This window comes from Haloferax gibbonsii ATCC 33959 (genome assembly GCF_000336775.1).
GTDB lineage: Archaea > Halobacteriota > Halobacteria > Halobacteriales > Haloferacaceae > Haloferax > Haloferax gibbonsii.
The window spans coordinates 1-56,834 of the sequence record NZ_AOLJ01000018.1; the positions used below are offsets into that span (position 1 = coordinate 1).

Annotated in this window: 53 protein-coding genes and 1 pseudogene (1 of these 54 running past the window's edge); 22 read left to right on the top strand and 32 right to left on the bottom strand. The window is 67.3% G+C overall.

What is annotated here, in order from left to right; translation table 11 throughout:
* Window positions 1-511, bottom strand: a 511-nt coding sequence (locus tag C454_RS11185) for a thiamine pyrophosphate-dependent enzyme (RefSeq protein WP_004975621.1), incomplete at its 3' end; no start/stop codon positions are given.
* Between the two features lie 139 nt (window positions 512-650).
* Between C454_RS11185 and C454_RS11190 the strand changes: the two genes are divergently transcribed.
* Window positions 651-971: a hypothetical protein gene (locus C454_RS11190; protein WP_004975623.1), complete on the top strand. Its 321-nt coding sequence runs from the start codon at window positions 651-653 to the stop codon at window positions 969-971.
* 19 nt (window positions 972-990) lie between these two features.
* Here the strand turns inward: C454_RS11190 and tmk are convergent, their stop codons facing one another.
* Entirely contained in the window at window positions 991-1,584 is a 594-nt protein-coding gene (gene tmk, locus C454_RS11195; RefSeq protein WP_004975625.1) for a dTMP kinase, read from the bottom strand.
* An 85-nt stretch (window positions 1,585-1,669) separates the two neighbouring features.
* Between tmk and C454_RS11200 the strand changes: the two genes are divergently transcribed.
* The 6 genes from C454_RS11200 to cofG all read left to right on the top strand — a co-directional run bounded on the left by C454_RS11200 (window position 1,670) and on the right by cofG (window position 7,250).
* Window positions 1,670-1,915, top strand: coding sequence for a hypothetical protein (locus C454_RS11200; protein WP_004975626.1), 246 nt, complete (start codon window positions 1,670-1,672; stop codon window positions 1,913-1,915).
* A gap of 143 nt (window positions 1,916-2,058) precedes the next feature.
* Entirely contained in the window at window positions 2,059-2,964 is a 906-nt protein-coding gene (locus C454_RS11205; RefSeq protein WP_004975627.1) for a complex I NDUFA9 subunit family protein, read from the top strand.
* Window positions 2,965-3,175: 211 nt separating this feature from the next.
* Window positions 3,176-4,363, top strand: coding sequence for a tubulin/FtsZ family protein (locus C454_RS11210; RefSeq protein WP_004975628.1), 1,188 nt, complete (start codon window positions 3,176-3,178; stop codon window positions 4,361-4,363).
* Window positions 4,332-5,126 (top strand): hypothetical protein, encoded by a 795-nt coding sequence (locus C454_RS11215; RefSeq protein ID WP_004975630.1) that lies wholly within the window; start codon window positions 4,332-4,334, stop codon window positions 5,124-5,126. Before C454_RS11210 ends, C454_RS11215 begins: the two co-directional genes overlap by 32 nt.
* A gap of 6 nt (window positions 5,127-5,132) precedes the next feature.
* Window positions 5,133-5,747, top strand: coding sequence for a 2-phospho-L-lactate guanylyltransferase (gene cofC, locus C454_RS11220; RefSeq protein WP_004975631.1), 615 nt, complete (start codon window positions 5,133-5,135; stop codon window positions 5,745-5,747).
* 330 nt (window positions 5,748-6,077) lie between these two features.
* Window positions 6,078-7,250, top strand: a complete 1,173-nt coding sequence (cofG, locus tag C454_RS11225) for a 7,8-didemethyl-8-hydroxy-5-deazariboflavin synthase subunit CofG (RefSeq protein WP_004975632.1) — start codon at window positions 6,078-6,080, stop codon at window positions 7,248-7,250.
* Between the two features lie 36 nt (window positions 7,251-7,286).
* Here the strand turns inward: cofG and C454_RS11230 are convergent, their stop codons facing one another.
* The 3 genes from C454_RS11230 to cofH all read right to left on the bottom strand — a co-directional run bounded on the left by C454_RS11230 (window position 7,287) and on the right by cofH (window position 9,945).
* The gene (locus C454_RS11230; protein WP_004975633.1) at window positions 7,287-7,889 is read right to left on the bottom strand and encodes a hypothetical protein; all 603 of its coding nucleotides are present in this window, start codon (window positions 7,887-7,889) and stop codon (window positions 7,287-7,289) included.
* A 135-nt stretch (window positions 7,890-8,024) separates the two neighbouring features.
* Entirely contained in the window at window positions 8,025-8,573 is a 549-nt protein-coding gene (locus C454_RS11235; protein ID WP_049905117.1) for a hypothetical protein, read from the bottom strand.
* A 1-nt stretch (window position 8,574) separates the two neighbouring features.
* The gene (gene cofH, locus C454_RS11240) at window positions 8,575-9,945 is read right to left on the bottom strand and encodes a 7,8-didemethyl-8-hydroxy-5-deazariboflavin synthase subunit CofH (protein ID WP_004975635.1); all 1,371 of its coding nucleotides are present in this window, start codon (window positions 9,943-9,945) and stop codon (window positions 8,575-8,577) included.
* Between the two features lie 109 nt (window positions 9,946-10,054).
* Between cofH and C454_RS11245 the strand changes: the two genes are divergently transcribed.
* Window positions 10,055-10,477 carry a DUF5518 domain-containing protein gene (locus C454_RS11245; protein ID WP_004975637.1) on the top strand — a complete coding sequence of 141 codons (423 nt, stop codon included), beginning with the start codon at window positions 10,055-10,057 and terminating at the stop codon, window positions 10,475-10,477.
* Window positions 10,478-10,504: 27 nt separating this feature from the next.
* Here C454_RS11245 and C454_RS11250 read toward each other — a convergent pair whose 3' ends face one another.
* The 3 genes and pseudogenes from C454_RS11250 to C454_RS11260 all read right to left on the bottom strand — a co-directional run bounded on the left by C454_RS11250 (window position 10,505) and on the right by C454_RS11260 (window position 13,861).
* Entirely contained in the window at window positions 10,505-12,715 is a 2,211-nt protein-coding gene (locus tag C454_RS11250) for an ATP-binding protein (RefSeq protein WP_004975639.1), read from the bottom strand.
* Window positions 12,712-13,116 (bottom strand): annotated as a pseudogene (locus C454_RS21250) (hypothetical protein); the annotation flags it as partial. The pseudogene C454_RS21250 and the gene C454_RS11250, both read right to left, overlap by 4 nt.
* Window positions 13,094-13,861: an SIR2 family NAD-dependent protein deacylase gene (locus C454_RS11260; RefSeq protein ID WP_004975644.1), complete on the bottom strand. Its 768-nt coding sequence runs from the start codon at window positions 13,859-13,861 to the stop codon at window positions 13,094-13,096. The pseudogene C454_RS21250 and the gene C454_RS11260, both read right to left, overlap by 23 nt.
* A gap of 138 nt (window positions 13,862-13,999) precedes the next feature.
* Between C454_RS11260 and C454_RS11265 the strand changes: the two genes are divergently transcribed.
* On the top strand, window positions 14,000-15,019 hold the full coding sequence (locus C454_RS11265; RefSeq protein WP_004975647.1) for a phosphoribosylaminoimidazolesuccinocarboxamide synthase: 1,020 nt from the start codon (window positions 14,000-14,002) through the stop codon (window positions 15,017-15,019).
* Window positions 15,020-15,071: 52 nt separating this feature from the next.
* Here the strand turns inward: C454_RS11265 and C454_RS11270 are convergent, their stop codons facing one another.
* The 3 genes from C454_RS11270 to C454_RS11280 all read right to left on the bottom strand — a co-directional run bounded on the left by C454_RS11270 (window position 15,072) and on the right by C454_RS11280 (window position 17,905).
* Complete coding sequence (locus C454_RS11270; protein WP_004975649.1) at window positions 15,072-15,290, bottom strand: hypothetical protein; 219 nt, start codon at window positions 15,288-15,290, stop codon at window positions 15,072-15,074.
* Window positions 15,291-15,355: 65 nt separating this feature from the next.
* Complete coding sequence (locus C454_RS11275) at window positions 15,356-16,339, bottom strand: formyltetrahydrofolate deformylase (protein ID WP_004975650.1); 984 nt, start codon at window positions 16,337-16,339, stop codon at window positions 15,356-15,358.
* 144 nt (window positions 16,340-16,483) lie between these two features.
* On the bottom strand, window positions 16,484-17,905 hold the full coding sequence (locus tag C454_RS11280; protein ID WP_004975653.1) for a GntP family permease: 1,422 nt from the start codon (window positions 17,903-17,905) through the stop codon (window positions 16,484-16,486).
* A 181-nt stretch (window positions 17,906-18,086) separates the two neighbouring features.
* On the opposite strand from C454_RS11280, the gene C454_RS11285 reads away from it, so the two are divergent.
* The 3 genes from C454_RS11285 to purQ all read left to right on the top strand — a co-directional run bounded on the left by C454_RS11285 (window position 18,087) and on the right by purQ (window position 19,998).
* Window positions 18,087-18,983: a winged helix-turn-helix domain-containing protein gene (locus C454_RS11285; protein WP_004975655.1), complete on the top strand. Its 897-nt coding sequence runs from the start codon at window positions 18,087-18,089 to the stop codon at window positions 18,981-18,983.
* Between the two features lie 87 nt (window positions 18,984-19,070).
* The gene (gene purS / locus C454_RS11290) at window positions 19,071-19,322 is read left to right on the top strand and encodes a phosphoribosylformylglycinamidine synthase subunit PurS (protein WP_004975657.1); all 252 of its coding nucleotides are present in this window, start codon (window positions 19,071-19,073) and stop codon (window positions 19,320-19,322) included.
* A gap of 1 nt (window position 19,323) precedes the next feature.
* Window positions 19,324-19,998, top strand: a complete 675-nt coding sequence (purQ, locus tag C454_RS11295; RefSeq protein ID WP_004975659.1) for a phosphoribosylformylglycinamidine synthase I — start codon at window positions 19,324-19,326, stop codon at window positions 19,996-19,998.
* Between the two features lie 510 nt (window positions 19,999-20,508).
* Here purQ and C454_RS11300 read toward each other — a convergent pair.
* Together C454_RS11300 and C454_RS11305 are read right to left on the bottom strand one after the other, a co-directional pair.
* Entirely contained in the window at window positions 20,509-21,591 is a 1,083-nt protein-coding gene (locus C454_RS11300; protein ID WP_004975662.1) for an archaeosine biosynthesis radical SAM protein RaSEA, read from the bottom strand.
* Window positions 21,592-21,666: 75 nt separating this feature from the next.
* On the bottom strand, window positions 21,667-22,515 hold the full coding sequence (locus C454_RS11305) for a DICT sensory domain-containing protein (protein WP_004975663.1): 849 nt from the start codon (window positions 22,513-22,515) through the stop codon (window positions 21,667-21,669).
* A 130-nt stretch (window positions 22,516-22,645) separates the two neighbouring features.
* Between C454_RS11305 and C454_RS11310 the strand changes: the two genes are divergently transcribed.
* The gene (locus C454_RS11310; RefSeq protein WP_004975666.1) at window positions 22,646-23,725 is read left to right on the top strand and encodes a hypothetical protein; all 1,080 of its coding nucleotides are present in this window, start codon (window positions 22,646-22,648) and stop codon (window positions 23,723-23,725) included.
* A gap of 126 nt (window positions 23,726-23,851) precedes the next feature.
* Window positions 23,852-25,783: an aldehyde ferredoxin oxidoreductase family protein gene (locus C454_RS11315; RefSeq protein WP_004975668.1), complete on the top strand. Its 1,932-nt coding sequence runs from the start codon at window positions 23,852-23,854 to the stop codon at window positions 25,781-25,783.
* A gap of 57 nt (window positions 25,784-25,840) precedes the next feature.
* Here C454_RS11315 and C454_RS11320 read toward each other — a convergent pair whose 3' ends face one another.
* The 12 genes from C454_RS11320 to C454_RS11375 all read right to left on the bottom strand — a co-directional run bounded on the left by C454_RS11320 (window position 25,841) and on the right by C454_RS11375 (window position 36,326).
* Complete coding sequence (locus tag C454_RS11320; RefSeq protein WP_004975670.1) at window positions 25,841-26,467, bottom strand: hypothetical protein; 627 nt, start codon at window positions 26,465-26,467, stop codon at window positions 25,841-25,843.
* A 51-nt stretch (window positions 26,468-26,518) separates the two neighbouring features.
* Entirely contained in the window at window positions 26,519-27,202 is a 684-nt protein-coding gene (locus C454_RS11325; protein ID WP_004975672.1) for a hypothetical protein, read from the bottom strand.
* Between the two features lie 76 nt (window positions 27,203-27,278).
* Window positions 27,279-27,617, bottom strand: coding sequence for an AzlD domain-containing protein (locus C454_RS11330; protein ID WP_004975674.1), 339 nt, complete (start codon window positions 27,615-27,617; stop codon window positions 27,279-27,281).
* A complete protein-coding gene (locus tag C454_RS11335; RefSeq protein WP_004975676.1) occupies window positions 27,618-28,313 on the bottom strand; it encodes an AzlC family ABC transporter permease in 696 nt (231 codons plus the stop codon).
* A 67-nt stretch (window positions 28,314-28,380) separates the two neighbouring features.
* Window positions 28,381-28,821, bottom strand: coding sequence for a hypothetical protein (locus tag C454_RS11340; RefSeq protein ID WP_004975679.1), 441 nt, complete (start codon window positions 28,819-28,821; stop codon window positions 28,381-28,383).
* A complete protein-coding gene (locus tag C454_RS11345) occupies window positions 28,818-29,075 on the bottom strand; it encodes a hypothetical protein (protein ID WP_004975681.1) in 258 nt (85 codons plus the stop codon). Before C454_RS11345 ends, C454_RS11340 begins: the two co-directional genes overlap by 4 nt.
* A gap of 1 nt (window position 29,076) precedes the next feature.
* Window positions 29,077-29,355, bottom strand: coding sequence for a ubiquitin-like modifier protein SAMP3 (gene samp3, locus C454_RS11350; protein ID WP_004975684.1), 279 nt, complete (start codon window positions 29,353-29,355; stop codon window positions 29,077-29,079).
* A 274-nt stretch (window positions 29,356-29,629) separates the two neighbouring features.
* Entirely contained in the window at window positions 29,630-29,986 is a 357-nt protein-coding gene (locus C454_RS11355) for a HalOD1 output domain-containing protein (protein WP_338072490.1), read from the bottom strand.
* Between the two features lie 264 nt (window positions 29,987-30,250).
* Entirely contained in the window at window positions 30,251-32,209 is a 1,959-nt protein-coding gene (locus C454_RS11360) for an archaea-specific SMC-related protein (protein ID WP_004975687.1), read from the bottom strand.
* Between the two features lie 34 nt (window positions 32,210-32,243).
* Complete coding sequence (rdfA, locus tag C454_RS11365) at window positions 32,244-32,888, bottom strand: rod-determining factor RdfA (protein WP_004975689.1); 645 nt, start codon at window positions 32,886-32,888, stop codon at window positions 32,244-32,246.
* Between the two features lie 186 nt (window positions 32,889-33,074).
* The gene (locus C454_RS11370) at window positions 33,075-34,082 is read right to left on the bottom strand and encodes a DUF1616 domain-containing protein (protein WP_004975692.1); all 1,008 of its coding nucleotides are present in this window, start codon (window positions 34,080-34,082) and stop codon (window positions 33,075-33,077) included.
* A gap of 63 nt (window positions 34,083-34,145) precedes the next feature.
* Entirely contained in the window at window positions 34,146-36,326 is a 2,181-nt protein-coding gene (locus C454_RS11375) for a DUF4129 domain-containing protein (protein ID WP_004975693.1), read from the bottom strand.
* A 258-nt stretch (window positions 36,327-36,584) separates the two neighbouring features.
* On the opposite strand from C454_RS11375, the gene C454_RS11380 reads away from it, so the two are divergent.
* From C454_RS11380 to C454_RS11390, 3 genes are read left to right on the top strand one after another with little or no spacing between them, the layout of a single operon-like run.
* A complete protein-coding gene (locus C454_RS11380) occupies window positions 36,585-38,009 on the top strand; it encodes a DUF58 domain-containing protein (protein WP_004975694.1) in 1,425 nt (474 codons plus the stop codon).
* 18 nt (window positions 38,010-38,027) lie between these two features.
* Window positions 38,028-38,528, top strand: a complete 501-nt coding sequence (locus C454_RS11385) for a hypothetical protein (RefSeq protein ID WP_004975696.1) — start codon at window positions 38,028-38,030, stop codon at window positions 38,526-38,528.
* Complete coding sequence (locus C454_RS11390; protein ID WP_004975697.1) at window positions 38,525-39,547, top strand: hypothetical protein; 1,023 nt, start codon at window positions 38,525-38,527, stop codon at window positions 39,545-39,547. The genes C454_RS11385 and C454_RS11390 overlap by 4 nt, the downstream gene beginning before the upstream one ends.
* 10 nt (window positions 39,548-39,557) lie before the next feature.
* Here the strand turns inward: C454_RS11390 and C454_RS11395 are convergent, their stop codons facing one another.
* The 4 genes from C454_RS11395 to C454_RS11410 all read right to left on the bottom strand — a co-directional run bounded on the left by C454_RS11395 (window position 39,558) and on the right by C454_RS11410 (window position 42,811).
* Window positions 39,558-40,547: an AAA family ATPase gene (locus C454_RS11395; protein ID WP_049905119.1), complete on the bottom strand. Its 990-nt coding sequence runs from the start codon at window positions 40,545-40,547 to the stop codon at window positions 39,558-39,560.
* A gap of 114 nt (window positions 40,548-40,661) precedes the next feature.
* The gene (locus C454_RS11400; protein ID WP_004975699.1) at window positions 40,662-41,567 is read right to left on the bottom strand and encodes a DUF4350 domain-containing protein; all 906 of its coding nucleotides are present in this window, start codon (window positions 41,565-41,567) and stop codon (window positions 40,662-40,664) included.
* Window positions 41,568-41,843, bottom strand: coding sequence for a hypothetical protein (locus tag C454_RS11405; RefSeq protein ID WP_004042058.1), 276 nt, complete (start codon window positions 41,841-41,843; stop codon window positions 41,568-41,570).
* Between the two features lie 119 nt (window positions 41,844-41,962).
* Window positions 41,963-42,811, bottom strand: coding sequence for a hypothetical protein (locus C454_RS11410; RefSeq protein WP_004975701.1), 849 nt, complete (start codon window positions 42,809-42,811; stop codon window positions 41,963-41,965).
* 242 nt (window positions 42,812-43,053) lie between these two features.
* Between C454_RS11410 and C454_RS11415 the strand changes: the two genes are divergently transcribed.
* Window positions 43,054-45,258, top strand: a complete 2,205-nt coding sequence (locus C454_RS11415) for a S8 family serine peptidase (RefSeq protein ID WP_004975703.1) — start codon at window positions 43,054-43,056, stop codon at window positions 45,256-45,258.
* A gap of 9 nt (window positions 45,259-45,267) precedes the next feature.
* Here the strand turns inward: C454_RS11415 and C454_RS11420 are convergent, their stop codons facing one another.
* Both C454_RS11420 and C454_RS11425 read right to left on the bottom strand, forming a co-directional pair.
* Entirely contained in the window at window positions 45,268-46,293 is a 1,026-nt protein-coding gene (locus C454_RS11420) for a DUF1616 domain-containing protein (RefSeq protein WP_004975705.1), read from the bottom strand.
* Between the two features lie 106 nt (window positions 46,294-46,399).
* Window positions 46,400-46,885 carry a hypothetical protein gene (locus C454_RS11425; protein ID WP_231608278.1) on the bottom strand — a complete coding sequence of 162 codons (486 nt, stop codon included), beginning with the start codon at window positions 46,883-46,885 and terminating at the stop codon, window positions 46,400-46,402.
* A 537-nt stretch (window positions 46,886-47,422) separates the two neighbouring features.
* Between C454_RS11425 and C454_RS11430 the strand changes: the two genes are divergently transcribed.
* The 4 genes from C454_RS11430 to C454_RS20365 all read left to right on the top strand — a co-directional run bounded on the left by C454_RS11430 (window position 47,423) and on the right by C454_RS20365 (window position 55,809).
* The gene (locus C454_RS11430; RefSeq protein WP_239639918.1) at window positions 47,423-52,672 is read left to right on the top strand and encodes a CARDB domain-containing protein; all 5,250 of its coding nucleotides are present in this window, start codon (window positions 47,423-47,425) and stop codon (window positions 52,670-52,672) included.
* 86 nt (window positions 52,673-52,758) lie between these two features.
* The gene (locus tag C454_RS11435; protein ID WP_239639924.1) at window positions 52,759-53,880 is read left to right on the top strand and encodes a dockerin type I domain-containing protein; all 1,122 of its coding nucleotides are present in this window, start codon (window positions 52,759-52,761) and stop codon (window positions 53,878-53,880) included.
* 3 nt (window positions 53,881-53,883) lie between these two features.
* The gene (locus C454_RS11440) at window positions 53,884-55,125 is read left to right on the top strand and encodes a PGF-pre-PGF domain-containing protein (RefSeq protein WP_239639930.1); all 1,242 of its coding nucleotides are present in this window, start codon (window positions 53,884-53,886) and stop codon (window positions 55,123-55,125) included.
* 249 nt (window positions 55,126-55,374) lie between these two features.
* Window positions 55,375-55,809 carry a hypothetical protein gene (locus C454_RS20365; RefSeq protein WP_152421538.1) on the top strand — a complete coding sequence of 145 codons (435 nt, stop codon included), beginning with the start codon at window positions 55,375-55,377 and terminating at the stop codon, window positions 55,807-55,809.
* Window positions 55,810-56,226: 417 nt separating this feature from the next.
* On the opposite strand, the gene C454_RS11445 is transcribed toward C454_RS20365, so the two are convergent.
* Window positions 56,227-56,834 carry the 3' portion of a hypothetical protein gene (locus C454_RS11445; protein ID WP_004975718.1) on the bottom strand. It continues 529 nt past the right edge of the window, so 608 of the gene's 1,137 nt are visible here — the last part of the coding sequence; the start codon falls outside the window, past its right edge; it ends in the stop codon at window positions 56,227-56,229.

Consider the following 56,834-nt stretch of genomic DNA (forward strand, 5'->3'; position numbering starts at 1 on the left):
TGAAGACGTTCGGGGTGTCGAAGACGCCCGCGAAGTTCAGGCCCTCGTGGAAGTCGCCCTCGGAGGTCGCGCCGTCGCCGAAGCAGACCAGCGCCCCGTAGTCGTCGCCGCGGTAGTTCGCGGCCATGCCGACGCCGGCGGCGTGGGGAATCTGGCTCCCGATGGGGACCGCCTGCGGGAACACCGGCACGTCGTGGTCCGAGTCGTACTCGGCGTGACCGCGCCGAAAGAGGAGGATGTCGCTCGGCGGCACGCCGCGGGCGAGTTGGAGGGCGTTCGACCGATAGGTGGGCAGCAACACGTCGTCGTCGCGCATGGCGTGGGCGGCCCCGATTTGGGAGGCTTCCTGTCCGCGGAACGGCGGGTAGCCGCTCATCCATCCGCGTCGCTGGAGGGCGAGTGCACGCTCGTCGAACCGTCGCGCTCGAATCATGTCGCGGAGGGCGGCGCGGGCGTCGTCTGCGGTGAAACCCGTGTCGTCCAGCCCGCGCTCTGCGATGAGTCGGTGCATGGCGGTGAGTCACGGTCCTTCGTGATAAACATCACCCGTCCGCGGGGCGGCCGAGGCGGGCGGTTCGACCGACGGCGGCGCGGGACGAGCGGGTCACCGAGAGCGACAGGCCAAAGACCACCGCCTCCGTAGGTCGGCTATGGTCTCGGTGGTCAACCTCGTGCTCATGGGCGCGGTCATCGCCCTCCACACGCTCATCGCGGCGGTCATGACCCGCTTTTTCCGCCTTCGACTGAAGACGCAGTGGGGCTACATCCTGTACGCCGTGTTTCTCATCCCGCTCGTGCTGTTCGTCTCGACGCTGGTGTTCTCCGGCGTGTTCGGCATCGGCGTTGATCTCGGCAGCCCCACGGCCGCGCTCGGCGTGATGATAGGGATGCCGCTCGCGCTCGGGTTCACCATCGACACGCTCTACGTCCCGCCGCCGGAGGAGTACGAGAACCTCCCGAACTCGCGGTGAGGCGTGAGTCGGTCGGTGACTAGTTCTCCGCGAGAATCTCTTCGAGCGCCGCCTCGACGGCGTCGAGCACGTCCTCGGGCGACCGCGTCGCGTCGACGCGGACGAACCGCTCCGGTTCGGCCTCGATGAGGCGCTCGTAGTTGGCGCGCACGTCCGCGAGGTACGCCGCCTGTTCGAACTTGTTCGTCGCGCCGCTGCGCGCGGCGGCCGTCTCGGGGTCCACGTCGAGGTAGATGGTCTTGTCCGGCGGCCGAGTGAACGCCGTGTGGATGCCCCTGATGTACTCCATCGGGCGTCTGAGGTCGCTGTCGCGGAGCGAGGCGGCCTGATAGGCGTACCGCGAGTCGGAGTAACGGTCGGAGATGACGAGGTCGCCGTCGGCGAGGGCCGGACGGACGACCCGCGAGAGGTGGTCCGCGTGGTCGGCGGTAAAGAGGAACAGCGTGGCGAGCGGGTCGGCGTCGTCGTCGGCGATAGCGCGGTTGACGGCGTCTCCGTACCACGAGTCCGACGTGGGCTCGCGCGTGAAGACGGCGTCGGGGTACGCGTCGTGGAGCGCCTCCCAGACGGTCGTCTTCCCGCTCCCGTCGAGCCCTTCGAGCGTGACGAGCATACCCTACCAACTCGGCGCTCCGGAAAAAGCGCGCCGAAGCGAGCCGCCGCAACGATAATGTCAACGCAAACCGATACGTGAGACAGTGACAGCCACCCGAGAGTGGTGGAACGACCTCCTACCGAGAGAGAAACCGTACAGCGTCGTCCGCTTCGACGAGAGCGTCCCCCCGACTGACACGTCGTTCGCGACGAAACAGTCCGAGGTCGACCACCCGAGCGACGCGCCCGACAAGTGTCCCGAGGCGACCGCGGAGATAGTGGTCTACGACCGAATCGGTCGGATGGTAAAGCGCACCGACGGCTCGGTCGCGCCCTCGGTTCTCTTCTGAGCGGGTCCGCGCGGAAACCGTCGCCGCGGGTCGGAGCGTCGAACACGCCCGTCCGGGGAGCGCCGTTCCCATCGGAGCGTTCCCCGGCGAAATCGACCTCTATCCCCCGTTAGCTTTACCCTCATTCCGCCGAATATTACGCCATGAAAGTCCTTGTCGTCGGCGGAAGCGGATTCATCGGGAGCCATCTCTGCCGCGAACTGCAGTCGCGGGGACACAGCGTGACCGCGATGTCGCGGAGTCCGAACAGCGAGGACCTCCCCGACGGCGTCGAGAAGGCGATGGGAGACGTGACGGACTACGACTCCATCGCGGGCGCGTTCGAGGGGAAAGACGCGGTCGTGAACCTCGTCGCGCTCTCGCCGCTGTTCGAGCCGAAGGGCGGCAACCGGATGCACGACATCGTCCACTGGCAGGGGACCGAAAACGTCGTGAAGGCCGCGGAGGCCAACGACGTGTCCCGGCTCGTCCAGATGAGCGCGCTCGGGGCCGACACCGACGGCGACACCGCCTACATCCGCTCGAAGGGGAAAGCCGAGCAGGCGGTCAAATCGTCGGGGCTCGACTGGGTCATCTTCCGCCCGTCGGTCGTCTTCGGCGACGGCGGCGAGTTCGTCTCCTTCACGAAGCGGCTCAAGGGGATGTTCGCCCCCGGCGTCCCGCTGTACCCGCTTCCGGGCAACGGGAAGACGCGCTTCCAGCCCATCTGGGTCGGCGACCTCGTCCCGATGCTCGCCGACGGCGTCGAGGACGACGACCGCGTCGGCGAGACCTACCGCATCGGCGGCCCCGAAAAGCTCACGCTCCGCGAAATCACGGAGATGGTGTACGACGCCGAGAACAAGTCCATCACCATCGTCCCGCTGCCGATGGGTCTCGCGGGCGTCGGCCTGACCGTCCTCGGAGCGGTCCCCGGCTTCCCGATGGGGAAAGACCAGTACCGCTCGCTCCAGTTCGACAACACGACCGACCAGAACGACGTGGGCGTCTTCGGCGTCGACACCTCGTCGATGAAGACGCTCGGCGCGTACCTCGCCGAGCGAAACTGACGGCCGTCCGACGTTTGGCGGGAGTTAATCGGTTGTGAACTCCGGCCCATTTCGCCGGTATTAGCCGTTCTTACGGGATAATGTCCGATTAACACCGGTTTCGTGTCGCCGTTTTTCGCCGATAATCTGACGATGGATATACACTTCCCCATCACAACGCTTATGTCTGCGTTCGTACTGCAATTCACGCAATGGCGAGGGGACCGAACCTATGAAGCTCGCAATGATCGGATTCGGGCAAGCCGGGGGAAAAGTAGTCGACAAGTTCGTCGAGTACGACCGGGAACGCAACGCCGGAATCGTCCGCGCTGCGGTCGCGGTGAACTCCGCGAAAGCTGACTTGCTCGGACTGAAGAACATACCGAAGGACCAGCGCGTCCTCATCGGCCAGTCCCGCGTGAAGGGACACGGCGTCGGTGCGGACAACGAACTCGGTGCCGAAATCGCCGAGGAGGACATCGACGAGGTGCAGGGTGCCATCGACAGCATCCCTGTTCACGAAGTCGACGCCTTCCTCGTCGTGTCCGGGCTCGGTGGCGGCACCGGCTCCGGCGGCGCGCCGGTCCTCGCGAAACACCTCAAGCGCATCTACACCGAACCCGTCTACGGTATCGGTATCCTGCCGGGGTCCGACGAGGGTGGTATCTACACGCTCAACGCCGCGCGCTCCTTCCAGACGTTCGTCCGCGAGGTCGACAACCTCCTCGTGTTCGACAACGACGCCTGGCGGAAGACCGGCGAGTCGGTACAGGGGGGGTACGACGAGATCAACGAGGAGATCGTCAACCGATTCGGCGTGCTGTTCGGGGCCGGCGAAGTCCAGGACGGACAGGAAGTCGCGGAGTCCGTCGTCGACTCGTCGGAGATTATCAACACGCTCGCCGGCGGCGGCGTCTCGACCGTCGGCTACGCCTCCGAGGGCGTCGAACCGCGGAAGAACAAGGGCGGCGGCCTCCTGTCCCGGCTGACGGGCGGCGACGAGCCCGACGACAACCTCGACACCGCACACACGACCAACCGAATCACGAGTCTCGTTCGCAAGGCCGCGCTCGGTCGACTCACGCTCCCGTGTGAGATCGAAGGCGCGGAGCGCGCGCTGCTCGTACTCGCTGGTCCGCCGGAGCATCTGAACCGGAAAGGCATAGAGCGCGGGCGGAAGTGGATCGAGGAGCAGACCGGTTCCATGGAAGTTCGCGGCGGCGACTACCCGATTCCGGGCGCGGGGAAGGTGGCGAGTGTCATCCTCCTGTCGGGCGTGACGAACGTCCCGCGCATCAAGGAGCTGCAGCAGGTCGCCATCGAAGCGCAGGATAACATCGAAGAGATCCGCCAAGAGAGCGATTCGAATCTGGAGAACCTCATAAACGATGACGAAGACGAACTGGAGTCGCTTTTCTAAGCTGGCGCTCGCGCTCGTCGTGCTCCTGTCGGCCCTCGCGGGCCCGGTGGGGGCGGTGAGCGTCGCGTCCGAGAACGTTCCCAACGAGGCGCAGGTCGGTTCACAGGTGACCGCGACGGCCACCCTCGATGAACTGTACAGGAACCCGCAACTCGAATCGTGGACGCTCGCGGGCGAGACCGATCTGGAAGACGTGACGTGGACCGTCACGTACTACGACCAGACGGGTGCGAAAGTCGACCAGCAGTCCTTCGACGGGCAGAACTTCAGCGGCGCACAAGTCGCCGCTGGCGACGGAACGAGCGAAGTGGAAATCTCCGTGACGGGGACCGTCCCCGAGGTCGAGGCGTACTCCTACGACCCCGCGCAGACGTTCACGCTCATCTCGCTCGACCAGACCCGCGAAGGTGGCTCCAGTAACGATATCGACACGTGGACCGCCCACCACTACACCGAAGAAAGCGCCGCCGCGCGCACCGAACTCGATAGTGCGCAGGCCGCGATTCAGAGTGCGAGTGGGGCCAACACGCAACAAGCCCAGCAGACGTTCAACAACGCTGTCGAAGCGTTCAACGGCGAAGAGTTCAACCTCGCGACGAACCTCGCCAACGAGGCCGAGACCAGCGCGAACCAGGCACAGCAGTCGAGTCAGACGACCCAACTGCTCATCTACGCCGCGGGCGGCCTGCTCGTCGTCGCGCTCATCGCCGGTGGATTCCTCTACTGGCGGTCCCAGCAGACGACCTACGACAAACTGGGCTGATTCTCAGTGCGAGTCGTCGTTCCCTTCGGGGGACGAACGCCGAAGACCCGACTCGCCTCGTTTTTCGACGCCGACGAGCGACGCGAGTTCGCCGTCGCGATGCTTCGCGACGTGCTCGACGCCGTTCGCGCGGCCGACGGCGACCCGACAGTCGTCGCTGACGCGCCCGTTTCGGTCGATGCACCCGTCACTGTCGACGACCGGCCGCTCACCGAGGTCGTCGGCGACGAACTCGGCGGCGACGACCCGGTCGCGGTCGTCATGGCCGACCTCGCGCTCGCGACGCCCGCCGCGCTCGCGCGGCTGTTCGAGACCGACGCCGACGTGGTCGCCGCGCCCGGCCTCGGCGGCGGAACGAACGCGCTCGTCGTCCGCCATCCCGACTTCTCCGTCGACTACCACGGCGCGTCCATCCTCGACCACCGGCGAATCGCCCGCGACGCCGGCTGTTCGTTCGCGGAGGTGGATTCGATGCGACTCGCCGTCGACGTGGACGAGCCGACCGACCTCGTCGAGGTGCTCGTCCACGGCGAGGGGCGCGCCCGCGAGTGGCTGGTCGACGCCGGCGTCCGACTCGAAGGCGGGTCGGGCAGAGTCGAGGCCGTCCGCGAGCGCCGATAAGACCTTAACGGTCCACGATAAACATTGACTGGCGCGGTTGTCCGTCTGCCCGGCGGGAACTGAGGCAACGTGCGCCGCGCGCTTCCGCGTCGCGAAGACGACGTGGGAGTCGAAGTGGAGTCCGAACGTCGCGACGACGACGCGAGTCACACTCGCAACCAAATCGGGGCGAGCGCCTGACGGCGCCTCGGACGGGCCGGAGACGTGTCTGGCACCAACTATCCGGCCCCGAGCTCGACTTCCGTTTTACCGTCTCTCCGTGCGACTCCAATCGCCGCCGTATCGGCCGCGAGTGACACGCTTTTAGTGGCTCGTCACGCACCGGGAGATATGTTCGCGGGTGCCGACGAGTACGGAGTCGACCTGACTATCGACGACGCCGACGTGGAGCGACTGCTCGCCGTCACCCCCGACGACGCCGACGCGCCGGCGGCGCTTTCGTTCTCGCGGAACGTGTTCATCCCGCTGACGACCGCCTGCCGGTACACCTGCACCTACTGCACCTACTACGACGTGCCCGGCGAGGCGACGCTCATGTCCCTCGACGAGGTCCGCGAGACGGTTCGCACGGGCGCTGACGCGGGCTGTACGGAGGCGCTGTTTACCTTCGGCGACGCCCCCGACGAGCGCTACACGGAGATTCACCGCCAGCTCGACGAGTGGGGCTACGACGACATCCTCGACTATCTCGCGGCGGCCTGCGAGGTCGCCCTCGACGAGGGCCTGTTGCCGCACTCGAACCCCGGCGACCTGACCCGCGAGGAGTTCGCCGACCTCGCGCCCCTGAACGCCAGCATGGGCGTGATGCTGGAGACGACCGCCGACGTGGCCGCCCACTCGGGCAACCGGCGGAAGACGCCGGGGCAGCGGCTCAACACCATCCGCGCCGCGGGCGAAGTGGGCGTCCCCTTCACGACGGGCATCCTCGTCGGCATCGGCGAGACGTGGCGCGACCGCGCCGAGAGCCTGCTCGCCATCCGCGCGCTCCACGAGCGCTACGGCCACGTTCAGGAGGTCATCGTCCAGAACGTCGTCCCCAACGAGCGGTCGGACTACGAGCGCCCGTCGCTCGACACGATGCGCCGGGTCGTCGCGATGGCGCGGGTCGCGCTCCCCGAGGAGGTGTCGGTGCAGGTCCCGCCGAACCTCTCGGCGGCGGCCGACCTCGTCCCCTGCGGCGTCGACGACCTCGGCGGCGTCTCGCCGGTCACGGACGACTACGTCAACCCCGACTACGAGTGGCCGGCGCTGCGGGAACTCGTCGACATCGCCGACGAGGCGGGCGTCCCGCTCCGCGAGCGACTGCCCGTCTACGAGCGGTTCCTCCCCGACGGCGATAGCGTCCGCGACCGGGACGGAACGCCCGACGGCGCGCGCGGAACCGCGCCGGACCGCGAGTGGCTCCGCGAGCCGATTACCGACCGGCTCAGCGCCGACGACGTCCACGGGCGACGGTTCCGGAACGTCGCTCGCGGCGACGGGCCGCTGTCGATTCCGCGGTGAGAGCGACGCGGCCGTCGGCCGGTCTGGTGTAGTTTTCTACCGACGGCGAACGAGAACTGAGTAGAGCGCGACGAGCGCGGCGGTCACGGCGGGCGCGCGGCCCGAGAGCTGCGGCACGCGTTTTCTGACGAGCGCGTAACCGACGCCGACGGCGAGGCTGGCGAGGAGAATCCCCCGCGGGCCGTCGCCGAGCGTCAGGAACCCCGGAACCGAGAGCGCCGCGGCGAGCGCGAGGTCGCCGGGCGAGCCGTCGTAAGCCGCGAGTCGGCGGGGTTCGACCCAGCCGCCGAGACTGCGGACGTAGACGCCGCGGTCGGTCCGCGCCTCCCACGGGCGAGCCTCGCTGCTGCCGCCGAGGTAGTCGGCCGCGCAGTGGAGCGCCGCCGCGACGAACCCCGTCGCCGCGGCCGCGGCCAGCGGGTCGCCCGTCAGGAGCGCGACCGCGCCGAACCCGACCGAGCCGACGACGAACGCCTCGACCTGGTGGAGCGTCCTGCGGTGGACGCCGACGACCATGTCGAGGTCGGGGAAGACGCCGCCGACGAGCGCCGCCGCGACGACGAGCGGCGCGGCCGCGGGAGCGACGAACACGACGGCGGCGGCGAGCGCGAGGCTCATCGCCACGTGCGTCGGGGCCATCACGGGGCGAACACCCCCCGCGCCGGTCGGCGTCGTCGAGTCGTCATCGCTTCGCCTACTCGGCGACCGAGACGTATGAGTTTCGTGGTCCGAACGAGCGCCCCCGAGCGCGGTCACCACCTCGGAGCCTGCGCCTCAGATGCCGAACCACTCGGGCATCCGCTTTCTGAAGCCGGTGTAGAACAGCGCGACGGCGACGCCGACCGCGACGGCGACCCGGACGCCGCCGGAGAAGGCGAGGAAGCCGGGGACCGAAAACAGGAGCGTCAACGCGAGGTCCTCCGGCGCGCCGTCGTAGCGGACGAGGTAGCGGGGCCGGAGCCACCGCCGCGCCGGGTGGACGTACACCGCGCGGTCGGAGGTGCGGTCCCACGGCCGGAGTTCGTCGCCCGCGCCGAGCCAGTCGGACGCGGAGTGGAGCCCCGCCGAGAGGAAGAACAAGGCGACCCCGACGGTGACCGTCGAGGGCGAGGCGACGGCGACAGCGCCGAAAACGGCGGCGGCGACGCTGTAGTAGACGGGGAAGTGCAGGGTCTTGCGGTGGACGCCGACGAAGAGGTCCACGTCGGGGAAGACGCCGCCGGCGAGCGCGCCGACGGCCGCCGCGGTCGCGAGTTCGGGAGCGACCAAGACGAGCGGGGCCGCGAGGGTCAGCCCCACGGCCGCGTGGGTGGTCGCCATCATCTCAGTCGTCGGCGGTCGCCGGGTCGCGGCGGCCGTCGAGCAGGGGCGTCCCGTCCGCGCGGGGGCCGAGCATCGGGCCGTGCGGGCCGTCGTCGGGGTCGATGGGCCGGCGAGTCCGGTAGTCGGTCGAGCGCTCGACCGGCCGGCGGCCGATGGCGGTTATCATGTCGACGTAGTCGTCGAACGAGCGGAACTCGCCGAAGCCGCCGCCGGCGCGCTTCGTTATCTCCTCGGAGAGAATCGTGCCCATGAGGTCGTCAGCGCCGCAGTTGAGGAGCTTCAGCGACTTCGCGTTCCCGAACTTCACCCACGACGACTGGATGTGGTCGACGTTGTCGAGGTAGAGCCGCGAGACGGCGACCAGCAGTTCGTCCTCGTCGTCGGACGCGCCGCCGGTCACGAGGCCGCGGTCGTACAGCGGCGTGTTCTGGTGGATGAACGACAGCGGGACGAACTCGGTGATGCCGCCGTAGCGGTCTTGGAGGTCCCGAATCACGTCGAGGTGGAGCACGCGGTGTTTCTCGGTCTCGACGTGGCCGTACATGATGGTCGCCGTCACGTCGAGGCCGGCTTCCATCGCGCCCTCCATCCCGGCGACCCACTCGTCGGTCCCGATTTTGCCGGGGCAGATGACCTCGCGCACTTCGGGGACGAGAATCTCCGCGGCGGTGCCGGGCGCGCTGTCGAGGCCGGCGTCGGCGAGGCGGCGGTAGACCTCCTCGTAGCTCCAGTCGGTTCCGCGCTTGGCGTGGTGGGCCTCCTCGGGCGTCATCGAGTGGACGTGCGCGCCGTCGACCGACATCGCCGAGAGCTGTTCGGCGTAGCTCGCGGGGTCGGTGTCGTACGCCTCGGGCGGCTTGTAGTTCACCTCGCTGGCGGGGTTGTCGTAGGATTCGAGAATCTCGCGGTGTTCCTCGTCTAAGACGAGCGCGGGGTGGAGCCCGGAGACGGACGTGACCTCGTAGATGCCCATCTCGACCGCGTCGGCGACGATGTCGCGGGACTCGGCGGGCGTCTTCGTGAAGCCGCCGTGGTCGGCGTCGGAGTCGGACTCGAACAGGTGGGCGGTGTTCTTGAAGTTACAGAACAGACAGCCGGTGTTGCAGGCCGTCGTCACGTTGTTGTTGAGGTTGGCGACGAACGTCACGTCGTCGCCGACCATCTCGGCGCGCCGCCGGTCGGCGGCTTCGAGCACGAGTTCCTTGCGCGCGGCGTCGATTCCCTCGCGGTCGGTGCCCGTCGTGATGAGTTCGACGCCGTCGTCGACCGTGAGGCGCTCGCCCGCTCTCGCCTTCGCCAAGGCGTTCTCGAACGACTGGTCTGTCTCCGGGACGTGGTCGAACCCGAAGTCGTCGTGGGCGGCACCGGTCATGCTCGTTTGAAACGCGCCACGGTCCTAAAAACGGGGCGGTACCGGAACTCCGACCGCGGGACGCCGCGGCAGAGAAAGCGTTAGGCCGCCCCGCCGTGTTGTGTCGGGCATGGAACACTCCCCGTCTTCGACGACCGACTCGTCCCTCGGCGACGACCGCGAGAGCCTGCTGTTTTCGGCGCTCGTCGGCGCGGTCGCCAGCATCGTCCTCTCGCCGCTTCCGGGGTCGACCGTCCTCGGCGGCGCAATCTCCGGCTACCTGACCGGAAGCGACCGCGAACTCGGCGTGAAATCCGGCGCGGTCTCCGGGCTGTTCGTGAGTCTCGTCGGCGTGGTCCTCGGCGTCGTCGTCCTCGGCTTCTTCGGCATCTTCGCTATCGGCGTCACCCCGTTCGAGTTGGGATTCGGCCTCGGCATCCTCGGCATCGTCATCGTCGCGCTGTTCGGCCTCGCACTGCTCCTCGTCTACACCGTCGGCCTCGGCGCGCTCGGCGGCTACCTCGGCGCGTACCTCCACGAGGAGTTCGCCTGAACACGTCCACGCCCCTTCGACCCGGCTTCAGGGCTCGGATTCCACGCCGGTGAACTCGAAGCGAGCGCCGCCCGCGTCGCTCTTTCCGACCGAGACCGTCCAGCCGTGGGCGTCGGCGACGTTCGAGACGATTGTCAGTCCGAAGCCGATGCCGGCGGTGCCGGTGGAAAAGCCGCTGTCGAAGATGCGCGAGCGGAGTTCGGGCGGGACGCCGGCGCCGTCGTCCTCGACGTAGAAGCCGTCGTCGAGCGCGCCGACGGTGACGGTGAGGCGGTCCCCGTCGTCAACGGCGTCTTCGGCGTTGGCGGCGTCTTCGGCGTCGTCGCCGCCGTCGGTAGAGCCGGTCTCGCTCTGGGGGCCGTGCTCGACGGCGTCACCGGACACAGTCCGGTTGCCTGTAGAACCATGTTCTACAGCGTCGTCGGATGGAATCCGACTGCCCGTGGAACCGTGTTCTACNGCGTCACCGGACACAGTCCGGTTGCCTGTAGAACCATGTTCTACAGCGTCGTCGGATGGAATCCGACTGCCCGTGGAACCGTGTTCTACAGAGTTCCGCATCAGGTTCTCGAACAGTTGGTGAAGCCGGCCCGCGTCGGCGACGACGGTCCGGTCGGACGCGACGACGAGCGTCGCGTCCCCGGTTTCGACGTTCTCCCAGCACCGCTCTGCGGTCTCGGCGAGGGACACGGACGTCGTGGCGAACGCGTCGGTTCCCTGCCGCGCGAGGACGAGCAGTTCCTCGGTGAGCGCGTTCATCCGGTCGTGCGCCCGCGCCACCGCCGCGAGGTGGTCGTTGTCGACTTCCTCGCGGGCGATGTCGAGGTGGCCCGTGGCGACCGAAAGCGGGTTGCGGAGGTCGTGGGAGACGACGCTCGTGAACTCGTCGAGCCGACGGTTCTGGGCTTCGACCTCGCGTTCGACGTCCCGGCGCGCCGTGATGTCCGTGTAGACCGCGTAGATGGTGTTCTCGCCGACCGGAACCGACCGCAGGAGGAAGTCCTTCTCGCCGTCGGCGGTCCGCCTGCGCACCTCCGTCTGGACGAAGTCGCCGGCGCGGACCATCTCGGTGAGCTTCGCGGCCTCCTCGCGGCGGTCGTCCGGTGCGACCACGTCGTCGATGGCGCGGCCGACGACCTCGGATTCGTCGTAGCCGAACGTCGCCTCGAACGCCGGGTTCACCGCGCGGATGACGGACTCGCCGTCGACGAACTCCGAGTCGATGATGCAGTCGGCGCTGTTCTCGAACAGGGCGGCGTACTGGTCGCGTTCGACCCGAAGCCGGCGCTCGAAGTTGAGCCGCTGGAGCGCCGCGTTCGTGTGGGCGACGAGGAGCTCCGCGAGTTCGAGGTCGATTTCGTCGAACGCGCCGGTCTGCTCGGAGACCGCCTGAAACACGCCGAACGAACCGATGGCGACGCTGAGCCCCGAGCGGTAGTCACCGAACTCGGGGCGGCCGAACGCGTGGAGTTCCATGTCGACCGCGCGGTGGGACTCGCCGGTGCGGAACGTCTCGCCCATCGCGCCCGCGTCCTTCGGGACCGGCCGGAGTTCGCGGTCGGTCGGCGTCGACGACTGCGCCCTCGGGACGAACCGGTCCGCCTCGGCCTCGAAGGCGAAACAGATGTCGAGGTTCAGGATGCGCTCCGCCGCCTCGACGGTCTCCTCGTAGATGTCGTCGGCGTCGGAGGCCGACGCGAGCCGCATGGCGACGCCGTGCAGCGACGTTATCTTCCGCTCGGTGCGCTGAATGCGGCGTTCGAGCCGGGAGACGATGTCGCGTTCGGTGCGCTGGGCCTGCGAGCTTCGGTAGCGGGCGACCGCCGCCCGGACGCGGTCGGCGAGGCGGTCGTAGGAGATGGAGTCGACGTCGTCCGAAAACCGATACACTGCGGCGTCGGCCGCGAGCGGGTCGGCATCGCCACCGCCACCGTCACCGTCGTCGCCCGCCTTGTCGGGGCCGAGGAGGACGACCGGAACTTCGGGATGGCGGTCGCGGACGAGCGCGACGACGTCGGCGGCGGTGTGTTGACCGAACTGCCGCGGGACCAAGAGGCAGTCGACCGTCCGGTCGTCGATGCGGTCGAGCGCGGTACCGAGGTCGAACTCGACGGTGACGGACACGTCGTGGCGGTCGAGCGCGGCCGCGACGGCGTCCGCCCGAGTGCGGTCGGGGGCGACGAAGAGAACGGACGGTGCCGTCCCCGCCGGAGCCCCCGGCGAGGGAGACCGAGTCATGCATCGACATGACGGGGAGGGAGTATCAATTGATTGGTGGGTGTGGCCGGGCGCTCGTGCACTCGGCCACCACCTATTTGCCGCGGGCGACGTGAGCTAGCGGCCCGATGTCCGACGACACCGAAGCGGACGTGACCGACCGCGAACCGAGCGTCGAAGACGACGACGGCCACGGCGTCACGGTCGACGGCGGCGGCGACGCCGGCGCGTCGTCGCCAGAGGAGTCCGAGGAGGTCGACGCCGAGCGACCGGACGAGTCCGAGGAACCGGACGCCGAAGACGAGATGCGAGAACAGGAAGCGGCCGAGACGGAGAACGTCGACAACCACCGCGACGACGAGCCGTTCGACTCCTGACGGGGCGGCAACGCGGTCGCGTTCAGACTCGTTCGACTCGTTTTTCGACTTCGGGGAGGAACGCCGCGAGGTCCCCGCGGACGACCCGGTCGGCGCGGTCGTCGTACTGCGTCGCGTCGAAGTTGACGACGACCAGCGAGCCGCTCTCGGCGGCCCGGCCGGCGAGGCCAGCCGCGGGGTGGACCGTCAGCGACGACCCGAGCGACAGGAACACGTCGGCGTCGCCGGCGAGACGGTTCGCCTCGCTGTAGGCGACGCGGGGGAGGCGCTCGCCGAACAGGACGACGCCGGGCTTGAGCAGGCCGCCGCAGTCGTCGCACGTCGGCGGCGCGTCGCCGGCGCGGACCGCCTCGAAGGCCGGGTCGGCGTCGGTTCGCGCGCCGCAGTCCTCGCAGACGACCTCCGCGGCGTTCCCGTGGAGTTCCACGACGCGGTCCGAGCCGGCATCGCGGTGGAGACCGTCGGTGTTCTGGGTCACGACCGCGTCGAGGACGCCCCGCGATTCGAGGGCCGAAAGCGCGTCGTGACCTGGGTTCGGCTCGACGCCGTCGGGAAACATGCGCTCTTGGAGGCGGACGCGGTCCCGCCAGAACCCCTCGGGGTCGTTGACGAAGCGGTCGCGGTGGAACGACGCCGGGTCGAACTCGGTCTCCCAGATGCCGTCGTCGCCGCGGAAGTCGGGAATCCCCGAGGCCGTGCTCATCCCCGCGCCGGTGAAGGCGACGGCGGTGTCGGCCTCGCGGAGTCGCCGGGCGACCCACGCGGCGTCTGATTCGAGGGCAGCGTCCATAGCCGAACGGAGGGCACAGCCGCGAAAAAGCGATACGATTCGTTCGGTGGGCGCGTTCGTGCATATATTCGACTCGTCTCCGACCGAGATACGCACGGAAGTGGAAGCTTCTTAGTGGGATGAGTCCAGAGGACGACCATGACCAGCGTGAAGGACTTCCGCGTCGAGGAGGAGCCGACGGCGACCGACCTCGGGCGGGGCCGCTTCGTCTTCTCGGACCGCTACTCGGTGTTCGACTGGGGCGAGATGCCCGACCACGTCCCGAACAAGGGCGCGAGCCTCTGTCTCATGGGCGCGTACAACTTCGAACTGCTCGACGTGAACCACGTCCCGACCCACTACCTCGGCGTCGTCGAAGACGGCGAGGTCAAGGAGCTCGGCGAGTGCGAGTCGCCGCCGACGGAGATGGCCATCGAACTCACGCAGGTGCCCGGCCTCCCCCACGAGGACGGCGCGTACGACTACGACGCCTACCACGAGGCCGCCGGCGACAACTACCTCATCCCGCTGGAAATCGTCTTCCGCAACACCGTCCCGGTGGGGTCGAGCCTCCGGCGGCGCGGCGAGCCAGCCGACTACGGTCTCGACGCCGACGAGTGGCCCGACGAGGCCGTCTCCCTCCCCGAGCCGGTCGTGGAGTTCTCCACGAAGTACGAAGAACAGGACCGGTATCTCTCCCGCGAGGAGGCCGACGACATCGCCGGGAAAGTCGACCTCGACCGCCTCGAAGAGCTCGCGCTCGCCGTGAACCACGTGCTGACAGAGCGCGCCGAGAAGGCCGGTTTCGACCACGAGGACGGCAAAATCGAGTGTCTGTACCACGACGGCACCGTCAAGGTCGGCGACGTGGTCGGCACCTTCGACGAGAACCGGTTTTCCTACGGCGGCCAGCAGGTCTCGAAGGAGGTCGTCCGGCAGTACTACAAGCGCGTCCAGCCCGAGTGGGTCGAGGCCGTCAAGGACGCGAAGGCCGAGGCCATCGAGACGGGCGAGCCGAACTGGCGCGGGAACTGCGCGGTCGAGCCCGAGCACCTCCCCGCCGACATCGTCGAGGCGCTGGCGGACCTCTACTGCGCCGGCACCAACGCCTACGTCGACCACGACTGGTTCGACGCGCCGGCCATCGAGGACGCCGTGGCGCGCGTTCGGGACCTGTAGTCGGTCGCCGAGCGAGCACGCCGTTTTTCGTCTGTTCTGTGCCGTTTCCTTCTCACTGTCCGCCGCTATCGCCGACGAGGAACCGCCAGCCGCGGCGGAGGAGTTGGACGACGCCGAGCGCGACGAACACCGTTGCGCCGGTCACGACGCCCGGTTCGACACCGGGAAGCAGCGGGATGAGTCCGAGTTGATGAGCGATGAGGAGGACGGTCGCCACGAGCCACAGCGCGTAGCAGCCGAGGGCGACGCGATAGCGGAGGGAGACGGGCACGGCTCCGAGTCGTGTCGCCGGAGAAATAGGTTTTAGGTTTGGTGGGCGGCCCGCTCAGCGGTGCCTCAGTCCTCGGACGGTTCGGGCGCGAGCGCCTCGCGCTCGCCGAGGGCGTCGATGATGCCGTCGACCGGGCGGTCGGGGTTCGACGCCTGCGCCTCGCGGGTGAGGCCGAGTTGGTAGCGCTCGGGGTCGGCGCTCTCGCGGAGGCTGGTGCGCCCGCGGTGGACCGAGATATCGTTGTTGAGGTGGAGCTTCACGGCTTCGAGGAGCGCGTCGGCCTCCAGCGGCTGGCCGCGCTCTTTTATCTTCTCGATGGTGGCGTCGTCGGGCACGTCGAAGGCGCGCTGGGCGATGATGGGACCCTGGTCGAGGTCGGTCGTCACGTAGTGGGCGGTGACACCCGCGATGCGGACGCCCTCCTCTTTCGCCTGCCGGTAGGCCGCCGCGCCGGGGAACGACGGGAGGAGCGACGGATGGATGTTGATGATGCGGTCCTCGTAGCGGAAGACGACGTTCGGGCCGAGGATGCGCATGTAGCGCGCGAGGACGATGAGGTCCACGTCGTACTGTTCGAGGAGGTCGAGCATGCGCTCTTCGTTGGCGGTGCCCTTCTGGTCGCCGATGTCGTGGAAGGGCACGTCGTAGTGGCTCGCCAGCGGTTCGAGCGTGTCGTGGTTGCCGATGACGACCGAAATCTCCGCGCCGAGGTCGTCGTTCGCCCACGCCTCGAACAGCGCCTCGAGGCAGTGGGACTCCTTCGTCACGAGGACGGCGATTTCGCGGGTCTCGCGGTCCGAGGGGAACCGGACCTGCACGTCGACGCCGAGGTCGTCGCCGAGGTCGGAAAGCGCCTCCCGGAGTTCGTCGCGGGAGCAGGTCATCTCCGCGGTGTCGGCGTGGAGGGTCATCCGGAAGATTCCCTCGCGGACCGCCTGGTCTAAGTCCTCGACGTTGATTCCGCGCTCGAACAGCAGGGTGGTCACGTTCGCGATGAGTCCGGTCTTGTCTCCTCCGATGACCGTGATTTCGGTGAGTTCGCGAGTCATACCGTCACCTCCAGCTGTTCGAAGCTGAACATATAGCGTCCTGCGTCGGCGAACGGTAAACCGCTGTCGTTCTCCGCAAGCGAATCCCTCCGGAACGACCGTGAATCACCCGCAAAAAGGAAAAGCCGGCGAGCGTGAGGTCGCCTACACCAGCGGGAGCACCGACGAGACGACGAGGACGACGACGAGCCCGGTCACGGAGATAATCGTCGTCAGCGCGGTCCACGTCTTCAGCGTCTCCATCTGCGTGAGGCCGCCGATTTCCTTGACGAGCCAGAAGCCGGAGTCGTTGTACCACGAGCAGATGTTGCCGCCCGCGCCGATGACCATCACCAGATACGCGGTGTGGACCGGAAGTTGACCGGTGAGCGGGGCCATGATGCCGGCGGCCGTGAGCATCGCCGCGGTCGCAGAGCCCTGCGCGATGCGGACGATGGCGGCGATGAGCCACGCGGTCACGAGAAGGGGGATGCCGAAGCCTTCGAGCCCGTTGGCGAGGTACGAGCCGATTCCGGAGGCCGCGAGGAGCGCGCCGAACGCGCCGCCCATCGAGGTGATAGCCGCGATGTTGCCGCCGCTTTTCAGCGCCTCGGTGAGTTCGTCTTCCCACTCGGACCGCGAGAGGTCGGACCAGCGGTAGTACGTGTACGCCGCGGCGAGCGCGGCGACCGTGAGCGCGACGTTCTTATCGCCGATGAACGCGACGAACGGGCGGTTGTCGACGACGAACCCGACGAACGGCCGGAGCGGTTCGGCCACCGTCACGCCTTCGAGGGCGTTGACGACGGTGAGCGAGCCGACGAGCGCGACGGCGATGACGATGGGAGCGGTGGCCTCGAGGAAGCTCGGAAGCGACGACACGTCGCGCTGGGCGCGCTCCTGCAGTTCGTCCGTGGTCGTTCCCATCGCGTCTCGGAGAGGGATGTCGAGATGACGGTTAATCCAGCGGCCGTAGACGAGGCCGCCCATGGTGGCCGACGGGACGGCGACGGTGACGCCGATGAGCATCGTGGTGCCGATGTCGGCCCCGATTTCGCTGGCGACCGCGAGCGGGCCGGGCGTCGGCGGGATGAACACGTGGGCCGTCGCCGCGCCGGCCCCGACGACGACGAGATACAGCGCGTAGTTGTCGCCCATCCGCGCCCGCATCGACCGCGCGAGGGGGGCCATGAGGTAGAACACGCTGTCGAAGAACACGGGGATGGCGAGCACCGTACTGCTCCCCCACAGCGCGATGTCGCTGTTTTCTCTCCCGACGAGCGACTGGAAGGAGCGGACGATGCGCTGGGCGGAGCCGCTTTCGAGCATCGACTTCCCGATGATGGCGGCCATCAGGATGGGAATCCCGATGCCGGCCATCCCGTTGCCGAACGCCGTCGCCGTTCTCGTCGCCGCATCGGCGAGCGCGAAGTCGGGGACGAACGCCGCGTTGACGAGGCCGACCGCGAACGCGGCTATCGCCAAGCCGACGAACGCCGGGAGGTCCAAGACGACCAGTAGCAACACGACCAACGCGAGTCCGACGACGAACGTCAAGAGCGGACTCTGTGCGAACTCGATTGCCATGCGTGGGATAGCGTCTCATCGACGGCATAAAAATCATTATCATATATCATGTATGTAATTATTATTTACTCCGTTACAAAGTAATTATTTCTCGGGTACTGCTCGAATATACCGGGGTGCGAAACCTGACACGCCCGCCGCGGACGACTCAGTTATCTCGGCCGGCGCCGTACCGCCGGGCATGCCCGGTTCCGACTTCACCCTCGCCGCCGACCCCGACGGCGACGCCGAGGACGCCTTCTCGCTTCTCGCCGACGAGACGCGACTCGCAATCGTCCGGGCGCTCGCCGCCTCGCCGCGCGAGCCGCTCAGTTTCTCCGAGTTGCGCGACCGCGTCGGCGTCGCCGACAGCGGCCGGTTCAACTACCACCTCGGCAAACTCACCGGCCGGTTCGTCAAGAAGTCCGAGGAGGGGTACGAGATTCGCCTCGCCGGGTGGGCCGTCGTCGGTGCCATCCTCGCCGGCGCGTACACCCGCGGCGACGACATCGGCGCGATTCCGGTCGACCATCGCTGTTCGACGTGCGACGGACGGGTCGAGGCGACCTACGTCGACGAACGCGTCACCGTCAGGTGCACCGACTGCGACAGGACGTTTCTTGACGCCGGTATCCCGCCGGGAGTGCTGGAGGGCTACGACGACGCCGACCTCCCCGAAGTCGCAGACCGGTACGTCGGGTCGCTACTCGCGCAGGCGCGACGCGGCTTCTGCATGAGTTGTCAGGGCCGGATGGAACCGCACCTCTCGGTAGGAGCGGACGACCCCCGGACCGACGACGTCTTCGAGGAGCCCCAAGCGGTCTACGGCTGTGCGCGCTGTCGCGAGAAAATCGTCACCGGCATCGGCATGGCGTACCTCGACCACCCCGCAGTCGTCTCGTTCTACTACGACCACGGCGTGGACCTCTCTCAACCGTTCCTCTGGGGAACCGCGTGGCACGACAAACCCACGCTCTCCGTCGTCGCGGACGACCCGTTGCGCGCCGCCATCGACTTCGAGGTCGAAGACGAGACACTTACGCTCACCATCGACGAGGGACTCGAAGTACACGGCGTAGAACGCTCTCCGGCCCCGTAGCCGCCGGCCCTCGCGTTTGTAGTCACATTCGTGTATAACAAACACGACCCAAAACCGTTTTTGCACATCACCACGCATCGCCACCTGATGACCACCTACACCGCGACGGTGACGGTGCGCCTCAAGCGTGGCGTGCTCGACCCCGAGGCGGAGACCACGAAGCGCGCGCTGGAACGACTCGGGTTCGAACTCGACGCGCTGCGCTTTACCGAACGGTACGAAGTCGACCTCGACGCGGCCGACGCCGACGAGGCCGAGGCCCGCGCCGACGAGATGGCAGAACGCTTGCTGGCGAACCCGACCATCCACGACTACGAGGTCGCGGTCGTCGAGGCCTGAGATGATCGCAGTCGTGCAGTTCGGCGGTTCGAACTGCGACCGCGACGCCGTGCGCGCGCTTTCGGACCTCGGCTTCGAGGCCGAGCGCGTCTGGCACGAAGACCCCCTCCCCGAGGAGACGACGGGCATCGTCCTCCCCGGCGGCTTCTCGTACGGCGACTACCTGCGCGGCGGCGCGATGGCCGCCCGCTCGCCCATCATGAAATCGGTCCGCGAGGCGGCCGCGGAGGGCGTCCCCGTCCTCGGCGTCTGCAACGGCGCGCAGATCGGTTGCGAGTCCGGTCTCACCCCCGGTGCGTTCACGACGAACGCGAGCGCCCGCTTCCAGTGCGAACACGTCTACCTCCGCGTCGAGAACGCGGACACCCGCTGGACCGCGGCGTACGAGGAAGGCGAGGTCATCGAACTCCCCATCGCCCACGGCGAGGGACGCTTCGAACTCGACGCGGAGCGCTACGAGGAGCTCGAAGCCGACGACCGGATTCTCTTCCGCTACTGCGACGAGGACGGAAACGTCACCGACGAGGCGAACCCCAACGGCTCGCTCGGGAACGTCGCGGGCGTCCTCGGCGACAGCGAGTCCGTCGCGGTGCTGATGCCGCACCCCGAGCGGGCGTCGCTGCCGCAACTCGGCAACACCGACGGTCGGGGCGTGCTGGCGGGCTTCGAGGGATAGTATAAAAGGACCGTCCGCCGCGGTGGCGGGCGATACGGGGTCGGTTGGCGAACGTGGCGGCGTACACGATGAGCGATGTTGGAGTGTCGAGGTTTCCGACCCGCGTACCGCGTGCTATGGGGCGAGAGCGCAGGGAGCGTCCGTGGCGATCCACGCCTCGGCGTTCTCCTCTTCGCGAATCTCGAACCACCCATCCGCGTAGTAGACGGTCTTGTACGTGTGTTTCGTCATGATGGCGGGCGGTTCGGATGGACACGTCCGAACCACCGAATATGACAACGACTCACACCCTCTTTGATACGAATATCCTATCCGACGGTTAGGGGGCAGTTACTCCCCGATAGCACCGCCTAACGCAGTCGAATCGGAGAAAACGAGCCGGGATACTGGACGAACGGTCGGAGGTGTCGGCGGGTGACGACCCGGTCCGGGACGGGGTCGTTCGCCCGCGCGAGCGGCGTGAGACCGGCGGTGCAGCGTGAGCCCAAGTGTGCGACGGAACGCGCCGACCTACTTGACCAGCGGCATGTTGTAGCTCGTCTCGTTGTCGAGGACGAACTCCCACGTCGCCTCGCAGTCGCAGGACACCTGGTCGAAGACGGTCGGGTCCTGCCGGAGGTTGAAGTCCTTGACCGCCTTGAACACGAGTTCGTCGCAGTCGCCGCAGTTGTGCGCACCGCGCTCTTGGCCGCCGCCGACGGGGTCGGAGACGACGATGGCGTCCACGTCGACCGTGTCGCGGAGCGCGTCGGCGACCGACCAGAGCCACGGCGGGCGGTAGCCGCCGTTGAAGAACAGCTCGTCGACCATCGTGTAGCGCTGGACGTTCGTCGGGTTCATCGAGACGGTGTGGCAGTTGTCGACCGCCGCACACCGGCGGATGGACGACTTCATGTCGTCGAGCGCCTCGGGTTCCGAGAGGAACGGCGGCTTCATCAGGAGGTACGCCTTGACGCCGCCGCCGGCCGCGGCGGCCTCCTCGCAGGCGTCCTCGAAGTCGGCGAAGTCGAAGTACTTGTTCACGCAGTCGTGGCGGACGCGGTCGGTGGCGGTTTCGAGACCGACTGCCACGTCGGTTTCGAGGCCGCGGTCGGTGAAGTCCGCGAGCTTCTCGCGCGTGACGAAGTCTGGGAGCGACTCGACGACCATGCGGTCGCGGTCGGCGAACGTCTCGGCGATGGCGTCGCGGGTCTCGGCGGGCACCTCGCGCTCGTCGAGGAACGAGCCGGAGGTGTAAATCTTGATGAGGCCCGCTTTCTCGCCGTCGTCCATCTCTTCGGCCTCGTGGTCGAGACAGACCTGAATCTGGTCCATCAGCGCCTCGTGGGCGACGGTACCGCCCTCGACGGACTCGGCGACGTAGCCGCACATGGTACAGCCGCCGGCGCGCGCCCACCGGCAGCCGCCGGTGTTGAGGATAATCGTCAGCGAGTCGTAGACGCCGTCGGGCGTGTTGTCCTCGTCTATCCACACCCGGGTGGGCTCGTGGGGGTCGTAGGTCTTCTGCTTCCGCGAACGGATGTCGCGCATCACCTTGTTGTGCGCGTCCATCCCGCGTCCCCGCTCGTAGACCTCGGGGCTCGGCTTACTCATTGGATACCCGTATCAGACGGGCGCGTAAAGCGGCTTCGTCTGGCTTCGGCGGCGGGCGGCGGCGGCCGCCGACCCTCACATGTTCCGCGAGATGTACCGGTCGATGTCGGCGACGAGCGACGGTCGGAACGTCCAGTAGCCCTCCCAGCGCTTCGGTTCGGTCTCGAGCGCGAGGAGAGCGACGGGGTGGCCCGGGGTCACGCCGTCGATGCCCCGCCCGTCACCCGCCTTCTCCCCGTCGGCCGCACCGCCGGTTCCGGTCGCTCCGCCCGGCGCGCCGTCCGGCGGCGTGTAGACCACGAACCACGAGTCGCAGAAGTCCTCGGTGTAGCCCCCGTGGCTCATGAGTTCGGAGTTGAACGGTGGCGTCCAGTCCGGAATCCCGTAGACGTGGGTCTGCACGTCCGTCGCGGCGACCTTCTGGTAGACCGCCCGCGTCCCGCGCTCGTCTTCGATTCGGGAGAGCCGCTGGAACGACGACCGGAGTCTCCCGTCGCCGGCGCGCCACGCGTGGCGCTCGATGTACCGCGAAAGCGCCACGAGCAGCAGTTTCTCCTTGTCCGATTCGGGGTAGCCGCGGAGGGAGAAGGGCACGTCGTCGAGCCGCGTGAGCACCGACGGGAGTTCGAACTCGTCGAGCTTCGTCTGCCCCGTCTTGTAGAGGTCGGAGTTCACGAGGAGGACGGTGTTCATCACGTCCTCCAGCGGCGAGGTCGCGACGACCGTCCGCCCCTCGGACGTCTGCTCGGTGAGCACGACCACGTCGTCGCCGTGCGCGTCGTCGGACAGTTCGTCGACGCCGACCGGCTGGTCGGCGAACGTGGTTTCGAGCATCCGCTGGACGGGGTCGGGAGCCGAGCGATTGACCACCGAAAGCGACCGACTCGCGGCGTCAATCGCACCGAGAAAGCTGTCGAGTCCCATCTGGTTCGTGGAAACGACTGACCGCCGACGAAATAGCTGTTTTGGAGGTCGGGGGTGCGACCGTGCCGCCGCGGCCGAACGCGGTACCGCAGCGACAGACGTTCATATGCGTCGCGCCCGTAGGTGGCCCATGGAGCGCCGCACGCTCCTCTCGCTTCTCGCGGGCGGCCTCGCCGGACTCGCCGGGTGCGGGACGCCCGAGGGCGAGACGGAGACGCCGACCCCCGAGGAGGGGACGGACGCGCCGACCGAGACGCCGACGACCGAAGCGCGCGTGGAGCGGTCGCTGACGCTCTGGAACCCGACGCCGAACCCGGTGTTCACGACCGTCGTCGGCGTCCGCGGCGACCGCGACGTGTTCTTCGAGAACCGTGACCTGCTGCCCGGCGAGCGGGCCGGGCTGTCGGTGGCGGTCCCGTCCGGGGAGACGGCGGTGCTCGTCGAGACGGACACCGGCCTGCGGGGCCGCTCGACGTGGACCGTCGACGCGGCGTTCGAAGGGCTGGAGGTCGTCCTCGGACGGGGGGGAGCGGAGTTCTGGCGGACCGTCTCGTGCGACGCCCGAGGAGAGTGCTCGCTCGCGGCGGCGACCCCCGACGACGGGCCGAGAATCGACCTCCCGCTCGTCGGCGACGGCTCCTCGCGGTGGTACGCACCCGCGGGCGTCGTCGTGGAGAACCCCGGCCCCGAGACGACCGCTCGGCTCCGCATCGACCTCGGCGACACGGCGCTCGTCGACCAGGCGTACCGCGTCCCGTCGGGGGCGCGGCTGTCGATTCCGGTGACGTACCGAAGCGGGGACTACCGCGTCGCCGTCGAGACCGACGAGCGACGCGTCGAGACGGAGTGGCCGGTGCCCGACGAGCCGACGAAGTACGTCGACGTGTCGAGCGGAGCGACGGGCTGTGGGCCGGCGAACACGACGCTCACAATCGCCAACCGCGACGACGAACCCCACCGACTCTCGCTCCGGGTCGACGCCGCGAGCGGCGACGAGTCGTTCGACCGCGTGCTCGCCCTCGACCCCGGCGAAGTCCGTGAACTCGTCCCCGTGACGACCTCCGGAGCGAACGCCGTGTCGGCGAGCCTCGAAACCGGGGCGGCGGTGTCGGGAACGTGGTGGTCGTGCCCGCCACGCGGCCCCGCGAGCGTCGTCGTCGACGCCACCGGAACCGTCTCGTTGCGGGTCGCCGGCCCGCAACCGGGATAAGTCGCACGGATTGCCGCAATCCCCTGACGGTTCCGTGTCGGCTCGCGACGGGGTAACCCCGAACGGTTACATAGAGGTGGGAATCACTAACCCGACAGCGGCCGTATATAATCAACGAGGATTACAATGACTGAACTCGGTGGTTATCACGACAGGGTCGCTCGGGTGGACCTGTCATCCGGCGACATCGCGTACGAGGGAATCGACGACGAGGACGCGCGGAAGTACATCGGGGCCCGCGGCCTCGGCGTGAAGTACGTCTTCGACCAGGGACCGGACGTGGACCCGCTCGGACCGGACAACCTCCTCGCGTTCATGACCGGCCCGCTCACCGGCACGCAGACGGTGATGAGCGGTCGCATCGCGGTCGTGACGAAATCCCCGCTCACGGGGACCGTCACCGACTCGCACCACGGCGGCTGGAGCGGCGCGCGACTCAAGTGGTCCGGCTTCGACGGCCTGCTGTTCGAAGGGAAAGCCGAGCACCCGAGCTACGCCATCGTCGAAGACGGTGAAGTGACACTTCGCGACGCCCGTGAAATCTGGGGCTGGGGCGTCCACGACACTATCTCCGAACTCGAAGCCGAAGTCGATGGGAGCCTCGGCAAGAACCTCTCGATAATGGCCATCGGCCCCGGCGGCGAAAACGAGGTCAAGTACGGCTGCATCGTCAACGAGGACGACCGCGCGTCCGGCCGCGGCGGCACGGGCGCGGTCATGGGTTCGAAGAACCTCAAGGCAATCGTCGTGAAGTCCGGCACCCGGATGCCGAAGCCCGCCGACGCCGACACGTTCAAGCAGGGCTACCAGCAGGCGATGCAACTCATCCGCGAGTCCGAGGTCACCGCGCCCAACGAGGGCGGCCTGTCGCTGTACGGGACGAACGTCCTGATGAACGCGGGCGAGGAGCTCGACGGCCTCCCGACGAAAAACGGGAAGTACACCTCGACCGCGGCGATGCGAGACGCCGAGGGCGTCGACATCGACTCCGAGCGCGTCTCCGGCGAGAACGTCCGCGAGAACATCCTCGTCGACGAGCCGACCTGTCACTCCTGTCCCGTCGCCTGTAAGAAGGAAGTCGAGGTGTCGGTGATGCACAAAGGCGAGGAGATGAACGTCCGCGGCGAGTCCTACGAGTACGAGTCCGCCTACGCGCTGGGCCCGAACTCCGGACACACCGAGCGCGACGAAATCGCCGTCATGATCGACCGGTGTAACGACATGGGCGTCGACACCATCGAGATGGGCAACATGATGGCGATGGCGATGGAGATGTCCGAGCAGGGCAAGCTCGACGGACTGAGCGAACAGCTCGACTGGGGCGACACCGAGCGCATGATCGACCTCATCACCGAGGTCGCGAACCGCGAGGGCGACCTCGCCGACGCGCTCGCCGAGGGCGCGAACGGCCTCGCCGAGCGCTTCGACGCCCACGACAACTCGCTTGCCGTCAAGGGCCAGACCATCCCGGCGTACGACCCCCGCTGCATGAAGGGCATGGGCATCGGCTACGCCACCTCGAACCGCGGCGCGTGCCACCTCCGCGGCTACACGCCGTCCGCCGAGATTCTCGGCATCCCGGAGAAACACGACCCCCACGAGTGGCGCGGGAAGGGCGAACTCGTGGCGCTGTTCCAGGACATGCACGCCATCTCGGACTCGTTCGACATCTGCAAGTTCAACGCGTTCGCGGAGGGCATCGAGGAGTACGTCCTGCAGTACAACGGCATGACCGGCCGCGACGTGACCGAAGAGGAACTGCTCGAAACCGGCGACCGCATCTACACGTTAGAGCGGTACTACAACAACCTCGTCGGCTTCGACGGCGCCGACGACTCGCTGCCGGGACGCTTCGTCGAGGGCGACGAGGCGATGCCCGGACAGGGCGCGTCCGAGGGCCAACTGTGCGAGCTCGACGAGATGAAAGACGAGTACTACGCCCGCCGCCAGTGGGTCGACGGCGTCGTCCCCGACGAGCGCCTCGACGAACTCGGCATCGACATCGGCCCCGGCACGGGCGTCTCCCGCGGCGACTCGCCCGCGCCCGCCGACGACTGAGCCGCCGACTGGAACGACCACCCGGTCCGACCCGGTCGCGGCCGATACCCACCCGAATCACGCATTTTTCGACCGATTGCGAACCGCAGTAGCGACGAGTCCCCCGACGAGCGCCGCGGCGGCGACGACGCCGAGTCCGATGAACGCCGTCGGAGAGACGACCGGGAAGTCGAAGACTGGCCCGGCGAGGTGGAACGCGGCACCGACGACCGCCGCGCCGGCGGCGAGCCGAACCGAGCCCTCCCCGCGGTACGCTCGCGCCCCGACGCGTCCGAGAGCGAGACCGTAGGCGACGAACGGGAGTTCGTACACCCAGTAAATCACCGGGAATCCGCCGGCGGCGAAGGTGTAGAGCCGGTAGTAGTCGCCCTCGTAGACGACGGCGTACAACCCCTGTCCCGGGGCCGCGTAGTCGCTGTAGAAAAAGCGGTCCGGCCAGTCCTCGTCGCCGTAGACGACGTGCGACCCGTCTGGTGACTCGATGGCCCGCCGAACCGCGTCTTTCGCGTCGGCGTCGAGTTCGTCGTACCGAAGCACGGGCGTCTCGTCTCGGACCTGCGACGCGTCGATTTTCGACGCCGAGAGGGACACCTGCTCCGACCAGTCGGCCATCGTCACCGGCGCGCCGACGAGCGAGACGGCGACGAGGAGCGCGAAGGCCGAGACGACGAGCCGCCGGGACATGGGTGTTCCACGTCGTCAGGGCGGTGAATATCTTCTGGGAGCCAACACCGACTATCGGAACGGGGAGAGCGACGCCACCGCCCCGCCGAGGCCGCCGAAGACGACGCCGAACACAAGTCCAGAGAACGCCCCCCAAAGCGGGAGTCCGACCGAGTCGCCGTCGAGGTCGGTCGGGTGGAACCCGGTCGAACCGATGCGGACGAACCCGTCCGCGTTCGGGGGTACGTCGCCGAGGCCGACACGAGCGACGACCGCGGCGACGGCGACGGTGGCGGCGAAGCCGAGCGCGACCGAGGACCCCGTGACGAACCCCTCTGCGGGGCGTCGGGACCACGCCGCGAGGCGCGCTGTGACGATGCCCGCGAGGAAGACGCAGGCGGGCGGCAGTGCGCCAAGCCAGTACCACGAGTCGGCCGCGCCGTCGAACCCGTCGACGAGGTTTCGGAGGACGACCGCGCGACCGGGGCCGGTCGTCTCGATGAGTCGAACGGGCAGGCCCATCGCGCCGCCGAACGTCCAGACGGGGACGAACGCGGACGGGACGGGCTTCCCGGCGGTCATCTCGGTCGCGGCGTCGAGCGTGGAAAACGAGCCGCCGGTGGTGAGGGCGAGCCAGCCGGCGACCGCGAGCGTGCCGACGACGAACGCGGCGACGCCGGCGGCGAACCCGGTCGGGAGAAGGGCGCGACCCTCGTCGCGGGGGAGCGAGTAGAGACGCGGAGGTGGGGAGGGCATGCGTGCGACCGTGGTCGCCCGCGAAACGAGTATCTTGGGGGAGGCGCCAGGTCAGACGAGCGAGGCTGACGGCGGCTCAGACGACGAACCGGAGGACCCAGAGCGCGCCCATGCCGACGAGGATGGTGGCGAGCACGCGTTCGGTGTACCACGCGGCGAGCGCGGCCAGCGCGCCGGCGACGAGTTTGTCGTTGCCGACGGAGACCGCGAGGTCGCCGGACGGGGCGAGGAGCGCGGGGAAGACGAGCGCCGCGAACACCGCCGCGGGGACGTACTCCAGCGCCGATTCGACCGTCGGCGGCACGTCGTCGATGCGGCCGAACAGGTAGATGAAGGAGCCGCGGATGGCGAACGTGAGGACGCCCGCGAGGGCGATGACGAGCCAGACGGTCGCCGAGTCGTAGCCGGTCGGCATTCAGGCGTCGCCTCCGAGGGATTCGACGCCGAGGCCGGCGAGGACGCCGACGACGGCCGCGACGATGATGTCGAGGTGGAAGGGGACGCCCGCGACGACGACGCCGGTGGCGACGAGGCCGCCGACCAGACACGACGCGCCGGACGCGCGGTCCTTCAGCGTGGGGACGAGCAGGGCGAGAAAGACCAGCGGCGCGGCGAAGTCGAAGCCCCACTCCGGCGGGAGGCCGGAGCCGAGGAGCGCGCCGGCGACGGTCGTCACCTGCCAGACGAACCACAGCGACGCGCCCGCGCCGACGTAGTACGCGAAGCGGTCGGTCTCGCCGTCGCGGCCGTAGCGGGCGATAGAGACCGCGTAGGCCTGGTCGGTCAGGAGGTACGACGCGAGCGCCTTCGCCCGGGCGGTCAGGTCGCGGAAGTAGGGCGCGATAGAGGCCGAGTACATCATCGTCCGGAGGTTGATGACGACGGCCGTGCCGACGACGATGGCCAGCGGCGCGTCCGCGCCGAGGAGTTCTATCATCGCGAGCTGCGACGCGCCGGCGAAGACGAGACTGGAGAAGCCGAGGGCGTGCGCGACCGAAAGCCCCTGTTCGACGGCCGCGACGCCGGCGACGAGGCCGAACGGCGCGATACCGAGTTGGAGCGGCCCCGCGGCCCGGACGCCGTCGAGGAGGTCGGAGGAAACGGTTGGCATCTGTCGGTAGCAGGTCGCCGCCCCCGAAATAGCCGTCTATCGTCGGGCGGTTTGCCGGCTCTTCGGTCTACCGCCTGACGACGGCGACCTCGCGGATTTCGAGCGCCGTCTCGAACTCGTCGCGGCGGTCGGCGTCCGCGCCGACGCGCCGGAGGTGTTCGGCGTGCGCCCGGCGGACCGCGTCGACCTCGCGGTGCGAGAACTCGAGGTCGAGCCCCTTCGTGTCCCAGTGGCCCAGCGGGACGAGAAACACCGCCGTCTCGTCGTCCTCGTGGACGCATTCGAACCCCTGTGCGTACTCGCTCGCCCGACCGTCGAGGTACGCCTGCGCCCGGTCGAGCAACAGCGGCAGACTGCTGGCCGGGACGCTCGCCTTCGCGGCCGCGAGCATGATGGCCGTGCCGTCGATGGCACCGCCGCGGGGCGAGCCGTCGTCGCCGTCCGGCGCGAGGCGCTCGCTGAGTCGTTCGCGCCCCGGCCGCCGGTCGCCGTCGGCTCCCACGGTCATCCCCCCGCGCGCATCGCCTTGCGGGCGAACCGCTCGACGAGGTCGTCGAGCGTCTCCTCGTCGCCCTCGAACGCGAGTTGCACCTCGGTGAGTTGGATACTGCTCGTTATCGTGACCTCCTCGGTCTCGATGTCGACGGTCCAGTCGGGACCGACCACGCGGCCGTCGCCGTCGGCCTCGCCGCCGAGCCCTTCGAGGTACTGAATCGCGAGTCGGGGCGAGATACCGCGGAACGCTCGCTGTCGGCGCGCCACGTCAGCCCCCCGCGACCGGTGGGAAGACGCTCACGGCGTCCCCGTCGTCGAGCGTCGTGGCCATCCCCTCGAGGTGGACCACCTCGCGCCCGTTTTTCAGCACGTTCACGTGCGGCTTGACCTCGCCGTCTTCGATGAGTCGGCCGGCGAGGCCGTCGTACTCCGCTTCCAGCGACTCGAGGACGTCCCCGACGGTCGCGTCGTCGTCGACCCGCCAGTAGATGGACTTCTGGCCCACTACCTCCCGAAACGTCGCGAAGAAGCGTAATTCGAGTTCCATACCCCTTGTCGGCGTCCACGAGACAAAAAGGTACGTCGCGGACGGGACCTGAAGGCCGGCCCCCCGTTATCGGGGTCAGTGATGCGAATAAACCACAACTATATCGTGTGAAAAGTCTCAACCAATTAAATAGATGAAACGCCGAAACATCTCCCTCGGAGTGACGTTCCAAACGGCTTCAATACCACACCAATCGCGTCGGGGCGGCGCGGGCGGCGCGGTCCGTTCGGCAACGGTCGAACCATCCCCAGTCGGTGCCGAACGACCCGGCCGATTACCGTCCCGCGTCGCGGACTTCGATACGACCGACGGACTCGACGGTGACGACGAAGTCGGCGTAGTTGAATTCGAGCGACGCACCCGTCACGCGCGGCGCACCGGGCGTGTCGCGGCCGAACAGGGCGTCGAGGGCGTCGGTGTCTACGTGCTCTGTGAGCGGCGGTAGCTCCGTCGGGTCGCGGCGCGTGTGTTGGTTCACGGCCGCGGTCACCGCCTCAGAGACTGGCTCGGTACGCTCGCAGTCGTACCAAACCCGTGTCGGTTCGAACTCGTCTCGTAGCTGCGTGTCAGATGTGATGATGATTTCGTCCCCCCAGTATCGTCCGTCAGATACGTTGGTTTGACGTGTTATATTTCTTGCGTACTAACGGTATGTCCCTTTAATAGTGTTGTTATAGTACAATACTCTAGGCAAGAATTGACCGCTAAACAGCAGTGGGAAAGGCGAGTTATCGGAACGTCGAGTCACTTCGAGAGGGGAAAAAGAGGTAGAGAACAGAACAGACGGGAGCGGAGCGGACGGAATCGGAGCAGACAGAAACGGAGCAGACGGGAACAGAACAGACGGAAACGTGACCACGCGACCGCCGTCCCGACACCGTGCGGACCGGTCCGGTCAGGCCGCGGGTGCCACGTCGGTTCCCCACGTGACGCGCCGGTACGACTCGTCGAGGGCCTGCGCGTCCTCGGGGAGGAGGGCCGCGACGAGGAACGTCGGATACTGCTCGAAGTGGTCGACCAGCGCGGCGATGCGCTCGGCGTCGATGGCCTCGACAGAGTCGAGCAGCATGAACGGGACCTCCTCGTACACCTCGTGGACGAGGTAGCCCGCGAGGGCGAACACGAGGCCGACGACCTCGCGCTCGCTCTCGCTGAGGTGGTCGATGGAGTCCTCGTACACCGCTCCGGAGTCGGACGCGCGGACGATGTGGAGTTCGAACTGGGTCTTTTCGACCTTGCGGCGACCCTCGCGGACCCGACGTTCGACCTGTTCCAGCCAGACGCGCTCGATGTTGTCGTAGCCGAGGAGGTCGAGGACCGTCTCCATCTCCTCGTTGAACGCCTCGACGGCCGCGGTCGTCAGCGACCGAATTCGGGTTCGCGCATCCTCGAGTTCCTCCGTCACCTGCTCGCGTTCGCGTTCGAGTTCCTCGCGCTCGTCGAACCGGTCGTCGAGCGCGTCGAGGTCGTCGTGGACCGACGCGAGGTCGTCGCGCGTCCGGTCGAGCGTGAACTCGACCTCGTTGAGCTCCTTGTGGAGTTCGATGAGGTCGCCTTCGGCCTGGCCGCGGAGGTCCGACGCGTCGGCTTCGAGCGCTTCGACCCGTTCGGCGAGCTCCTCGCGCTGGTCGGTCAGCGAGTCGATCTGTCCGGTCCGGCGGTCGAGTTCGTCTTCGAGGCGCTGGAGCTTATCCCGGAGCTTCCGGCGGTCGCGCTGGGCCTGTTCCGCCGCCCGCATCGAGCGTTCGAGTTCGTCGAGTTCGCGGCGGAGTTCGGCGCGTTCCTCGCGCTGTTCGTCTCTGACCTCGCGGAGGCGGTCGGTCGTCCCCCGAATCTGGTCGCGGTCGACCTCGGTGCCGCAGGTCCAGCACGTGATCGTCTCCGAGGAGACGAGTTGGTCCGTCACCGAGCCGCCGCCGACCGCGCCCAGCGAGTCCTCGACGAGGTCGGCCTTCCCTTCGAGCACGTCCTCCGTGTACTGGACGACGGTCTGAAGCTCCGAAATCGTCGAGTTGAGCGACTCGATGCGCGACCGAATCGACTCGATACGCTCGTTCGCCTCGCCGCGGTCGACCTCGTCGGCCTCGAACGAATCGAGTTCCGACTGGAGTTCGGAGCGCTCCTCGCGGAGCGATTCGACGCTCTCGCGCTCGCTCTGGAGGCGGAAGCGGACCGTTTCGAGGTCCGACCGCGCCGACTGCAGGTCGGAAAGCACCTCATCCAACGCGGCTTGGTTCTCGCGTTGCGCCTCGACCGTCCGGTCTTCGGCCTCGATTTCGGCTTCGAGGTCGTCGCGCTCGGCTTCGAGGTTCTCGATTTCGGCTTCGAGGTCGTCGCGCTTCGATTCGAGCGACCGGCGGTCGGCCTCGAGCGAGTCGAGCGAGTCGAGTTGCGTTTCCACCTGCGTTCGTCGGGTCTGGAGGCGCTCGATTTCGGCCTCGATGGCGTCGGTGTCGACCGGTGCCATGATGACGTCGCGGAGGTCGCGCTCCGCGACGACGGCCCGGCGCGCCTCGTTCGACCCGAGGAGGAACGCAAAGCGGTCCGCGGTTGTCGTATCCCGGAGGTACGGCGTGCCGTCGGTCGTGACACCGCCGTTCTCGCGGGAGAAGACGCGGGTGTAGGTCCGGCCGTCGAGTTCGAGTTCGACCGACCCCTCGTCGGCGTCACCCTTGAGACTGGCCGCGTCGCTCCCGAACGCGCCCATAAGCGCGCGCAGGAATGACGTTCGGTTCGTCGCGTTGCGCCCGGTCAGAACGGTGACGCCGGGTTCGAGCCCGACGGTTCGTTCGTCGATACCACCGATGTTTCGTATACGGACAGTCGCCGTCTGAAGTGCCTCTGAATCGTTCATGTTTCGGATGTGGTGTGTTGGTGAGCCCGAACCGCTACTCGTTTCTCTCCTGTTCGCAGTCGCAGTGCCCGGAGTTGAGGAGCGTCGTCGGGGTCATTCGAGTGTCACAGTCTGTGCAGGTGACGCGGATGTCTACTTCGACCTCGTAGGTGCCGATGAAGACCGCTTCGGCCTTCACTAAACGGTCGATAACATCGATAGTCACCGTCCGAAGTCGGGACCGGAGCTTCCGAATCGTCGCGAGTCCCGACTCGGTCGCGCTCTGCCCGTCTTCGTCGTCTTCACGTTCGACGTTTCGGTGTCGCTTAAGGTAGTTATACACCGACTGGTAGGAGATAATGTCCGACTCCAACTGGTCGATGTCGACGCCGCGCTCGCGGAGCGTGTTCCGCGCGTCGGTGCGGCTCCCCGCGGTCACGTCGTCGCTGGTCAGAAGTCGGTAGAAGTTCTCCGCCTCCCCGTCGAGGACGTGCGCGCCGGCCTGGTCCAGCGCGGCCCGGATGAGTCGCTTGTTCACGTCGCCTTCGAGTTCACGGAGGCTCCGTCGCTCGCGACCCTCGCCGAGCCACGCGTCGACGAGGTCGTCACCGAGGCCATCGAGACCGTATCGGTCCGCGATACGCTCTATCTTCGGACCTCGGCCGCCGCGGCGGGAAACCGTACTTCCAGAATCTGGCATTGTGACCTCGCTACCCGGACCTTAGCGTGCAGTACCCTAAACATTACTTATGAATTATCAGAGGTGATAAAACTAGAACACAAACGAGTTACACGATAGACGCGGGATTTCTCACAGGATTCGGGCGATAACTGAGAGATATCGACGAATCATACTGCGTCGCCCGACGGCGGTCGTGGCCCGACGTCACGCCTCGCGAACTGTCACCCAGAGGTGGACCTCGCGGTAGGCGTTGTCCACGGTCGGCGACGCCGGCGGCGCGCCCTCGTAGAGGAGGTACGTCAGCCGTAGGCGCTCGCCCGTCATCGTCGGGCGAACCTCGTGTGGCTCGTGCCACGTCTCGTTGTGTTCGAGCCGGGGCGTGAACGTCCGGAGCCGCTCCGATTCCAGTACGGTCGTCGAGTTGTTCGACACCTCGACGCGCTGGAGCACCGCGACGACAGTGTAGTTCACCGTCCGGTGTTCCTGGTTGCCGACGCCGAGGACGAGCGACGCCGGCTCGCCGCGGACGAGTTCTTCCGGGTAGTTGTCGGCGGTGAGTTCGTCGTTTCCGTCTTCGGTCAGGAGGTACAGTTCGGTGAACGACTCACCGTCTTTCGGCACCGCCACCGCGTAGCCCACGCTGGCGGTCGCGAGGACCACGCTCACCACGAGGACGACGTTCAGCATCGCGTCGGTCCCCGACGCCGGGTTGAATAGCTCGTCGCGCGCGGCGGCGAACCAGCGCTTGTACGGGACCACCAGCCGTTCTTCTTCGGGAAGCGCCGACCGCCGGACCGCCGCGAACGTCGTCGCGACGAGCGTGAAGCCGCTCACGGCGACGAGGATGGGCACGAGGCGAATTCCCCACGGGGTGAAGTTGAGGACGAGCCCGAGCAGGGGAACGACCGCGATACTCGTCCCGAACGAGAGCGCGACCCGCTCGATACCGTCGATACCGCCCATTCTGTCGTGGTCCTCGGGGGCGTCTATCGGCGGGCCGCGCTCGGGGAACAGCGCCGCGATGAGGGCGTAGCCGGGGATGAAAAGCACGAACGGCAGGCCGACGACGACTCGCAGCGGTGTTCCCTCAAGCCCGGGCGTGAGCGTCGCGACGAGCGTGAGCGCGACCCCCGCGACGACGACCGCGAGGTCGGCGGGGAGGGTGCGGAGGGGCTCGGGGAGGAACAACCGCCAGTCTTGGCGCTGCGACATCTACCCGAAGTGGGAAACACGAGCACAAAAATCATTTGTCAGCCGTCGGGGGCCGCGGCCGCACTACTCGACCGGGCCGACCGGCTCCGACGCGTCCGCAGCGTCGCCCGAATCGGACGACTCGGGCAGGCCGGTCTCGTCCGGGGCGACGACAGAGCGGGCCGTCTCGACCAGCTCGGCGGCGTCCGCGTCGCTCACCGAGAGTCCGCTGTAGGCCGCGCGCTCGTAGCCCGCGGTGAGCGATTCGAGCGCCTCCGCGGGCGCGACGCCGGCGTCGACACACCGGTCGCAGAACTCCCAGTGGGTCGCGGCGTCGTCGATGCCGGCGGCGGCCCCGAGCGCCCGGCGGACGCCCGCGTAAGCCACGACGACCGCGTCGTTGGGTCGGCCCTCGTCGAGCGCGTCGGCCGCCGAATCCAGCGCCGAAGCCTCGGTCGCCGCCGGCTCCGGCTCGGCCGGTTCGTCGCTCTCTGTCGCGGCCGACTCGGCGACCGTCGCCGCCGCGGCGTCGTCGGCGTCGTTCCGGCGAAGGAGCACGGCGGCGACGAGGCCGACGACCGCGGTCCCGGCGACGACCCACGCGAGGTCGAGCGGGTCGAACGGGAGCCCGCCGGACGCGCCGTTTCCGGCCCCGTCCCCGTCGGGGGCGTTCGAGAGGCGAATGCTCGCCGTCGCGTCGGACGGTTCGAGGTTCGTCCCCTCGCCGTCGAAGGCGACCGAGACGGTCGCGTTCTCGACGCTCGCATCGCTCGGGAGGTCGACCGCGGCCCGGTACGCGCCCGACGCGCCGGTCGTCGCCGCGGCGACCTCGCGCCCGTCGACGCTGACCGCGACCGACTGGCCGCTCACGGCCTCGCCCTCGTCGGTTTCGAGTCGGCCGTCGACGACGACCGACTCGTTCGCGGTCTCGCGGGCGGTCACGCCGAGCGCCGTTCCCTCGGTTTCGAGCGGGACCGCGACCGTCGCCGGGACGAACGTGACCGCCCTGCTGTCGCCGTCGGGCGCGACGCGAATCGACGCCGTTCCCGTCGCGGTCGCGGGGACGGTCGCCGAGACGGCCGACGCGCCGCTCGCGTTCGTCGCCGGCGCGGTCGCCGACGACCCGGCGAAGCTCGCCGAGACCGGGTAGTTCGACACCGGCGTCCCGTTCACCCGGACCGTCGCGCGAACCGAGACGGCGTCGGCGTAGCCGTAGGCCGACGCGGACGGCTCGGACAGCCTCGCGGTCGCGTTCACCCGCGAGACGGCGACGGGAACGACCCGCTCTGTCGCCTGATACATCGACGCGTCGTCCGGGAGGTAGCGGACCGTCAGCGACTCGGTGCTGACCGGAATCCGCGTCGGCCGGTAGGTCAGTTCGAACGAGCCGTCGGGGTCGACCGCCGACTGGACCGTCTGCCCGCCGACCGCGAAGCGGGCGCTCCCCGTCTCGACCGGCGTGCCGTTGTCGGTGACGAGCGACCCGGAGAGCACGAGCGGGTCGGTAAAGGAGATGTTCCGGTCGTAGTCGCCGACGGCGAGGCGAGTGGCGACGAACTCGCGGGAGACGATTTCGTCGCGCTGTTCGGAGATGTTCGCCTGCACCGCCGCGAGTTGGGCGCTGCTCTCGGCTAAGTCGCCGTCGGTCCGGTTCGAGATGACGTCGAACGCCGTCAACAGCCGGTCGGACTGCGCCTCGCCGTTCTCGGCGAGGCGCGTCAGGTTGCGGGCGAGCTCGCGGGCTCGTTCGTCGTTTCCGGCCCGCCTCGCCGCCTCGTACTCGCGGCGCGTCTCGCGGAACTCGCTGACGGTGTCGACGTACCCCCGCTGGGTCTCGCTGACGGTCCGGTACTCCTCGCCCGCGCCGTCGCCGCCGACCTCGCCCTCGACGTCGACGTACTTGCCGAGCGAGTCGTCGTAGTCGTCGCCGAGCGCCGCCTTCGCGGCGGCGTACTCGCCCTGACTGAGCCGCAGGGTGCTCGCGCCGATGTCGCCGTTGAGTTCGCCCGAGAGGTACGACAGCAATCGGTCGAGTTCGTTCTCGTCGTCGACCTCGTCGGGGTTCTCGTGGATGACGCCGGTGCTGTTGTTCGTCGCGTTCGCGGTCTGCTGCAGCGGACCCGGGGCCGGCCCGAGCGCCGAGACTCGGTCGGCTCCCCCGAGAGACCCCGGCGCGTCCGCGCTCGGGGCGGACGCGTCGGCGACCGCTCCCGCAGAGACCGCCGCTACCGGCGCTGTCGCGACGAGACAGCCGACGACCAACATCGTCCAGAGCAACCGCACCGGGCGGCCCGATTCACCACGCACTATCCGTAGCCAGACGGGGGGACATAATGGGTTTTGGCATTCGGCTGACTCCCGGCGGGAGCAGGAGCCCCGGGAGTCGCAGACTGCGCCGTGTTAACGGAGGGTTTAACGCCTGACCGACGCACCGAGCACGCCGCGGGTCGCCGGGGTCCGCGCGGCCGACCGTCGCGCGCGCCAACACAACATTCAACTTGGGCGGCACGAATCGAACCCACGATGCTTCCGACCCGTCGGTGGGCCGCGCTCGCAGGCGTCGCCTGCTTCCTCGCCGTCTACGCGGTCGTCCTCGACGAGCCGACGCCGCTTTTCGCAGCCTGCGGTCTCGCCGCGTGGCTCGTCGTCGCGCAGGTCGACGCCGTCGGGACGATGTGCTCGGTCGACCGCGACCTCTCGGCGAGCGTCTCGGTCGAGCCGACGTCGGTGTACGTCGACGACCGCGCCGCGGTGACGCTGACGGCGTCGCTGTCCGAGGCCGTCGACGCGCCAGTCGAGGTCGAACTCGTCGCGCCGCCGAGCGTGAACGCGCCGGAGCGCGCGCGCCGGACGGTCGCGTTCGACCCCGGCGAGACCGCCGGGTCGGTCACGTGCAGTATCGAGTTCCCCGTCGCCGGGCGAATCGCGTTCGACGAGGTCGAAGTCGACATCGAGGACCGCGCCGGCTTCTTCACCGAGACGCTGACGCTCGGCGCCGACGCCCGCTGTCTGGTCGAATCGCCGGCCCCCGACGGCATCCACGTCGGTCGCGGCGGCGAACTGGTCGGCGCGTCCTTCGGCGACCACTCCAGCGACCAGACCGGGCCGGGGCTCGTCCCCCACGAGACGCGGCAGTACCTCCCCGGCGACACGCTGTCGCAGATCGACTGGAAGACCACCGCGCGCATGGACCACCCGTACATCCGCGAGTTCGAGTCCGAGTCCGACTACCTGCTGTCGCTCGTGGTCGACTGCGGTTCGAACATGAACCGCGGTCCGACCGGGCGAACGATGCTCTCGTACGCTCGCGAGGTCGCGCTCGGCCTCATCGACGCCGCCGACTCCCACGGCGACCCCGTCTCGGCGCAGTTCGTCGGCGACGCCGGGACGACGTGGGAGTTCGGCCCCTCGTCGTCCTCGAACGCCTACCAGACGATTCGGCGGCGGCTGCTCTCGATAGAGCCGACTCGGCGTTCGCGTCGTCCGGTCGGCACGTCTCGGCCGGTCGCCCCCGAAGACGCCCGCAAGCGGAGTCGCCTCCTCGACGGCGACGACTCGGCGTTCGCGTCGACGCTCCGCCCGTACCTCAGCGACGGCGAGAGCTACGTCTCGCGGGTCAGCGACCGACCGATTTTCGACGCGGTGAAGTCCGCGTGCTCGCGGTCCGACCGGCAGGACCACCTCGTGCTCATCACCGACGACTCGGCGAGAGTCGAGACCTACGAGGCGGTCGTCGTCGCGTCCAAGCGGAGCAGCCAGACGAGCGTCTTCCTCACGCCGACGACGTTCTTCGACGACGCCGCCGGGGGCGCGGGCGACACCGCCGGGGTCGTCGCCTTCGAGGAGTTCCGAAAGCGCCTCGAACGGCTCCCGAACGTCACCGCCTACGAAGTCGCCCCGAAGAGCGCGATGAACCTGGCTGCGGACCGCGCCACCACAGCGGAGTGAACACCGATGGAGACACCTGTGAACCAGAGCGAACGGACGATTCGAACCGTGTTGGACGCGAACGAACTCACCCCGATGGACGTGGTCGGCGTCCTCTGTGTCACGCTCGTGGCGGGGCTGACGAGCGGGCTGTGGGGCGTCGCCGCCGGCGTCCTCGTCCTCGCCGTCGCGGCGGCGACGACGGGACCGCTCGCGTTCGTCGTCGCCCAACTGACCGCCGTCTCGCTCTTCGGAGACGCGAGCCTCGTCGCGCTCGGTGGCGCGCAGCTCGCGGCGTTCCCGCTCCTCGCGAGCGCGGCGTGCGCGTGGCCGCCGAACCGGTCGCGACTCGCTCGGCTGGCGGCGGGGTACGTCCTCGCGCTCGGGGTGGCGTGGGCGCTCTGGACGTCGTTCCGGTGGGCGTGGCAGGCCGCGCTGGTCGCCGTCGTCCTCGCGGCGGCGGTCGCCTACGGGCTTCACCGCTACGAGCGCGTCGCGCTCGGCCTCGTGAGCGCGCCGGACGCGGGGGCGGAGCGATGAGCGCGGACAGTCCCTCGGACCGACCCGACCGTGAGTTGGCGAACGGCGAGACCCGCGCCGTCGTTTCGGCCGCGAGCCGAGGCGACGGCGACGCCGGCCGGGACGACACCGACGAGGCGACCCCCGACCGCGTCGAAGTCGCCGACCTCCGGCGCGAGAACGTCCGACTCAGACAGCGCTACGAGGCGCTTCGAAGGGGTCGGTACCGACAGACCGCGACCGCGCTGGCCGCGCTGGGCGTCGCCGGCCTCCTCGGCGGTGCGGTCTTTCCGCCCGTCCGGGAGACGCTCGTCGTCCTCGGCGCTATCGGGCTGTTCGCCGCCGCGGTGACGCGGTATCTCAGCCCCGAGCGGTTCATCCCTGTCGGCGTCGGCTCGTCCGTGTTCGGCGCGCACGCGAGCAACCACGCCGCCGTCGTCGACGAACTCGGCCTGCAGGACACGATGGTCTACGTCCCCGACGCCGACCGCGACGCCGTTCGGCTGTTCGTCCCGGAGCACCGCGGCTACGCGCTTCCCGACGCCGAGGCGCTCCGCGACACCTTCGTCGTCAGCGACGACGAACTGGCGCGCGGCGTCGCGTTCAACCCCAGCGGCGGCGGCCTGTTCGACGAGTTCGAGCGGAGCCTCGACGGCCCGCTCGGCGGCGACCCCGAGACGCTCGCCCGACAGGCGACCGACGCCCTCGTGGAACTGTTCGAACTCGCCGAGACCGCGACCGCCGAGGCTGACGCCGACGACGGTCGCCTGACGGTCCGCGTGGAGGACTGCCGGTTCGGGTCGGCCGAGACGTTCGACACGCCCGTCGCGTCGTTCGTCGCCGTCGCCGTCGCCCGCGGCCTCGGCGCGCCGGTCGTCGCCGAGGTCGCCGCCGGCGAGGAGATGGACTTCGCCGTCACCTGCCGGTGGGACGTCGAAGACGACGAGGAAATCGAGTCGTCCGCGGGCGCGGCGTCGGAGGTCGAGGGTGAGAGCGAAGAAGCAGAAGCGGAAACAGAAACAGAAGCCGACGAGCGGTAGCCGACCGTCCTCAGTCGTCGTCGCCGGCGACGGAGGGCGTCGCCGACTCGTTGAGGTCGACTTCGGGCGTCGGAACGGTGTCGACGACCTCCTCGACGACCTCCCGCGGGTCGCGTCCGCTGATGTCCGCCTCGGTCCCGAGGACGAGGCGGTGCGACATGATGATGGGCGCGAGCCGCTTCACGTCGTCCGGAATCACGTAGTCGCGGCCGCGAATCGCCGCGGCGGCCTTGCCGGCCCGGAGGAACGCAAGCGACGCGCGGGGCGACGCGCCGAAGTCGACCGCGGCGTGCGTCCGCGTCGCGCCGACGAGGTCGAGGATGTAGTCGAACACCTTGTCGTCGACGTGCACGTCCGTGACGACCTGTCGGGCCTCCCCGATGTCGGCGTCGTCGATGACGTTCGAGATATCCGAGGGCTTGAGCGACGGCGAGCGGTCGAAGCGTTCGAGAATCTCCCGCTCGTCGGCCCGCTCGGGGATTTCGACGACGACCTTGAACTGGAAGCGGTCGCGCTGGGCCTCCGGGAGGTTGAACGTCCCCTCGTACTCGATGGGGTTCTGCGTGGCGACGACCATGAACGGATAGGGGAGTTTGAGCGTCTCGCCCTCGATGGTCACCTGTCCCTCTTCCATCGCTTCGAGGAGGGCTGACTGCGTCTTCGGCGTCGCCCGGTTTATCTCGTCGGCGAGGACGACGTTCGAGAAGACCGGCCCCCGCTGGAGTTCGAACTCGCCGAGGTTCTCGCGGTAGATGTGGGTGCCCGTGATGTCCGCCGGTAGCACGTCGGGCGTCATCTGAATCCGCTGGTAGTCGAGGTTCGCGGCGTGGGCGAACAGGTTGGCGATGGTCGTCTTGGCCACGCCAGGAACCCCTTCGAGGAGGACGTGCCCGTTCGTCAGCAACGCGATGGTGAGCGCCTCTATCGCGTCTTCGTTCCCGACGAGGAGTTGCGACGTCTCGTCCAGGATGGCCTCGTAGACCTCTTCGGGAGCACTCATATACGAGACACTCAGGACGGCGACCACATATAACTGCGGTCTCGGTGCCCCGGCGAGCGAGCGGGCCAGACGAGTAGGCCGACAGCGCCGGACGACCGCGGTCGCGGCGACAGACTACGAGCGCCGGCCGCGGCGGGCGACGAGCGCGACCGCGCCGACGACGAAGCCGCCGAACAGGAGTTGGAGTCCGCCGGAGCCCCGGAGCGCCCGGAGCGCGACCTGCAGCGGCGGGCGCTCCTCGGCGTGCGAGAAGTCCAACACGACGGTCGGCCGGTCGGCGACGAGCGCCTCGGCGAACGCCCGGTTGTCCGGCCGTTCGAGCATCGCGTTGATGAAGACGCTCGGGTCGCTCACGACGACCACGTCGCCCGCGCCGAGGCGCTCCGTGGTCACGACGGGGTGCGAACGGAGCGTCTCGCTCTCGTCGAGTTCGCCGTCGTCGTCGCGGTCGAGATACGAGAAGTTCGACGAGCGGACGAGGACGGTGCTTTCGTTTTCGGTCACCGTCGCCGGGTGGTTCAGCGTGAGTTGCGTCACGTCGCGGGTCAGCGGGTCCGCGGCGACGCGCGTCGCCACCGGGAGCGCGCCGGATTTGTACTGGTGGCGGTCGTCGCGGAGCGGCGTCTGATTGATGCGTGCCGACGCGCCCAGTCGGCCGAGCAGGTCGTTGCCGTGGGGCCTGAAGTCGTCGGCGACGACGACGGTCCCGCCGGCCCGGACGAACGCCTCGATGCGGTCGGCCTCGGCGTCGGTGTAGCCCCGCTCCGGCGAGATGACGAACGCGACGGTGCCCGCGGGGTCGACCTCGCCGTACTCGGTGGTGTTGTAGACGACTTCGGTCTCGGCACCCGCGTCCGATGCGACCCCGCGGATGCCGGAGCCGCCGTCCCACGCGGCGTTGAACGCGCCGTAGGTGGACGAGGAGGTGCTCGCGCCGACGCCGACACCGAGGAGCATCGTGACGAGGAGCGCCGCGGCCAAGAGATGCGGGTAGCCGACCTCGCGGGAGCCGACGCGCACTCAGAACACCCCCGGCGGGAGGATGTCGAGGATGCGTCTGACCACGATGTAGCCGAAGGCGACGAGACCGCCGCCGATGAGCCACAGGAGCCGTCGCCGCCACGCGGGCGTCACTGCGACCGGCGCGGTGAGTTCGACGACGACGAGGAAACCGATGAGAGACACGACGAAGACCAGCTCGTACGAAAGCGAGTCGAGGAGGACCAAGACGAGGGTCGCGCCGAGCATCCAGGCGAGCTGGGCGCGGATGAACCGCTCGCGTCGTGCCGTTGCCATGTACGGTCGTGGACGGGGCGGGATAACTAAACTATCGCTTGTGGGGCCCGGTCAGGACGCGGGCGGTGTGAGGTGCGACCGTCGGTGACGCGCGTCGCGAGCGACACCGCGCTCGCCAGTCAATCGGAGCGGGTTCTCACCCAGAAACACAGCACGGCGGCGAGGAGCGAGCAGGCGGTGAGGAGTATCGACGGGCCGGGAACGGCCGTCTCAGTCGAGTCCGTCGAGCGCTCGGTGGTGGCTCGTGCGGTCTCGGCCTGTCCGTCCGTCGTTGCGCTCGCCGTCGATGACGACGACGTCGCGGGCGAACTCGTGTTGTTCGCGTCCGTCCCGGAATCACCCATCGCCGAGACGGTCAACTCGCCACCTGTAGCGTCCGAGTCGGCATCGGAACCGCCGCCGCCGTCTTGCGACGACGAACTGTCATCGGCCGTATCTGCGTCCGCGGTCGTCGTGGCGTTCGAACTCACCTCGCCGACGGCGAGACTCCCGTTCTCGACGGCGTCGATTCGGTAGCTGACACCCGCTTCGCTCCCGACGTCGGTCACGTTCACGCCGATTGGGGACGTCCCGTTCGCGCTGCCTTCGACGGTGACGGTCGCGATAGTGACGGACCCCGACTGCGACGTGTCGATGAGCGCGCCGTAGAGGCGAACTCGCGAACGCCCGTCGTCGTACGTGACCTCGTTCAGGCCGGGGTCGGGAACGAACGACGCGTTAGCGACGGACGCAATCGAACCGTTGACGCGGACGGTCACGTCGACCGCGCCAACCCCGCCGCCGTCGAGGCCGCGGACCACGAGGTCGTAGGTCGTCGTCGACCCCACGTCCGTCTCTTGGGACGCCGGCGTCACGACGACCGAAACGTCGTCCTGCGCTGCCGCCACCCCCACGGGGGCGACGGCGAGGCTGGAGCTGACGAGCACAAGCAGTCCGAGCGGGACGACGAGAGCCTGTCGAGTCGACATTCGAATTCGGTATCGGCGTGTTGAGAGTCGGACTACTTTTCTGTTCCGGGACCGGCGGTGAGCGGGACGCTGGGGTGCAGCCGTCGGCACGTAGTGTAATGTGAATATGCCTGTTACACTAGTCGGTCGACGAGTCGGTACGACCGATGGATGTTTTAGGCTTGTAGCCGGGATGGACACTACCTATCGAGTAAGATGCTCGCCGTCACAGCCGTGTTCCCACCCAGACGACTCTCGAAGAGATGATTCGAACGCAACGAGGGACACGGGCCGTCGTCGTCGGCATCGTGTTCTGTCTCCTCCTGAGCGCGGCGCTCGCGCCGGTTTCGGAAGCGACGCTCCCCACAACTGACGTCGACTCAGGAGGACCCGAACGCAGTACGACCGCGGCGACCGTCACCGACCCCGCGAATAACACGACCGCATCCGACAACGGAACGACCGGGAGCGACGTTCTCTCGGGCGTCGCGGCGTACCGACTATCGCGCGCGGAGTCGGACGAACTCGTCCCGGTAATCCTCGTCTTCGACGACCAGTCGCGCGAGTCACGCGACGGGGGCGGTCGCAACGACACGACGGCGCGCGCACAAATCAGAGCGACGACCAACCGGACGCAGTCCGACGTGCGCGAATTCCTCGACGCTCGGCGGGCGAACGGGACCGTTGCGGACGTGAAACCGTTCTGGACTCGAAACGCGCTCGCCGTCGAGGCGACGCCCGCTGTCGTGCGGACGCTCGGCGGGATGCCGAACGTGTCCGCGATTCACTACGACAGGCCGATTTACGCGACGGGGTCGGTCGCGCCGAGCGTCGCCGCGTATCTGGACTCGCTGTCCGCGTACGGCGAGACGGTCCGACCGGACAGCGTTCAGCGCGCGACGAGCGGAACGGAGTCGTGGAGCGTCAAATCGGTCGGTGCCGACGACGTACAGGCGCGCGGAATCACCGGTTCGGGCGCGAACGTCAGCGTCATCGACAGCGGCATCGACGACAGCCACCCGGCGCTCCGCGGGCAGGTCGTTCGGTGGCAGGACTTCGTCGGCGACTCGTCGGAGCCGTTCGACCCGTGGGGCCACGGCACGCACGTCGCGGGGACGGTCGCCGGTCGGGCGGACGCCAAGAAAGCAGTCGGTGTCGCACCCGGAGCGCAACTGTTCGGCGCGCGCGCCCTCAACGCCGACGGACAGGGCAGTATGTCGGACGTGATGGCGGCGATGGAGTGGAGCGCCGAGAACCACGCGGACGTGGTCTCCGCGAGTCTCGGTGCTAGTCCGTTCCCGCTCGAGTACCGCGGGGAACGGGGGGTCCGGCCGAACGAGACCGGAACCGCGGACATCGAACTCTACGCGAACGGCTCCGGCGTGTACCAGACCAACGCGAAGTACGACGGGTTCAAACCGGCGTACGTCTACGTGCTCGTCGAACCGACGCGGGTCGGCGGCGAGCAGATACAGAGCGACGAGCGACGCGCCGAGGTCATGCGGAACCTCTCGGTGACGCTTCGAGACCCCGCGGGCGAAACCCCGCTCAGAGGCGTCGACGCGGGGTGGTGGTTCGCCGACGGGCGCGTGCCGGCACAAATCGCGTACCAGAGATTCACACCCCGGAACGGGACCGCAATCGAAACCCCCGGGAACTGGTCGCTCGACGTCGAGAACGACCACCCCGAGTCGGTGTCGTATCGGTACCGAACGACGGCGTACTACCCGTCGAACGGGAGCGACCAGTTCTCTCGGTACGTCGACTCGCTCGTGACGACGACGGACACGGTCGCGGTTATCTCGGCCGGCAACGCCGGGTTGCTCGGGAATCGCTCCGTGGCGAGCCCCGGCGCTTCGGCGGGGGCGATTACCGTCGGTGCGTCACGGCAGACAGCGTCCGACGTGACCTCGTTTTCGAGCCGCGGCCCGGTCGGGTTCGGGGCTGACCGGCGACCCGGCATCGACCTCATCGCCCCCGGTGAGAACGTCACGTCCGCGTACTCGACGTCACAGACCGACGAGGCCGAACCGTACGTCACGCGCGACGGGACGTCGATGGCGGCCCCGCACGTGAGCGGCACGGTCGCGCTCCTTCTCGACGCGAACCCGAACGCGACTCGCGCCGACGTGACGCGGGTACTCCGGTCGACGGCGCGACCGCTCCCGCAGACAGCGCCGACCGTCGGCGCGGGAATGCTCGACACGCGGAGCGCGGTCAACGAAACGGCCGAGCTACCCCCCTCCGTGACGACCGAAACAACGCCACCGACCGACCCCGACGGTGACGGCCGCTACGAGGACGTCAACGGAGACGGCAACGTAACGCTCGCCGACGTGCAGACGCTGTTCGCCCACCGCGACGCCGGGACGGTCGAAGGCAGTCGGGAGGCGTTCGATTTCTCCGGGAACGGCCGCGTCAACGTCGCGGACGTACAGGCGCTGTTCGCAAAAATCCGAGAAAACTAGCGGGGTCGGTCAGGACGATTCGGAACTCGGGTCGGTGACGTTTACCCAGAGGTGGACCGCTTGGGCGGCGTTTTCAGCCGTCGGCTCCGCGGGTGCCGTTCCCTCGTACAGGAGGTAGGTGAGTCGGAGCCGGTCGCCGGTCATCGTCGGCGTGACCGCGTGCTCGGTCCGCCACGTCGAGTCGGCTTCGACCGACGGTCGATACCGCGTGAGAGACTCGCGTTCGAGGACCGTCGTGGTGTTGTTGGCGACCCGAACGCGCTGAAGCTGTGAGACGACGACGTAGTCGGTTTGCGTCCCCTCGTGGTTACCCACGGCAATCGTGAACGGCGTCGGCTCCCCCGCAGTGAGTTCCGTCGGGTAGTCCTCCGCGGTGAGTTGCCCGGACTGGTTCTCCGTCAGCACGTACACCTCGGAGAACGACTCCCCGGAGCCGGGGGCGGCGACCACGTATCCGCCCACTCCGACGGCGACCGCGAGGCAGAGTATCAATACGACGGCGAACGCCGCGTCAGTCCGCGAATCGGACGAGAAGAGGGCCTGGCCGTCGGGAAGACTGGACCGGACCGTGACGCCGAACCGTTCGCTCTCGGGGAGGGCCGCCCGACGACGCGACGCGACGACCACGGCCGCGACCGTGAGGAGTCCGATGGAGACGACAATCGGAACGAGTCGAAGTCCCCACGGCGTGAAGTTGAGGAGCAGTCCGAGCGCCGAGACGAGGGCGATGCTCGTCCCGAACGAGAGCGCGACCCGCTCGATACCGTCGATTCCCGTCCAGTCACCCGTGTCGGCGTCTCCGTTCGCGGCGACCGACGGTCCCGACTCCGGGAACAGCGCGGCGATAACCGCGTAGCCGGGGACGAAAAGCACGAACGGGAGGCCGAGCACGACCCGAAGCGGGGTGTCGCGGACGCCGGGGACGGTGACCGCACCGCAGGTGAGGACGACCGCCACCACGACCGCGAGCAGATCCGCGGGAGCGGTGCGAACCGAGCGCGGGACGAGAGATCGCCAGTCCGTATCGGAGGGCATCGGCTATGGGTGCGACAAGGATTCACTAAAAGCGGTCGGTCTCACCGACTGCCGTGTCCGCGACCTCGGCGGTCCAGGCGTGAGACGAACCCGCCAGAACCAGTTACTACGCGTCTTCCGCGCGCGAGAGTGTGTCCAGCACTTTGAGCGAGAGTTCGTTCGCAGAGATCTCACCGTCTTGGTAGTCGGCGAACCACGACGACTTCGCGTGCCACGTTCCGAAGCGAGACTCGGGGCTGTCCATGACGATTGCGTTCAGGCGCTCGGCCTCCCAGCCGTTTGCGACCCGATTGAAGAAGCCGCCGGCGATCGTGCCGATTTCCCCGCCGACTTCCTCGTACTGGTCTTCGTTCGAGACGTACGTGAGTTCCACCGCGTTCGCCGGCGGTTGCGGGAGGAGTTCGACGATGGAAATCTCCTCTTGTTGGAGGAACGACCGAAACTCGTCCGCCTGCTCGACGAACGGGGAGGGCGTCTTCGTCGGGAGCGTCGTCGTCGACTGGGTCGACGCCTCCGTCTCGGACTCCTGTGCACAGCCGGCAGTTCCGACGACCATCGCAGAGAACGCAGTAAGGAACCGGCGCCTTCGCATATGCTACTCACAAGACTACCCGCCTTCTTTAATCTGACCACGGCTCCGAAACGGTCTGACTGTTGTCGGTTTGAATGAGTGTCAATACAGCCGGACGGTATTATTCAGGACTATGATTCTGAATAAATCCATGGGTGATACAGAAGTATTTTATCGCTCCTATCAGATGAACATACCATGAGGCCTACGACCAGCAACAGGACTAAACTCTTGAGTTTGGTTCTGACGGGGGTTGTGGTTCTATCGATGGTGGTAGGGCCCGTTAGCGCGAGCACCCTCGCCTCAGCAGACGCATCGGCCTCACTCAGCGGAGGGGGTTCCGCTCCGATCGACGGAGCAACGACACCCGCGGTGAGTGACGAGTTGAAAATAGACGCCGGAGAGAACGTCTCCGTGTGGCAGTATTCGCTGCTGACACTTCGGCCAAATAATCCAGCAGCGTCGAGTGAGTTTGTCACACTCGACGACGTCCCGTACATCAGCCACGAGATACGGAACACGAATATCTTCGTCGGGACGAGCGACCTGGAAACCAGTTTGGACAAAAATCGAATCTACGTCTTCAACAAGACGGAGATCACCGCGACCTTCAATCCGGGGAAAGCCGGAAAGAGCAGCGTGGTCGACGGGGAGAAAGTCCAACTGGTCGCTGTCCGCCTGAAGGAGGGCGCGAAGCAACCGGGTGGTATCAGCGATATCGGCAAACTGCTCACCACGAGTAAGGACACGAACGCCGAAATCGTTCGCGAGTTCACGGGGGAGAGCGGAGAGCAGAACTTCAAATTCACCCCCGACGAATCCGGGCAGTACATCTTCGCGACGGTTCTCGTCGAGAACAGCACCGACCCGGGACTGGTGCAGGGCTCCTCGGCCGGTAACCTCACCGCCGAAGGGAACGTGACGGTCGTCGGCTTCGACCACTTCCTCGTCCAGGACGGTCGGTCGACGGTGACGCCACCGGAGGTTGCCGCGGTCGGCAACGACGTTGACGTCGACGTCGACGCGTCGAATCTGGAATCGGACGAGGTTTCGCACACGACGATTCTGCTGAACGAGACGGTCCTCGGCGACCAACAGCAGACGATTCAGCTCAACGGGAGCGAAATCGAGGAGATTCAGTCGTCCATCGACCGAATCGAAGGGGCGACCGACGTGAAGCCCGGAACGAACTTCGCCGGGAGCACGCTTCCCGCGAGCCGATACAACGGGAACACGAACATCGTCTCGCTGCTCTCGCGGTTAGCCGGTGAAGACAGCGTGACCCAGACCGACGACACGGTCATCTACACGAGTATCAACGGGACCGTCGGCGGACCGCAGGAGACGGTCACGCTCCGCACGACGGAGAACTTCACGCCCGGCGAGTACTCGGTGGTTCACTTCGCGACCGCACAGAACGGGACGGCGACGCTGAGCAACAAAGCGAGCGTCGAACTCGTCGACGGCGTCCAGCTCAACATCGAGCCGAGCGCGGTCGAAATCCAGCAGGGCGACAGCGTCACGCTCAACGTGACTCGGGCAGACACCGGCGACCGCGTCGCTGGTGCGAACGTGACCTACAACGGCAAGACGTTCACGACCGATTCGAACGGTCAGGTGACGTTCACGCCCGTCGAGACCGGAACCGCGACGGCCACGAAAGACCCGTCTAACGGAACCGCGTACATCTCGTCGAGCGTCGACCTGTACGTCATCACGCCGGAAATCGAACTCACCGGCTACAACGTCTCGTCGACGTCGGTGACGACGGACGAGACGGTGACGGTCAACGCGACCGTCGAGAACACCGACTACTTCGGTGGGAACTTCACGGTCGACCTCAAGCGTGACGGCCAGACCGTCGAGTCGAAGACGGTGTTCGTCAACGAAGGCGAGACCGTCGTCGAGCAGTTCGAACTGAGCTTCGACACGCCGGGCACGTACGACGTGACGGTCAACGACGCGACGCCGACGGCCATCGAGGTCAGCGGCGTCCCGGACATCGTCTACTCGAACTTCACGGCCCCGAGCCAGGTTTCACCGGGTGAGACGACGGTCGTGAGTGCCGATGTCAGCAACAACGGAACCGGCGCTGGCGAGTACAACGCGTCGCTCGTCATCGACGGCCAGACCGTCGAGTGGATGAACGGGACGCTCGCGCCCGACGAGTCCACGACGGTCACCTTCGAGAGGGACCTCGGTCCCGGCACGTACCAGATCGCGATCGACGGGCTTCCCGCTCAGACCGTGACTGTCGACAAGCCGGCGAACCTCGACTACTCGAACCTGCAGGTCAACGCGACCGAAATCGGACTCGAGGACGCGGTCAACGTGAGCGCGACGGTCACGAACACCGGCGACGTGTCGGACACGTTCACCGCGACGCTCTCGGTCGACGACGAAATCACGCAGACGAAGGCCGTGACCCTCGACGGCGGCGAATCGAAGACGGTCTCGTTCACCGTCACCGACCTCGCCCTCGGCGAGCACACGGTCCGCATCGGCGACCTCTCGCCCGAGACGGTCACCGTGAAAGCGCCGGACATCACGCCGACGCTCTCGGTCGAAACGAACGTGACGAAAGGTATCGTGCCCGTCAACGCGACGGTCGAAAACCGCGGTAACGTCGAGGCGACGGGCGTCGACGTACTCGTCGAAGCGAAAGCCGACGGCGGTGGGGACTGGGAAGAACTCACCAGTCAGTCGGTCGACCTCGCTGCGGGCGAGTCGGTCGCTATCAACACGACGCTCGCACGCGTTGACGCGCGGAACTACTCCGTTCGCGTCGTCGCGGACCCGGCTGACGAAATCGCCGAGGCGAGCGAGACGAACAACGAGGTCAACGCGCGCGTCACCGGCGGTCCGCTCGCGAAGGGCTACGTCAAGATGCCCGACGGGAGCGCCGCCGTGGACGACCTCGTCTACACGAGCCGCACGAACCCCGGCGACGAGTCGTGGTCCGTCGGACAGGCGTTCACCGACGAGAACGGTCGGTTCCTCGTGCCGGTCGTCAACGGAACCTCACAGACGATCGCGTACGTGCAGGACGAAGCGAGCGGTTGGAGCGGCGACCACCCGCGCGACGGGTCGCCCGACATCTACTCGCTCTACACGACGAAAGGAACCGAGCGGATTCTGAACGTCGGGAACACGACGCTCCCCGACGCGGGTCTACTGAACGTCACCGTCGTCGACCAAGACGGTGACCCCGTGGAGAACGCGACGATTGCGGTCACCCACAACAACGACGGCACCCGCTCGGGTGTCGCGTACAAGTCCAACGCCGAGGGGCTCTTCCCGGCCGGTGAAGGCGACAAGACCGGCATCGAGGTCCGCGGCGACATGGAAGTCCGCGTCACGCCGCCCGAGAACGACCGGTTCGTCAACCGGACGTACTGGCAGAACCTCACGGTCGACACGAGCGGTGCGAACCTCACCTTCCGCCTCGCGGAGGGTGCTGACCTCTCGCCCGAACTCGACGTCGAACAGCGACAGCGGTTCAACGACGGCGTGAACGCCTCCGTGACCGTCTCGAACGACGGACTCGTCAACGTCTCGAACGCGACGGTCGACCTGACTGTCGAGGCCGCCAACGGTGCCACGGAGACGTACACGAAGTACACCGGCAACCTCTCCGACAGCACCGACGCGCCGAACAACGAGACGACGCTCACCTACGACCTGACGGAGTTCGCCAGCGAAGAACTCCTCGGAACCCTCGCACAGGGTAACGCGAAGGTGACCGCGACGGTCGATCCGGCGAACGAGATTCCCGAGACGGACGAGACGAACAACCAGGTCGTCAACTCCACGCGCGTGGTCTACGCCGACCCGGCAGTCCGCATCCAGGGACAGAGCACGGTGCTCCAGAGCCAGAAGGCGACGCTCGTCGTGTTCACGAAGAACAACGGTACCGCACCGACCGGTGAGTTCAACGTGACCGTCGACTACGACGACGGGACGACCGAGAACATCACCATCGCGAACCTCGGCGTCCAACAGCCGAACACGACGCGCGTCACCCACAGCTTCGCGACGGGTGGCGACAAAGTCGTGACCGCGAGCGTCTCCGACGGCGTCCCGTTCGACAACAACGAGTCGACGAAGGACGTCAGAGTGAAGCCGTACACGCTGAGCATCGACGACGAGGACGTCTCGGTGCCCTCGACGGTCGTGAACAACTCGACTGTCACCGTCATCGCCGAGTTCAACGCGAACTACCCGTCGGACGTCAACGCGACGGTTTCGCTCCCCGCGGGGCTCGAACTCGTCGACGGACAGCGCGCTGAGAAACAGGTCCGGTCGTCGGCGAAGGGCGGTTCGGTTGCGTGGAAGGTCCGCGGCAACACGACCGCCGACATCGACGACGCGCAGCTCGACGTCACCGTCGAAGCGTTCGGCCAGAGCGACACGGCGTCCGCGACGACCAACGTCACGGTGCCGAAGGTCCGCTACACGACGACGAACGCGACGACGCTCGAGTCCGCGGGCGAGACGCAGTCGCTCGCGCTCAACATCTCGGACGCGACGACCTACGAGCACACCCTCAACGTGACCGTGCAGGCCGGGACGGACGGACGGACGCTACAGGGTCTCGAATACCTGTTCTCCTACCCCTACTGGTGTGTCGAACAGACGACGACCCAGATGATGTCCGCGCTCCGGACCGACCAGTACTACCGCGACGGCGACATCCCGAGCAACTACGACCGCGACCGCTCGAACAGCACGATCAGCGCGGGTATCAGCAAGCTTGCCGACGAGCCCACGCCTGGGGCGTACGTCAACATCTCCCAGCACGACAACGGCGCGTGGAGCATGTACGGCAACAACCCGCGCGGTGACCTGTTCTACACCATCTACGCCCTGCAGGGCGTGAGCGCCGTCTCCGACGACGCGGTGCAGAGCAGTCGTACGGACGTGAACAAGAGTCTGCAGAACATCAACCAGAGCGGTGCAGTCCTCTGGCTGGCAGACAAACAGCGCAACAACGGACGTGTCCGCCCGAGCGGGTACTTCCTCCGCGACGACACCTCCGCGACCGCCTACACGACGGTCGCAATCGACCGCGCTGGCGACGACCTCAACGCGACCGCACAGACGGCCGCCAACGAGTTCAGCGTCGACGCAGCGGTCTACCTCATCGAACAGCAGAACGGCGACGGTAGCTGGGAAGCCGGTTCGAAACAAGCGCAGGCAACCGCCTACGCGGTGCAGGCGCTCGCAGCGGTCAACGACAGCGACACCCTCCGGAACCAGGTCAACAGCGAGCTGAGTTCGGGTAACGTGTCGATGGCCCTCGACAGCGGTGTCCAGTGGCTCGCGGCGAACCAGCGGGAAGACGGTTCCTGGGCTGGTTACACGAACTCGCCGTACTGGAGCAACACCGGTGAGAAGGCCCGCGCGACGGGCAACGCGATCATCGCGTTGAACGCCGCGGAGGGCTACACGGCGGCGAGCAACGATACCGTCTCCGACGGTGTCGGCTACCTCGTCAGCATCTACCAGCAGGGTGGCTCCTTCGGTAACACGCGTGCGACCGGCGTCGCGATCGACGCCCTCACGACGGCGGACCAGCGGAACGCCGGCTCGCAGACGGTGACGGTCGAAATCAACTCGACCGTCACGAAGGACGTCACCGTCGACGGTAACACGCCGACGGCCACGGTGTCCTTCACGACTGACGAGCTCGAAACGCTTCGTGAGACCGGTGATATCACCCTCACCATCGAGAACTCGACTCGAGTCGTTGTCGGTGCCGAGTCCGAACAGCTCGTCAACGAACAAGAGTACGAGGACACCAACTGAGGAGAACGATGACACGAAAACTCTCAATGACACTGGCTGCCCTCCTGGTCGTGGCATCGATATCGTTCGGTGTCGGTCCGGGCGTTGTGTCTGCTGCGGATCCGTTCAGCGTCGACATCGACGCGCCGGACGACCTCAGCACGAACGGCAACCAGACGATTGCAGTAACGGTTACGAACAACGACGACACCGCGCTACTCAACCCGCTCGTTGAGGTCCCGATCAGCAGTCCGGTCGGCCTCCCGAACGGGGCCGAAGACGCGGTCTACGTGAACGACACGTCGGACCTGCGGGACGCGGCCGTCCAGCAGAGTACGATTTCGACCGGCGACTCCCTGACCATCACGGGCGAAGTGGTGCCGGCCGGGGAATCCCGGACGTACCACTTCAACGTGACCGTCTCGTCGGCGGGGACGACATCGCTGACCGCCGACGCGCGCCCGCTGTACAACGAGCCGAACAACGTTCGGACGACCGAACAGCTCGACGTGAGCGGCGTCGGGACGGTCAACGCGAGCGTCGTTGACAACGACGGAAACGCCGTCAGTGGCGCGTCCGTCGTCCTCGACGGTCAGAACCAAGCCGACTCGGTCAGCGAGACGGTGCTCGAAGGCGACCACACGGTCGGCGCGAGCCTGACGAACGCGCCCGAGTTCACCGTCGGCGTCGGCATCTCCGAGACGGCGTCTGTCACCTTCGTCGACGGCGACGACAGCATCCAGCCGGTCGCCTACGTCGGCGACGCGCCGTCGCTCGTCGGTGACTCGACCTCGGAATCGGACGGGAACGCGAAGACACCCGTCAACACGACGGTGTCGGTGACCATCTCGAAGAGTGACGGCACGGTCGTCTACGACATCGCACCGCCGAGCGACACGCCGCTCCGCGGGAACGGCGTCGCGACGACGGACGCGAACCTCGTCGACCAGACGACGGTCGACGGTGAGACGCGAGTTCAGCTCAACCAGACTGGCGTCGCGACGCAGGTCTCCGTGGAGTTCGAAGGCTACGAACTCGGGAACGCAGACCTCGACGGCGACGTTGACGCGGACGACGCGTCCGCAATCGCACAGGCCGCTTCGAGCGGCTCCGACGCCGCCTACGGCGACGTCAACGGCGACGGGCAGGTCAACGCGGTCGACGCGATGCTCGTCCAGCAGTACAGCGAGAACAACCGCGATGCCGACTACACCATCGGAGGTGCATAACTCATGAACACGAAACAGCTACTCGCAGTAGCGATGTGCGCCGCCATGCTCGTCAGTGCAGTCGGCGTCGGTGGTGCCGGTGCCGCGACGGCCAAGACCGTCTCGGTCGACGCCGTCGGCTCGCTCGACGAGCGCTCCGCGGACTCGACGGCGACGCTCACTGCGTACAACGTCGAGGACGCGGACGGCATCGGGTCGTACGAACTGAACATCAGCTACGACGACAGCCTGGTCGACGTCTCGGTCGCCGGGAACTCCCGGTTCAACGTGGAGACGACCGACCACGGCAACGGAAAGCTCACCGTCGTCGGGTACACGGGTGAGACCTCCGGCTCGACCGGAAACGTCTCGCTCGCGGACCTGACGGTGAGCGCGCAGTCCGTCGGGAGCGACACCGCCGCGTCCATCGACGTCACCGTCGAATCGATCACGGACACGAGAGGAAACCTCCTGTCGCACAGCGGCGACACGACGACCGTCGATGTGAACAACGTCGACGGTAGTACGCCGACCCCATCGACGCCGACGCCGTCGACGCCGACCACCGAAGCACCGTCGAGCGGCGGTGGCGGCGGTGGCGGTGGCGGCGGATCCGTTCCGAACAGCGGAACCTACGAGAGCGTCCGGCTCTTCTACGGTTCGCAGGTCAGCGCGTCGCTCCCGGACGGTGCCACTGTGACGAACGTCGACGTGGCGTTCGGCAGCCAGGGAACCGGCGAGGTCATCGTCCGCGAGCGGACGAGCCTCCCCGGAACGGTCGGTCGACCGTCGAACGCCGCGATCGGCTACGTCCAAATCGACGTCCCGAAATCCCTCAGCGACTCGCCGTCGACCATCACGCTGAGCGTGAGACAAGACCGGCTCGACGAACTCGGTATCACGGCGCAGGACCTCGCAGTCGAACGCTACAACGACGAAAGCGGTGAGTGGGAGACCCTCGACACGCGCGTCGTGAGCGAGGGCGACGGACGGGTCGTACTGGAAGTCGATACGCCCGGCTTCTCGTACTTCGCCGTGACCTCGAAGCAGGCCGTGACGACGACGGCAGACGACGGTGGTGACGACACCACCACGTCTGACGACGATGGTGACGACACCACAACGGACGACGGAACCTCCGGCTTCGACGACGAGACGACGACCGGAGAGCCGACGACGACCGACTCGGTCATTCCCGGCTTCGGCGTCACCGCCGCGCTGATTGCGCTCGTCGCAATCGCGCTCATCGCGGTGCGACGCGACTAACGTCGCGTCACCGCTCTCGGTTCTTTTTTGGCTCGACGTGTGCGGACGACTCGCTTCCGAATCAGAGAGTCACGTACGGCGCTGTTGAAATCCGTACTGCTAGTTTGTTGCGTCCGTGGTGAATACAGGGCGCAAGTCTTGCAAGGTTGAATTGTAATTCAGGTTATCGAATAAGCAACCGCGTGTGAAATTTCTCAACCCAATGTGTGAACAGAACGTTTTTGAAGGCTTTGTTAGTGTTCTGAAATGATGCAAGGTGTCCCTCGGAGAAAAGTCCTCCAACTGGGTGGTGCAGCTCTCACTACGAGTCTTGCCGGGTGCACTTCTTTCTTGGAACAATCAAGTACCAGCCTCAGTCAGGTGGAGATTTTCAATCAACGGCCGGAACAACATACAGCTCACTTACTTATTGAGCGTAATGACGAGATCGTGTCCTGGTCTTCATTTGAATTGAAACAAGCGGCAAATCAGCAGACAGATATCACGAAGGTTGACAGCAGAGTCATCAAGGACGAGTGGCCAGAAGGTTCTGCAACGTTCGCAATTCACGTAAGACTTGACGCTCAAACATCGTGGAGTTCTCTCACACTTGATGAACAAGACAAAGGATGTCATGAGGTTTTGGCAGTTATTGATCGTACTGACGAACCTCGTGTTTCATTTTTCTCTTCGAATGATTGTTGAAGCAATTGTAAGTAATCTCGTGGGAACGCTTCTGGGCTAAATTCATCGAAGATGAGATCATTCAATCCGATGAGCCAGTTCTGACAAATTGACCGTAGAATGTTGAGGACGTGATGAACTCATCCTCCGTCTGTGTCACGCCGTACGTATCAAATTCAAATTCTCGGGCACCAACAGAACCTAACGCACGGTGTCAGCTACGGGTGTGAGCCACGGTCGTGGTACGCTTGGCGTGGGTCCTGACGCTGACTCGTTATACTGAAACAGCGACCGAATCGGAGTTCTCGTCCATCCACCGGGCCGTGTGAGAGGCACGATTCGCTCTGCGTGCGATGGGGCGCGACGTGACTCAGCGACCAGCGTCGGCTCAGTCCGTCGAAAAGAAGAACACGCGAGGAGCGCAGTCGGCCGTCTCGATTAGGAGCGGCGACGCAGGAGACTGACGCCGACGAGCCCGACGACACAGACGAGTGCAATCCCGACCGGCCCCCAGAGGGGAACTGCGGTTTCGGTCGTGGTTTCAGTCGTCGAGGGCGCTGCGGTTTGCGTCGAGGTCTCCGTTCCGGACGTATCCGTGGATTCCGTCGTCGAAGCCGACTGGTCGTCTTCGTCCGGGTCGTTCTCTTCATCTGCGTCGTCCGCGTCATCCGCGTCGTTCCCATCGTCCGTGGGCGTCGGCGAGTCAGTCGTCTCCGCCGAACTCCCTCCGGAGTTCCCCGCGGTCGTATTGGCTGTGGTGGACTCGTTGGTTGGGGCCGACGTTGCGGTCTCGGTCGTCTCCGTGGTCGTCGTGTCGTCGGACCCGTCCGTCGAGTCCGAGTCTTCGAGCGACCCTTCCTCGACGACGCTCACGGACTGGGTTCCGCTCACCGCGACGAGTTCGGGTTCACCGAACACTTCGTCGCCGGTCTGGGCGGCCGAATAGAGCCGATAGTCGCCCGTCGAGAGCGACGCGACGTCGACCGTCGCCGTGTAGTTCAACCCCGTCTGTCGGGTCGCGGTCGTGCGGACAGACGTCGACTCGT

What these genes read in the sequence shown, in the direction of transcription:
- C454_RS11190 (WP_004975623.1), top strand. Translation starts at nt 651, where the DNA reads ATGGTCTCGGTGGTCAACCTCGTGCTCATGGGCGCGGTCATCGCCCTC.
- tmk (WP_004975625.1), bottom strand. Translation starts at nt 1,584, where the DNA reads ATGCTCGTCACGCTCGAAGGGCTCGACGGGAGCGGGAAGACGACCGTC.
- C454_RS11205 (WP_004975627.1), top strand. Translation starts at nt 2,059, where the DNA reads ATGAAAGTCCTTGTCGTCGGCGGAAGCGGATTCATCGGGAGCCATCTC.
- C454_RS11210 (WP_004975628.1), top strand. Translation starts at nt 3,176, where the DNA reads ATGAAGCTCGCAATGATCGGATTCGGGCAAGCCGGGGGAAAAGTAGTC.
- C454_RS11215 (WP_004975630.1), top strand. Translation starts at nt 4,332, where the DNA reads ATGACGAAGACGAACTGGAGTCGCTTTTCTAAGCTGGCGCTCGCGCTC.
- cofG (WP_004975632.1), top strand. Translation starts at nt 6,078, where the DNA reads ATGTTCGCGGGTGCCGACGAGTACGGAGTCGACCTGACTATCGACGAC.
- C454_RS11230 (WP_004975633.1), bottom strand. Translation starts at nt 7,889, where the DNA reads ATGGCCCCGACGCACGTGGCGATGAGCCTCGCGCTCGCCGCCGCCGTC.
- C454_RS11235 (WP_049905117.1), bottom strand. Translation starts at nt 8,573, where the DNA reads ATGATGGCGACCACCCACGCGGCCGTGGGGCTGACCCTCGCGGCCCCG.
- cofH (WP_004975635.1), bottom strand. Translation starts at nt 9,945, where the DNA reads ATGACCGGTGCCGCCCACGACGACTTCGGGTTCGACCACGTCCCGGAG.
- C454_RS11245 (WP_004975637.1), top strand. Translation starts at nt 10,055, where the DNA reads ATGGAACACTCCCCGTCTTCGACGACCGACTCGTCCCTCGGCGACGAC.
- C454_RS11260 (WP_004975644.1), bottom strand. Translation starts at nt 13,861, where the DNA reads ATGGACGCTGCCCTCGAATCAGACGCCGCGTGGGTCGCCCGGCGACTC.
- C454_RS11265 (WP_004975647.1), top strand. Translation starts at nt 14,000, where the DNA reads ATGACCAGCGTGAAGGACTTCCGCGTCGAGGAGGAGCCGACGGCGACC.
- C454_RS11275 (WP_004975650.1), bottom strand. Translation starts at nt 16,339, where the DNA reads ATGACTCGCGAACTCACCGAAATCACGGTCATCGGAGGAGACAAGACC.
- C454_RS11280 (WP_004975653.1), bottom strand. Translation starts at nt 17,905, where the DNA reads ATGGCAATCGAGTTCGCACAGAGTCCGCTCTTGACGTTCGTCGTCGGA.
- C454_RS11285 (WP_004975655.1), top strand. Translation starts at nt 18,087, where the DNA reads ATGCCCGGTTCCGACTTCACCCTCGCCGCCGACCCCGACGGCGACGCC.
- purS (WP_004975657.1), top strand. Translation starts at nt 19,071, where the DNA reads ATGACCACCTACACCGCGACGGTGACGGTGCGCCTCAAGCGTGGCGTG.
- purQ (WP_004975659.1), top strand. Translation starts at nt 19,324, where the DNA reads ATGATCGCAGTCGTGCAGTTCGGCGGTTCGAACTGCGACCGCGACGCC.
- C454_RS11300 (WP_004975662.1), bottom strand. Translation starts at nt 21,591, where the DNA reads ATGAGTAAGCCGAGCCCCGAGGTCTACGAGCGGGGACGCGGGATGGAC.
- C454_RS11305 (WP_004975663.1), bottom strand. Translation starts at nt 22,515, where the DNA reads ATGGGACTCGACAGCTTTCTCGGTGCGATTGACGCCGCGAGTCGGTCG.
- C454_RS11310 (WP_004975666.1), top strand. Translation starts at nt 22,646, where the DNA reads ATGGAGCGCCGCACGCTCCTCTCGCTTCTCGCGGGCGGCCTCGCCGGA.
- C454_RS11315 (WP_004975668.1), top strand. Translation starts at nt 23,852, where the DNA reads ATGACTGAACTCGGTGGTTATCACGACAGGGTCGCTCGGGTGGACCTG.
- C454_RS11320 (WP_004975670.1), bottom strand. Translation starts at nt 26,467, where the DNA reads ATGTCCCGGCGGCTCGTCGTCTCGGCCTTCGCGCTCCTCGTCGCCGTC.
- C454_RS11325 (WP_004975672.1), bottom strand. Translation starts at nt 27,202, where the DNA reads ATGCCCTCCCCACCTCCGCGTCTCTACTCGCTCCCCCGCGACGAGGGT.
- C454_RS11330 (WP_004975674.1), bottom strand. Translation starts at nt 27,617, where the DNA reads ATGCCGACCGGCTACGACTCGGCGACCGTCTGGCTCGTCATCGCCCTC.
- C454_RS11335 (WP_004975676.1), bottom strand. Translation starts at nt 28,313, where the DNA reads ATGCCAACCGTTTCCTCCGACCTCCTCGACGGCGTCCGGGCCGCGGGG.
- C454_RS11340 (WP_004975679.1), bottom strand. Translation starts at nt 28,821, where the DNA reads ATGACCGTGGGAGCCGACGGCGACCGGCGGCCGGGGCGCGAACGACTC.
- samp3 (WP_004975684.1), bottom strand. Translation starts at nt 29,355, where the DNA reads ATGGAACTCGAATTACGCTTCTTCGCGACGTTTCGGGAGGTAGTGGGC.
- C454_RS11360 (WP_004975687.1), bottom strand. Translation starts at nt 32,209, where the DNA reads ATGAACGATTCAGAGGCACTTCAGACGGCGACTGTCCGTATACGAAAC.
- rdfA (WP_004975689.1), bottom strand. Translation starts at nt 32,888, where the DNA reads ATGCCAGATTCTGGAAGTACGGTTTCCCGCCGCGGCGGCCGAGGTCCG.
- C454_RS11370 (WP_004975692.1), bottom strand. Translation starts at nt 34,082, where the DNA reads ATGTCGCAGCGCCAAGACTGGCGGTTGTTCCTCCCCGAGCCCCTCCGC.
- C454_RS11375 (WP_004975693.1), bottom strand. Translation starts at nt 36,326, where the DNA reads ATGTTGGTCGTCGGCTGTCTCGTCGCGACAGCGCCGGTAGCGGCGGTC.
- C454_RS11380 (WP_004975694.1), top strand. Translation starts at nt 36,585, where the DNA reads ATGCTTCCGACCCGTCGGTGGGCCGCGCTCGCAGGCGTCGCCTGCTTC.
- C454_RS11390 (WP_004975697.1), top strand. Translation starts at nt 38,525, where the DNA reads ATGAGCGCGGACAGTCCCTCGGACCGACCCGACCGTGAGTTGGCGAAC.
- C454_RS11395 (WP_049905119.1), bottom strand. Translation starts at nt 40,547, where the DNA reads ATGAGTGCTCCCGAAGAGGTCTACGAGGCCATCCTGGACGAGACGTCG.
- C454_RS11405 (WP_004042058.1), bottom strand. Translation starts at nt 41,843, where the DNA reads ATGGCAACGGCACGACGCGAGCGGTTCATCCGCGCCCAGCTCGCCTGG.
- C454_RS11410 (WP_004975701.1), bottom strand. Translation starts at nt 42,811, where the DNA reads ATGTCGACTCGACAGGCTCTCGTCGTCCCGCTCGGACTGCTTGTGCTC.
- C454_RS11415 (WP_004975703.1), top strand. Translation starts at nt 43,054, where the DNA reads ATGATTCGAACGCAACGAGGGACACGGGCCGTCGTCGTCGGCATCGTG.
- C454_RS11420 (WP_004975705.1), bottom strand. Translation starts at nt 46,293, where the DNA reads ATGCCCTCCGATACGGACTGGCGATCTCTCGTCCCGCGCTCGGTTCGC.
- C454_RS11425 (WP_231608278.1), bottom strand. Translation starts at nt 46,885, where the DNA reads ATGCGAAGGCGCCGGTTCCTTACTGCGTTCTCTGCGATGGTCGTCGGA.
- C454_RS11440 (WP_239639930.1), top strand. Translation starts at nt 53,884, where the DNA reads ATGAACACGAAACAGCTACTCGCAGTAGCGATGTGCGCCGCCATGCTC.
- C454_RS20365 (WP_152421538.1), top strand. Translation starts at nt 55,375, where the DNA reads ATGCAAGGTGTCCCTCGGAGAAAAGTCCTCCAACTGGGTGGTGCAGCT.